Origin of the sequence: Sphingopyxis sp. H115 (genome assembly GCF_001468465.1) — a bacterium.
GTDB lineage: Bacteria > Pseudomonadota > Alphaproteobacteria > Sphingomonadales > Sphingomonadaceae > Sphingopyxis.
In genome coordinates this window covers 1-55,533 of sequence record NZ_LNSA01000001.1, presented here as the reverse complement: position 1 = coordinate 55,533, position 55,533 = coordinate 1, and the positions used below count along the sequence as shown (strand labels likewise).

The window sequence follows — 55,533 nt, the reverse complement described above, 5'->3', positions numbered from 1 at the left end:
GGTCGCACTCCCCGAACACAACATCGATCGCGCCGATGATCGCGGTGGTGTCGGCGAGCATATGGCCCTTCGACATCATGTCCATCGCCTGCAGGTGCGAAAACGCCGTCGGGCGGATCTTGCAGCGGTACGGCTTGTTGGTGCCGTCGCTGACCAGATAGACGCCGAATTCGCCCTTCGGGCTTTCGGTCGCGACATAGACTTCGCCCGCGGGGACGTGGAAACCCTCGGTATAGAGCTTGAAGTGATGGATCAGCGATTCCATCGACTGCTTCATCTCGCCGCGCTTCGGCGGCACGACCTTGCGGTCGAGGCTCGCGATCGGGCCGGTGGGCATGTCGCGCAGGCACTGCAGGATGATGCGCGCCGACTGATACACTTCCTGCACGCGGACCATGAACCGGTCGTAGCAGTCGCCGCGCGTGCCGACGGGAATGTCGAACTCCATCTTCGCATAGGCATCGTAAGGCTGCGACTTGCGCAGATCCCATGCGATGCCGCTGCCGCGGATCATCGGGCCCGAGAAGCCCCACGCCAGCGCGTCTTCCTTGCTCACCGTCGCGATGTCGACGTTGCGCTGCTTGAAGATGCGGTTGTCGATGACCAGGCTCATCGCGTCGCCGAACAGTTTCGGCAGCCGCTTTTCGCACCATTCGCCGATGTCGTAGAGCAGCCGCTCCGGCACATCCTGATGGACGCCGCCCGGACGGAAATAGGCCGAGTGCATGCGTGCGCCCGACGCGCGTTCGAAGAAGTTGAGGCAATCCTCGCGCAGTTCGAACACCCACAGGTTCGGTGTCATCGCACCGACGTCCATGACGTGCGACCCGATGTTGAGCATATGATTGCAGATGCGCGTCAGCTCGGCGAACAGTGTGCGGAGGTACTGTGCGCGCTCGGGCACTTCGAGGTCGAGCAGCTTCTCGATCGCGAGGACATAGCTGTGCTCCATGCCGAGCGGCGAACAATAGTCGAGCCGGTCGAAATAGGGCAAAGCCTGCAAATAGGTCTTGTACTCGATCAGCTTTTCGGTGCCGCGGTGCAGCAGCCCAACGTGCGGATCGACGCGCTCGATGATCTCGCCGTCGAGTTCCATCACCATGCGGAGAACGCCGTGCGCCGCAGGGTGCTGCGGGCCGAAGTTGATCGTGTAGTTGGTGACCGCCTGATCGCCCGCGGTATCGGCGGTGTCGACCGGATAGCCTTCGAACATATCGCTGCCGTGGTGCTTGACCTGAGGAGCGTCGGTCATGCGTCACCTCCTGTTTTCGGCTTGCGCTGCGCGCGGGGCTTGGCCGGGGCTTTCGCCTTGGGCGCGGCTTTCTCAGCCTTCTTGGTCGCAGCCGTCTTGGACTCGCCGTCAGCCTTGGCCTTCGCACCGTCCTTGCTCGGCTTGGCCGCTTCCTTGTTCGCCTTGTTGCCCGCGCCCGTGTCGGCGGGCTTCTCCGTCGTTTTGGGGGTCGGCGGCGGCGACGCCTTCGCTTTGTCGTCGGCCGCCTTGACCTCTTTCGACGTCATCGGGGTCGGCGCCCCCTTGCCCGGCGCCTCGCCTGTCCCGCCGGCCTTTTCGTCGCCCGGCAGCACATAGTCGGCGCCTTCCCACGGGCTGAGGAAGTCGAAATTCCGGAAATCCTGCGCGAGCTTGACCGGCTCGTACACGACGCGCTTGTCCTCTTCCGAATAACGCAGCTCGATATAGCCGGTCAGCGGGAAATCCTTGCGCTGCGGATGCCCCTGGAAACCATAATCGGTCAGGATGCGGCGCAGGTCGGGATTGCCCGCGAACAGCACGCCATACATGTCGAATACTTCGCGCTCGAGCCAGCCCGCGACGGGCCAGACGGGAACGATGCTAGGCACCGGCGTCGCCTCGTCGGTCGACACACGCACGCGCAGACGATGGTTCTTCGTCACGCTGAGCAGATGATAGACGACCTCGAAACGTTCGGCGCGGTCGGGATAGTCCACCCCGGCGATTTCCATCAACTGCTGATATTCGAGGCTATCGCGCAGCGCGACCATCACCCCGGCAACGGCTTCGCGCGCCACGGTGATGCTGTCTTCGTCGGCTGCGAAATCATGCGCGAGAAGATCGCTGCCGAGCAGCTTTTCGAGCGCGGCTGCAAGCGAGGGTAGCGGCGCGACGAGGGGAGCGGAATGGGCCATCAGCGTTCGATCGTCCCGGTGCGGCGGATTTTCCGCTGCAACTGCATCACGCCGTAAAGCAGCGCTTCAGCGGTCGGCGGACAGCCGGGAACATAGATGTCGACCGGCACGATGCGATCGCAGCCGCGCACCACCGAATAGCTATAGTGATAATAGCCGCCGCCATTGGCGCAGCTGCCCATCGAGATGACATATTTCGGGTTCGACATCTGATCGTACACGCGGCGCAGCGCGGGCGCCATCTTGTTGCACAGCGTGCCCGCGACGATCATCACGTCCGACTGACGCGGCGATGCGCGCGGCGCGGCGCCGAAACGCTCCATGTCATAACGCGGCATATTGACGTGGATCATCTCGACCGCGCAGCACGCCAGACCGAAGGTCATCCACCACAGCGAACCCGTGCGCGCCCAGTTGAACAAATCCTCGGTCGAGGTGACGAGAAAGCCCTTGTCGCCGACCTCCGAGTTGAGATCGTCGAAGAAACCCTGATCGGGGTTCGTACCGGGGGCGACCGGCATCTGGCCGGGCATGATGATGCTGGAAGTGCTCATTCCCAATCCAACGCGCCTTTTTTCCACGCGTACACAAGGCCGAGCGTGAGTTCGGCGAGGAAAATCATCATCGTCGCCCAGCCGGCCCAGCCGATTTCCTCAAGGCTCACCGCCCAAGGAAAGAGGAAGGCCGCTTCGAGGTCGAAGATGATGAAAAGGATGGCGACGAGGTAGAAACGCACGTCGAACTGGCTGCGCGCATCTTCAAAGGCGGGAAAGCCGCATTCATATTCGGTCAGCTTAGCCGGATCGGGCTTGTGCGCCCCGGTCAGCCGGGCGACGCCCATCGGAAGGAACACGAAGGCGGAGGACAGGCCGAGGGCGATGACCAGAAAGATCAGAATCGGCAAATATTGCGTCAGATCGACCATGGGAGCTCGCAGTTCTGTTGTTTTAGGGTGTCGCGCACCTGTTTATCGGGGGCGCTTTAGGCCAGCGCGGCGCGTGTCGCAAGCGCTGCGGGCAGGATTTTCGCTTCGCATGTGACCAAAAGCATAATGGGCGCTGGCGAGCGGCACTATCGCTGTGATACCGCACATAAAAAGGGGTCGCTGGGTCGCGCCTTTCATGGGCGTAGAATGACAAAGGGAGCTTATATGGGACCGATCACCTTTCGCGCCGCTGCCTTCGCCCCGCTGGCGCTTTTCCTCGCGACTCCTGCCCATGCCGAGCTGGTCAATGCGGCGAACCCGGAAGCGATCAGGGCGATCGTCGAATCGCAGGGCTGGCCTGCGACGATCGTCGCCAAGAAAGGCGATGCCCCATATATCGAAAGCAATCGCAACGGCCTAAAATTCCTCGTGCTCTTCATGAACTGCGACGGAAGCGAACGCTGCAAGACGCTACAATATTATATGGGGTTCAGCGACGCCAAAGAGGTCACGCTCGACCGGCTCAACCAGTGGAACAAGGAAAAGCGCTTCGCGCGTGCCTATAAGGACGACGCAGGCGACCCGGTGCTCGAAATGGACGTCGACCTCGATTTCGCGGGTATTCCGCGCGAAAATGTTGGGGAAACCTTCAACACCTGGGCGTCGCTGATGGACAGCTTTCGCGAATATGTTTTCGAGAAGTGAGCGAGCCCCCAGATCTTGATAAGGTATATGACCTGATCGCGCTTGTCACGTTTGACGCCGATCCGGGCGTCGGCGATCGCGACAGGCCGATCACCGCCGATTGGGGCTCCAGCATATTGGTGGGCAATGTTTTTTACCCCGTACGCATCAAAGCCTGCAATAAGCCGATATTTTTCGGAGAATCCGGAACAGTGAGGCTTTCAGTGATGACGTTTACCGGGAACCTGTCTCTCGCCGTCGGTCAACAATTCGGGCTCTGCGCCGGACCGCAGCAGATCGCATCCGGGCGCGTTCTCGAAATCCTTTAGTGCGCCCAGATGCGTCAGCGCCTATCATGCGTTCCGCAACGCGCCCGCGACCAGCTTTTGCAGCTTCGAATGGACTGCGGCGCTGCCCGCGATGAACTCGCTGCGGTCGATCGCGCGGTCGCCGCCACGAAAATCGCTGACGAAGCCACCAGCTTCACGCACGAGTAGCATGCCCGCCGCGACATCCCACACTTGCAGGTCGCTTTCCCAAAAGCCGTCGTAGCGCCCCGCCGCGACCCAAGCGAGGTCGAGGCTCGCGGCGCCGAAGCGACGGATACCGGCAACCTCGGGCGCGACCGCACCGAAAATTCGGCTCCACTGCGCCATATTGCCATGGCCCATGTACGGAATGCCGGTCGAAATCAGGCATTCGTTAAGGTTACGGCGCGACGCGACGCGCAAACGCCGATCATGCAGCCACGCCCCGCGACCGCGCTCGGCCCAATAGCTTTCGTCGGTGATCGGCTGGTAGACCAGCGCTGCTGTCACATCGCCCCAGCCGCCGCCGGGTTTCGGTTCCTGCACCGCGATCGAGATCGCGAAATGCGGGACAGCGTGGAGGAAGTTCGAGGTGCCGTCGAGCGGATCGATGATGAAGCGCGGCTTGCCCGGCTCGCCCTCTATGATCCCGCCTTCTTCGAGAACGAAACCCCAGCCAGGACGGTCGCGGCCGAGTTCGTCGTATAACGTACGCTCGGCTGCTTGGTCGGCCTTCGACACGAAGTCGGCGGGCCCCTTCTGCGAGACCTGCAGATGCTCGATCTCGCCAAAATCGCGGCGCAACTTTGCGCCGGCTTTGCGCGCGGCGCGTTCCATGACGGTGATGATGCCGGATACGGCCATAGTCATAACTCCCCCCTCCTGCTTGCGGGAGGGGTCGGGGGAGGGAATGTTTCGTTCGGAAGAAGGCCCGTCCCTCGACAAGCCCTCTCCTAACCCCTCCCGCAAGCAGGAGGGGAACTAATCAGTCCGCGCGGCGAACATATTCGCGATCGTACACGTGCACGACGATGCGGGTGCCGCTGGTGATGTGCGGCGGCACCATCACGCGCACGCCATTGTCGAGGATTGCGGGCTTGTATGACGACGAAGCAGTTTGCCCCTTCACCACCGCGTCGGCCTCGACGATCGTCGCTTCGATCGTTTCGGGTAGTTCGACCGAGATCGGGCGTTCTTCCCAAAGCTCGAGCACGACGTCCATGCCGTCCTGCAGGAACTCATGGGCTTCGCCGACGACTTCCTTCGAAATATTGATCTGTTCGAAGCTGTCCTTGTCCATGAACACCAGATCGTCGCCCTCGGCATAGAGGAACTGGAAATCCTTGGTGTCGAGGCGGACCTTTTCCACCGTGTCGGCGCTGCGAAAACGGTTGTTGAGCTTGCGTCCGTCGATCAGATTCTTCGCTTCGACCTGCATATAGGCGCCGCCCTTGCCCGGCTGGGTGTGCTGGATTTTGGTGACCTTCCAGATACCGCCTTCATATTCGATAATATTGCCGGGACGGATTTCAACGCCGGTGATCTTCATCGCGCACACTCACTTGGACAAGGATGGAAAGAGCAGACCGGCGGCCCACGCGGGTACCGGTATCAGGTGCGCGCCTTTAGCCGCGCCGACGCCGAAGGGCAAGCGGTGTGTCGGAACGACGCAGCCACCCACGCCGCGGCGCCAATCAAAAGGCGACGAACCGAAACCGATTTGACGCATCGATCCAATATGCCGTGCGACATCCATGGCAGATCGGCGGCCATGACGGACATCGACCTTTCCGATTTGAAGCCCCCCCTTGGGCGGGGAGCCGCGAAGTCCTTGCGGCGCGGGGCCCCTTGCGCCGGCCTTTTTGGCTGGCGCAAGGACGGCGCGCCGCCGTCCCAATCGGGAAAGGAACCGCCCGCGCCCGGACGTGATTATCCCGCCGGCTGATCTGAAACGATCGCGGCAAAAGCGCGGACCGCCGCCGCCGGCCCTTCGGGATGCGCCCATATGCCGCCGGACACCGCAAGGAAATCGGCGCCGGCGTCGACAAGCACCTTCGCATTGTCCACCGTGATCCCGCCAATAGCGACGCACGGCAGTTCGAACAGCCCCTGCCACCAAGTCAATATTTCGGGCTCGGGACGGTGCCGGGTTTCCTTCGTCGCCGTCGGAAAAAAGGCCCCGAAAGCGACATAGTCGGCGCCGGCTTCGCCGGCTTCCATCGCCAGATGGCGGCTGTCGTGGCAGGTAACGCCGATCTGCGCCTCGGGCCCGAGCTGGCGGCGCGCGTCCTTCGGGTCGCCATCACCCTGACCCAAGTGAACGCCATCGGCCGCCAGCCGCTTGGCGAGTGCGATATCATCATTGACGATGAAGGCGACCTCATGTGCCGCGCAAATCGCCTGCAGCGGCTCGGCAAGCCGCGCCGCCTCATGCTGTGCCACATTCTTTACCCGAAACTGGAAGGCTGCGACGGGGCCGGCGGACAGGGCCGCCTCCAGCCGGGCGGGAAAATCGCCCCCGACGCCGAGCGGTGAAATGAGGTAAAGCTGGCAGGTGGGTGTTTTCATGGCGCGTTCATAGCGATCCCGCCAGACGCGGGCAAATGCAGAACATCGCTCGTCTCGCCGCCGTCGCCCTCCCCTCGACACTCCTTCTTTCCGCCTGCGTGACGACCGCGAGCGCGCCGCTTTCCGACGGCAGCGACGTCGCGCTGGGACAGAAAGCCTATGTCGACGGCCCGCTGGTCCAGCCGGTCGAGGTGATTGAGGACAGCCGCTGCCCGATGAACATGCGCTGCGTCTGGGCGGGGCGCGTGCGGGTAAAGATGATCTGGATCCGCGGCAACGGTAAAAAGCAGCCGTTCGAGGCGACGTTGGGCGAGCCCGTCCCGCTCGCCGACGGTCAGTTCACGCTCGAGTCGGTGCGGCCGGAGAAGCGCACCGATATCGCGCTCAAGCCGAGCGACTATCGCTTCTCGTTCCGCTTCGCGGGCGGTCTCTAACGTACGCGAGCCAGCACGAAGCCGTCCCATTTTTTCGCGCCAACGGTCTGCACAGCGGTCGCATCGAGGCGCGGATCCCCGCTGAGCATGTCGAACAGCGCACGCGTTCCGACGATCCGCTCGTCGTCGCTATCGGCCTCCAGCACTCCGCCCTCGCGCACGACATTGTCGACGACGATCGTCGTGCCCGGGCGCCCGACACGGATCGCTTCTCTGACATAGAGCGCGTTGTTCTGCTTGTCGGCGTCGATGAAGACAAAGTCGAAGGGAGACCCATCGACCATCGCGGCAAGGCTCTCGGCAGCGGGACCGACGCGGATATCGACCTTATCCGAAATGCCAGCATTTTCGAGATTCTCGCGCGCCACTCGCGCATGATGCGCTTCCAGCTCGAGCGTCACCAATTCGCCATCGTCGGGCAGCGCGCGCGCCAGCCACATCGTCGAATATCCGCCGAGCGTGCCGACTTCAAGGATACGCTTTGCCCCTGCCATCTGCGCAAGCAGGAACAGCATCTTGCCCTGCGTCGGCGACACATCGATCGGCGGCAAACCTTGGGCGCTGTTGTTCGCGAGGGTGGCGGCAAGCGCGTCGTCTTCGCCGAGCAACGTGCTGGCGATATAATCGTCGACAGCTTGCCACCTCTCTCCCATCACTTCAGGCCACGGAGGCCGCGTGAATTTCGTTGATCGCGCCGCCCAGGGAGGCGTTGAACTCGTCGTCGCTCATCTGGTGGCGCAGGTCTTCGAGCAGAGCGCGACTGAAGCTCGCGATAATGCCCGGGTTCTTCGCCAGCTCGACGCAAGCTTCGGGACGCGCGAAGCCGCCCGACAGCGCGACGACGCGCAGTACCTTGGGATGATCGACGAGCGGTTGGAACAGGCCCGCTTCCGTCGGCAAGGAGAGCTTGAGCATCACCGGCGCGCCGGTCCAGGCATCGAGCGCAGCGAGCGTTTCCTTGAGCAGCAGGCGGTCAGCCGCGTCCCGCTCGGCACTCTTGATGTTCACTTCGGGCTCGATGATCGGGACGAGGCCATGCGCGGCGATGCGCGCGGCTTCGGCGAACTGCTGGTCGACGATTGCCTTGATCCCGGCTGGATTGGCAAGATTGACGACGCTGCGCATCTTGGTGCCGAACACGCCCTTCGCAACCGCGCGCGCGCAAAGGTCATCGAGACCGGGATTGGCCTTCATCAACTGGACGCCGTCGGCTTCGTCCTCGAGGCCTTTGTCGACTTTCAGGAACGGCACCACACCGCGTTCCCACAAAAGCGCCGGAACCGGCTTGCCGCCCGCCTCGCCGTCCATCGTGCGTTCGAACAGGATCGCGCCGATCACCTTGTCACCGTTGAAGCAGGGCGCGGTGACGATGCGGCTGCGCATGTCGTGGATCAGTGCGAACATTTCCTCGTCATTCGAGAAGGCGTCCGCTTCGATGCCATAGCCCTTCAATGCCTTGGGCGTCGAACCACCGCTCTGGTCAAGTGCGGCGATAAATCCCTGCCCCGATTTGATCTGATCGAGCATGGCGGCATTGGCGGTCATAGGATCTCCGGTGGTTTGCATACGTATGTCGTGGTGCGCATAGCGACCCCGTAGCCGGGATGCAAATGTGCGCGAAAAACTAGGCTTTCAGTGCGTCCACGCCGGGAAGCGGCTTGCCTTCCATCCATTCGAGGAAGGCGCCGCCGGCGGTGGAAACGAAGGTGAAGTCCCCACCGACGCCGGCGTGGTTGAGCGCGGCGACCGTATCACCCCCACCCGCGACCGAAATCAGCGAGCCTTCGCGCGTCAGCGCCGCAGCGGTTTTCGCCAGCGCGACCGTCGCCGTGTCGAAGGGCGGGGTCTCGAACGCGCCGAGCGGGCCATTCCACACCAGCGTGCGGCAATTCTTGAGCACGTCGGCGAGCGCCTCGACCGCAGCCGGACCGATATCGAGGATCATCTCGTCGGCGGCGACTTCGTGGACGTTGACGGTGCGCGTCGGCGGATTGGGCGCGAACTGTTTTGCAACCACGACGTCGTAAGGCAGATGGATCGTGCAGCCCGCCGCATCGGCGGCGTCGAAAATCGCGTTGGCGGTATCCACCAGGTCGTGCTCGCAGAGCGATTTACCGACATCGACCCCGCGCGCGGCGAGGAAGGTGTTCGCCATACCGCCGCCGATGATCAGGTGATCGACCTTGCCGACAAGATTGCGCAGCACGTCGATCTTGCTCGACACTTTCGCGCCGCCGACGACGGCCGCAACCGGATGCGCGGGACGGCCCAGCGCCGCATCGAGCGCCTTTAGTTCGGTTTCCATCGCACGGCCCGCATAGGCTGGCAGGCGATGCGCGACGCCCTCGGTCGAACCATGCGCGCGGTGCGCCGCCGAAAAGGCGTCGTTGACGTAAAGATCGCCGATTTCCGCTAGCGCATCGGCAAAGGCGGGGTCGTTCTTTTCCTCGCCGGGATAGAAACGCGTGTTTTCCAGCACCGCGACATCGCCGGCGGCGAGCACCGCAACGCCGGCCTTGGCACCCTCGCCAACGGCTTCGGGGATGAACATCACCGAATGGCCTAATACATCCTCGACGCCGCCCATCACGAGGCTCAGCGATTGCGTCGGGTTCTTCGCCCCCTTGGGCCGTCCGAAATGGGCGAGCAGCAGGACGATAGCGCCCTTGTCGGACAATTCGCGGATCGTCGGCATCGCCGCCTCGATCCGCGTCTTATCGCCGACCGCACCATCGATCATCGGGACATTGAGGTCGACGCGAACCAGCACTTTCTTGCCAGTGACGTCACCGATGTCGTCGAGGGTCTTGAACGCGGTCATCGCTGTTTTCCTTTGGCTCAGAGGAACTTGGCGATCACGCCCGCGGTGTCGATCATGCGGTTCGAGAAGCCCCACTCATTGTCGTACCAGCTGAGCACGCGCACCAGCTTGCCGTCGATGACCGCGGTTTCGAGGCTGTCGATCGTCGAGCTGTGCGCATCATGGTTGAAGTCAATCGAAACCAGCGGCTCGTCGGTGAAGCCGAGCACGCCCTTTAGCTCGCCCTCGGCGGCCTCCTTCAGCAGCTTGTTGACCTCTTCGGCGGTCGTGTCGCGGCTGGGGGTGAAGGTCAGATCGACGACCGAGACATTGGGAGTCGGGACGCGGATCGAGGAGCCGTCGAGCTTGCCCTTGAGTTCGGGCAGGACGAGGCCGACGGCAACCGCCGCACCGGTGCTGGTCGGGATCATCGACATCGCGGCGGCGCGGGCACGGCGCGGGTCAGAATGGATCTGGTCAAGGATCTTTTGGTCGTTGGTGTAAGCGTGGATCGTGGTCATCAGGCCGCGCTCGATGCCGATCTTCTCGTGCAGCACCTTGGCCAGCGGTGCGAGGCAGTTGGTCGTGCACGACGCGTTCGAGACGATCACATGCTCGGCACCGATTTTGTCATGATTGACACCATAGACGACGGTCAGGTCGACTTCCTTGGCCGGAGCCGAGATCAGGACGCGCTTGGCGCCGGCGTCGAGATGCGCCTGGCCGCCCTTGCGGTCGGTGAAAAAGCCCGTGCATTCCAGTGCGATGTCGATGCCGTTGGCGGCGTGGGGCAGCTTGGCGGGGTCGCGTTCGGCCGTCACCTGGATGCGCTTGCCGTTGACGATCAGGTCGTTGCCGTCGACTTCGACGGTGCCGTTGAATGGACCGTGGACCGAATCGCGCTGGAATAGGCGGGCGTTCGCCTTGGCGTCGGCGAGGTCGTTGATCGACACCAGCTCGAGATCATGGTCGGTGCGCTCCAAAATGGCGCGCGCCACGTTGCGGCCGATGCGTCCGAAACCGTTGATTGCGACTTTCACTGCCATGTCGATGGGTCCTTTCTGCGAGGGGTAAGCCGGTCCTTAATTGCCGAGCTTTGCCAGGATCTGGGGTGCGATAGCATCGGCGGTAAGGCCGAAATGCTTGAATAGGTCTTCAATCGGCGCCGAGGCGCCAAAGCTGTCGATGCCGAAGCGCAGGCCATGGCGGCCGGTATAGCGTTCCCAGCCGAAGGTCGTACCCGCCTCGATCGAAACGATCAGCGCGTCGTCGGGCAGGATATCGGCCTGATAGGCCGTGGTCTGTTCGTCGAACAGCTCGGTCGAAACCATCGAGACGACGTCGGCGCCGTGGCCGGCGGCCTCGAGTTTGTCGGCAACTTCGATCGCGAGCGCGACTTCGGACCCCGTCGCAACCAACACAACCTTGCGCGGGGCCGAGGCGCCGCGCAGGCGGTAACCGCCTTTCGCGCAAAGATTTTCCGTGACGTCATGACGCAGCGGCGGAAGGTTCTGGCGGGTCAGCGCGAGTAGCGATGGCCGGCTCTCCTGCGCCAGCGCAAGCGCCCAGCATTCGGCGGTCTCGACGGCGTCGGCTGGGCGCATGACGAGCAGGTTGGGCATCGCGCGGAGCGACTGGAGATGCTCGATCGGCTGGTGCGTCGGCCCGTCTTCGCCAAGCCCGATGCTGTCGTGCGTCATCACATAGACGACACGCTGGCGCTGGAGCGCCGACAGGCGGATTGCGGCGCGGCAATAATCGGCGAACACGAGGAAGGTGCCACCATAGGGAACGACGCCGCCGTGCAGCGCCATGCCGTTCATCGCGGCGGCCATGCCGAACTCGCGGATACCATAATAGATATATCGGCCCGAATAATCGTTCTTTGTCAGCGGTTTGGTCGACGATGTTTTGGTATTGTTCGAACCTGTCAGATCGGCGCTGCCGCCGACGAGCGATGCGATATCGGCGGTAAGCGCGGTCAGCGTGTTCTCCGAAGCCTTGCGCGTCGCGACCTTCGGCGGCTCAGCGACGAGCCCGTCAATATAGGCCTTAAAGGTATCACCCGGAGCATATTTGCCGCTCAGACGAGCCTCAAAATCGCTTTTCTTTTCGCTGGTTGTGACACGATCGTTCCATTCGGCATGAAGTTTCTTGCCCTTCTCGCCAAACGCAGCCCACGCCGACGCAACATCGGCGGGTATGACGAACGGCTCGGCGGTCCAGCCAAGTTCCGTTCGTGCCGCGGCGATCTCGTCGGCGCCGAGCGGTGCGCCGTGCGTTGCCGACGTCCCCTGCTTGTTCGGCGCGCCGAAGCCGATGATCGTGCGGCACGCGATCAGCGATGGCCGCGGATCGGCGAGCGCCGCGTCGATCGCGCGGCGAATGTCGGCGGGATTGTGCCCATCGCAGCTTTCGACGTGCCAGCCGGTCGCCGCGTAGCGCGCCGCAATGTCTTCGCTGGTCGACAAGTCGGTCGACCCGTCGATGGTGATCTTGTTGTCGTCCCACAGCACGGTCATCCGGCCCAGCTGCAAATGCCCGGCGAGCCCGATGGCTTCGTGGTTGATGCCCTCCATCAGGCAGCCGTCACCCGCGATCACCCAGGTGCGGTGATCGACCAGGTCGTCCCCGTAGAGCGCGTTCAGATGCCGTTCGGCGATCGCCATGCCGACCGCAGTGGCGAGCCCCTGCCCCAGCGGCCCGGTCGTCGTCTCGACGCCATCGAGCTCGAAATTCTCGGGATGCCCCGCGCACGGACTGTGCAGCTGACGAAAATTGCGGATGTCGCCCAGCGTCGGGCGCGCATAACCCGCCAGATGCAGCGTCGCATAGGCAAGCATCGAACCATGCCCCGCCGACAGCACGAATCGGTCGCGATCGGCCCATTTCGGGTCGGCCGGGTCGAATTTCAGATAATCCGAATAGAGGACCGTCGCGACATCGGCCATGCCCATCGGCATCCCCGGGTGACCGCTATTCGCGGCCTGTACGGCGTCCATCGCAAGCGCACGGATCGCGTTGGCGAGTTGACGTTCGGGCAGTGTCATAAGTCCCCCGGGAAAGGATGTGAAGATGACTGGATTCGGTGGGGACAGCCCTTTGCGGGGGTGGGGTCAGGAGTCAACCGCCAGCAGCATGAATGCGCGCAATTTCGGGCGCATTTATACTGCGGAGAGGCGATTGCACCCCTTCCCCGGCGCTGCTACCTCTTCGCCATGGAACTCGATCTCGACGAATCCAGCCTGGCCATCGGCCGTATCGAACGCGCGCTGAGCCGCATCGAAAAGGCGCTGGCCGATCGCGCCAAACGACCTGTCGCGGCGCCGGCCGCCGATCAATCGGCCCTCAAGGCAGAAGTCGCCGCCGTCATTGGCGAACTCGACCTCCTGATCGCGGAGGCCAAGCGTGGCTGACGTCAAGCTAACCATCGCCGGGCGCCCGTATGATGTGCATTGCGCCGATGGCGAGGAAGCGCAGTTGATCCGGCTCGCCGCAGTCGTCGACGAAAAAGCCCGCACCATGCCGGGGGTGACCGAGGTACGTCAGCTGCTTTTCGCGGCGCTGATGCTGGCCGACGAAACCCAGGAGGCGCGCGCCAAGGCCGACAAGGCCGAACCGCAATCCGATTCACTTCGCGCCGCTGTCGCGCTGGCCGAAAGCCGCGAGACGGCGGCACGCGACGAACTGAAGGCGGCGGTATCGCGCGAGCAGGCCGCGCTGAAGGAGTTGGAAGCGATACGCGGGCATACCCCGACCGCCACAACGTCCAGCAATCCGGCCCATGATCGCGCGCTTCTGCAAATTGCCGACCGCATCGAAGCGCTCGCGTCGAAAGTCGAGCAACTCCCTTGAGCCGCACGGCCTGCGCTCCTACATAGGGGGCGGCGGGTACTGCCCTGCACGAGCCGTTGCGAATATCCCTGAGGCGATACATCATCCAAGGGGGCTGTCCCTGCCCGGACCCTGGTCCGACGCACATGGTCCCCACCTGACGTTACTGGCGTCAGAGGATTTTCCGGCAAACGACTACGGCGGTCCCGCCAAACTGCCCGCCAAGCCCCCGAGGAAGCGATGACCGACCTGTCCGCCGACCTCGTCCAGACAAAACGGAAACTGCGCGAAAGATTGCGTTTTCGGCGCAGGCATTTCACCGCGAATCTCGACGGCGTGGCTCGGCTTGCCGCCTTTCGCGCGCTCCCCGCGCCCCTTTCGGACCTTCTCGCCGATCACGCCGTCGTCGGAGCTTATGTGGCGTGGGGCGACGAACCCGACATCCTTCCGATGTTCGCAGGCCTTGGCGAGATCGGCGCGCTTGCCCTGCCCCACCATGGCGCACGAGTCGACACCATGGACTTTCGCATCTGGCGACAAGCAGATCCGCTCGAAAAGGGGCCGTGGGGCACGCAGCAGCCGTCCGGGGACGCTTTGACGGCGATCCCCGACATCATCTTCTGTCCGCTGGTCGGATTCGACCGGCGTGGAGGCCGTATCGGTCAGGGCGGCGGCCATTATGATCGCTATTTCGCGGCCCACCCCGACGCGCTGCGCATCGGTATCGGCTGGTCGGTGCAGGAAATCGACGCTACGCCGCGCGAATCGACCGATATCGCGCTCGACGCGATTTTGACCGAACAGGAATTCATCCTTTGCGGAGACCGTTTGTGAGCCAAGACCCAGCCAATCCGCAGCCGAGCTGGCGCAAGCCGGCGGGCATGTTCCTGATCCTCGCGCTGATCGCCGGCTGGACCGCGATCGTCGTCAACCTGTCGCCGTGGGTCGGAACCTGGCCGGTGCTGGTGCAGGCGATATTTTATCTTGTCGCCGGAATCGTCTGGATCGCGCCGCTGAAGCCGCTGCTGCGCTGGATGGAACTCGGACGATGGCGCGCCTGAGGCGCCGCCGCGAATTCCCGGTTTAAGAGGAGAAAAGGTCCCAAGCGGCGGGGGCCATTCCGTTCGAAAATCGAAGGAATGGCGCGAGTGACGGGGCTCGAACCCGCGACCTCCGGCGTGACAGGCCGGCACTCTAACCAACTGAGCTACACCCGCGTGCGCTTGGGAGCCGCGCCAATATGGCCCCTGTCCCGACCTGTCAACCGTCGCTTTCATCCTGCGTGCGATTTAATCGATCGCGAACCTCGTCCGTGGTCGTCAGCGTGCCATGCTCGAACAGGAAACCCGCCAGATCGGGCGTGCCCGTGGAGGCGAGAACGGTCTGCAAAATCAGCAATAAGGGCACCGCGAGCAACGCGCCGGGCGTTCCCCACACCCAGCCCCAGAAGCTCAGCGAAACGAGAATCAGCAGCGGATTGATCGTCAACCGCTTGCCGAGCACCAGTGGCGTGATCAGATTCGCCTCGACAAGATGGACGCCGACGAAGATCAGCGCGGGCAACAGCGCAAGCCCGACGGCGTCGAAGGTCATCAATCCGCCAAGGCCGAGCAGCACCGACGCGACGATCGGCCCCAGATAGGGCACGAAATTACAGATACTGACGATCCCGCCCCACATGAACGGCGACGGCATGCCCAGCGCCCAGAGCAAGAGGCCGACGGTCAGGCCCAATATCGCGTTGATCATCGTGATCGTCGCCAGATAGTCGGCAGTCGCATCGACGACGTTCTGGATCACACGCGCGGTCTGCATCGCCCCGTCGAAGCTGCCGCGCCGCCGAATCGTCCCCTTGCGCAGCCGAGTCCAGCTGGACAGGAAGAAAAAGATCACCAGCACGGCAAAAAAAAGCTGGATCGCCGCCGCCGGTGCCGACGATATGAAATAGTCGACGACCGACGTCGGCGCGGTTGCCGCGACCGCCTGTGCGGTTGCCTCGGTCCCGCTCGCCACCGATGCCAATGTACGATCGACGAAGCGCTGCAGCGTCGAATAGAAGTCGATCAACGGTGCAAGATTGCTCTGGATGCGCGGGATCGATTCAGGAACGCGCGCAAACCAGCCCGTCGCGGGTACCACAATGATAGCGAGCGCCGCGTTGATGATCGCGAGGAAGGTCGCCAGCGCAAAGAAGGCAGCCAGGGCCGACGGCATGCCGCGACGTTCGAGCCATTCGAGCAGCGGGACAAGCGCTATGGCGATAACGATCGCGGCGGTCAGCGGCAGGAAGAATTCGGCACCCGCCTGCAATGCGAAAGGAAGCCCGAGGCAAAACGCTGCGCCAAGGATGAGGGCGAGGGCCGCCAGCAGCCGATCGCGGCGGAAATCGTCGATCTCGATTTGACGCAGCGGGTTCGAGCGCAGCGAACGCGGCTCTTTGCTCCCCCTGTCCTCGGCCACCCCAAATCTCCTCGTCAATTGCCTTGTCTTACGCGAGCTTCCCTTGTCGCGCCAGTCGCCCCGTTTTGCGACGAAGCGGGCGGCCACATGTCTCCATTTGGGTCAGAACGCGTCTTTCTTCCTGCTTTTTAACCAGAAATTACCCTTTTTCCGCGACTGAGGGCTCCAAGGACCAACCTTTTGGAGTATCAGCGATGATGAAAGCGCCTGTGGGGGGCGCGAAGCATCAGCTTCTTCCCTCTTGTTCCATACTCGCCGTGCTGGCCGCCTTGGCGCTGCCGACGCAGGCCGAGGCTGCCGGCACACGCGCCGGCTCGACCATCAGCAACACCGCATCGGCAAGCTTCGATACCGGTGGCGGCACGACGACCGTCGATTCGAACCGCGTTGACCTACTCGTCGATGAATTGCTCGACGTCACCGTCGATTCGAGCAACCCCGCCGACGTTCCCACAACCCCGGGCGCAACCGCCCAGGTGCTGACCTTTTCAGTTACCAATAACGGCAATGGTGTCGAAGCTTTTGGCCTGACGACGATCGCCAACGCCGGCGGCGACGACTACGACCCGGTCGTCACCCAAATCTATATCGACAATGGTGACGGCGTCTTCGATGCGAGCACCGACACGCTCTACACAGCCGGCGCGAACGATCCGTCGCTCGATCCCGACCAAAGCGTCACCGTTTTCGTCCTCGCGACGACGCCCGGAACGGCGATCGACGGAAATCGCGGCATTGTCAGCCTCGTCGCGGCGGCGAAAACCGGCACGGGCGATCCCGGCGATAGTTTTGCGGGTCAGGGCGAAGGCGGCGGCGACGCCGTCGTTGGATCGACCGGCGCTGACGGCCAGGATGCGGGTGCATTCGTTGTTTCCGCGGCAACCGTCACGCTTGTCAAATCGGCTGTGGTGACCAATTCGCTGAACACCGCCGATCCGATCCCCGGCGCAACCATCACTTACACGATCGTCGCGACCGTCGCCGGAAGCGGGTCGGTCAGCGGTCTTGCGATCACCGACAATATTCCCGCCGACACAAGCTATGTCCCCGGCTCGATAACGCTCGGCGGTAGCGGGTTGTCCGATGCCGTCGACGGCGATGCCGGCGATTACAACGGAACGCGGATCAACGTCTCGCTCGGCACCGTCGCCGGCGGCCAGACCCGCACCGTGACCTTCCGAACCACGATTGACTGATGGAGATGCGCATGCGCACCGCTCTTTTGTTCCTGCTCGCCGCGCTGATGCCAGCACCGGCCCTCGCCGCCAACCAGGTCGCGCTCGATAACAGCGTGTTCGTCGAACGCGTGACGACCGACGCCGCCGGCAAGCAGCGGGTCCTGCTCGAGGAGCCCAAGGTCGTCGTTCCCGGTGACCGGCTTGTATTCGTGCTCGCCTATCGCAACGCGGGCGCGCAAGCGGCCGACAAGTTCGTCGTCACGAATCCGATGCCCGCCGCTGTCCGCTTTGCCGACGCTGGCGACGCCCGCGCACTCGTTTCGGTCGATGGCGGCAAGCAGTGGGGACTGCTTGCCGATCTCGCCGTTCCGATGAGCGACGGCACGCGCCGCGCGGCGCAGCCCGCCGATGTTACGCACATCCGCTGGGCGTTCCAGAATCCGATCCCGGTCGGCGGAACGGGCAAGCTCATGTTTCGGGGGGTTGTCAAATAACCCTTTAGAACAAACCGCTTAACGGTTGCCAGCGGTGGGGAAACGGCGGCCACATAAAGCCTAGGAGCTCAGCTATGACCAGCAAGCTGACTTATATAGGTATCATCGGTCTGGCGGCGTTTTCGAGCGTCGCCGCAGCCCCGGCATTTGCCGCGGGTACGACCGCGGGTACCACGATCACTAATACCGCCACCGTCGATTTTCAGGTCGGGGGCGTCAGCCAGGTTCAGCAAAGCGCGTCGAACAATTTTGTCGTCGACCGCAAGATCAACCTGCTCGTGGAAGAAGTCGGTACGGTTACGACCAATGTCGTGCCGGGCCAGGCGAACGCCGTCACGACGTTCCAGCTGACGAACAGTTCGAACGAGGTGCTCGACTTCGCGCTGACGGCGACGCAGATCGTCGGCGGCACGGCTGCGCACGGCGGGACAGACACCTTCAATGCCAGCAATGTGCGGGTTTACCGCGATAATACGGCGACCGGCACCGTCGGCAGCTGGGATGCGGGCGACACGCTCGTCACCTATATCGACGAACTGGTGACGGATACAGCGATCCGCCTGTTCGTCGTCGCCGACATCCCGACCGGCCTCGCCAACAACGCCGTCGCCGGCGTCAGTTTGCGCGCGACCGCGCGTGAAGGTGGCCTCGCCGGCACGCAGGGCGGCGCGATCACCGAAACGACCGGCGCGAATACCGCTGGCAAGGACACGGTCTTTGCCGACATCGCGGGCGTCGCCGGCGACATCGCGCGCGATGCATCGCACAGCGACGACGACGATTATACGGTCCAGACGGCAACGCTTGCCGTCACCAAGACCAGCCGCGTCATTTCGGATCCGTTCAACAACACGTCGAACCCGAAGCTGATCCCCGGCGCCGTGGTTGAATATTGCATTGCAGTCGCGAATACCGGCAGCGCCGATGCGACATCGGTCCTGATCAACGACCCGGTTCCGGGCCAGCTGACGTTCAACGCGGGTACGATCCTGCTGAACGGCACGGTCACGGGCGGCACCTGCAACGCCGACGGCGCCGCAGGTGGCAGCTATGCCGCGCCGAACGTGTCAGGCACGATCGCCACGGTGGCAGCGGGCGCAACGCGCACGCTCGTTTTCCGCGCAACCGTCAACTGATCGGGTAACGGACGGGGCAGCGGAAGACCAGGCGACAGCCGGGCTCCGCCGCTGCCCCCTTCGCGGCTTGTATGGCACACACCAGCCCATATTTCGGCTTCGTGACCGCCCTGGTCGCGGCAGCGCTGCTGCCTGCGATTCCCGCGGCGAACGCGCAGGTCATTTCCAACACTGCGGCCGCGCAGTGGACCCACGACGGCCAGCCCGGTCAGGCGCTGTCGAATCGCGTCGATGTGACGGTGGCTCCACGGCCGCCGGAACGGCCGACGATAGCAACCTATCGCCTGACCAGCGGCGGCGGCGACAAGTCAGTGGCGTTGGCGCCCACCCAGTGCAGCCGGGCGACCGCTCGCACCGTCAGCACCACGATCTCGCTAAGCGGCGTCTATGAAGGCATTTCGACCGCGCCCGCCTCGCTGCAACGTACGGACAATTTTCGTGCCGGCGAAGTGCTGGTCGTCGGCGTCACGCTCGCGTCCGCCAACACCGATCCGCAGGCGCGCGATGCCCTGGCCGTCGTGCTTGAACTGGAAAATGGCGATCGCGAACAGATCACGCTGACCGAAACGGGCAATAACAGCGGCGAATTCGTTGGCATCATCAACACGATCGGCGTCCCCCCCGCCGTCGCAACAGGCGACTGCCGTCTGTCGGTCAATCCCGGCACACCGCTGGCGCTGCGTGTGACCGACCAGGCGAATGCCAGCCTCATTGCGCTGGCGACGATCAATTTCCTTGTCGATCCGTTCGGCATTGTGTTCGACAGCGGCGACGGGGCCGCAGTTCCCGGCAGCCGGGTCACCATCGTCGATGCCGCGACCGGGCAGCCCGCGCAGGTCTTCGGCGACGACGGCGTCTCGGCCTATCCGTCGAGCGTCGTCACCGGGCAAAGCGTGATCGACGCCGGCGGAACGACCTACAGTTTCCCGCCGGGCGACTATCGTTTCCCCTTCGTCGCGCCCGGCAGTTATCGCCTTGTCGTCGAACCGCCGGCGCCCTTTACCGCGCCGTCGCGGTCGAGCCCGGCCGACCTCGCCGGCCTGCGCCGCCCCGACGACGGCCAGCCGTTCGAAATTACCGGCGCAAGCTATGGCGATGTCTTCACCCTGGACAGCCCTGCGCCCGTTCGCGTCGACATCCCGGTGGACCAGCCTGGTCTGCCGCTTGTCCTGCGCAAGACCACTTCGACGCAAGTCGCGGTGCCTGGCGACGTCATCCAGTATCGCATAGAAGTCGCCAATCGCGACGCACGCCGCAACACGGGTGCCGTCACGGTGCGCGACGTGCTGCCAGTTGGCATGCGACTGCACCCAGATACCGTCCGCATCGATGGCGTGCGGGTGACCGCCGATATCGCCGGCAACGGCCGCGATTTTGCCGTCTCCATCCCGACCATTGCCGCATCGCGTTCGGTCCTGCTTACCTATCTTGCCGAAGTCGTGGTGTCGGCACAGCCGGGCAATGCACTCAACCGCGCGACCGCAACCGACAATCGCGGATCGACGAGCAACGTCGCCGAAGCGACGATTTCGATCAAGCGCGACCAGCTCGGCGACCGCATGACGATCATCGGCCGCATCACCGACGGGGGCTGCTCCGTCGATCCGGGCAAGGCCGACGGCATCATGGGCGTCCGCGTGATGCTCCAGGACGGCAGCTACACCGCCACCGACGAAGATGGCCGCTATCATTTCGAGGGCGTGCGCCCCGGCATCCATGTCGTGCAGATCGATCCCTCGACGCTGCCGCTCGACCGCGAAGCCGTGGATTGCGCCCGTGCGACGCAGAGCGCCGGCAGCCCGATCTCGCGCTTCGTCGAAGGCCGCGGCGGTTCGTTGAAGCGCGCGGACTTCCGCGCGATCGCCGGCATGCCGCGCGCCGCGCCCGAAAAGACAGCCGTCGAGGCACCCAAGGTGCTGAGCGATCCCGAAGCCGCAGGCGCCGGTCGCGACTGGCTTGCCGGCCAGGCGCCGGGTATCGGGTGGCTGTTCCCCGAAATCGATCATAATCCCCGCGCCAAGGCGATCCGCGCGGCGGTGAAGCATGCCCCGGGGCAGACCGTGTCGCTCCGCGTCAACGGCAAGGCCGCGGGTGAACTGACGTTCGAAGGCGCGAGCAAGTCCGCCGACGGCAGCGTTGCCGTCAGCCTGTGGCGCGGCCTCGAAATCCGCGAAGGCGAGAACCGCCTTGTCGCCGAGGTGAAGGACGCGAACGGCGTTACCGTCGAAACGCTCGAACGCAGCGTCCATTATTCGATCACCCCTATGCGTGCATCGCTGATCCGCGAAAAGTCGGTGCTGGTCGCCGATGGCGTCACCCGCCCGGTGATCGCAGTTCGCCTCACCGACCGCGACGGCAAGCCGGTTCGCGCCGGCCTGACGGGCGACTTCGCCGTCCCCGCCCCCTATTATCCCGCGGTCGAGGCCGATGCGCAGCAGGCGCGCCAACTCGCGGGTCTCGAGCGCGCACAGCCGGTGTGGAAGATCGATGGCGACGACGGCATCGCTTATATCGAGCTGGAGCCGACGACCGCGTCGGGCACATTGTCGATGGATTTCAACTTCCGCGACGACAAGGTCACGCGCAAGCAGACGATCGAAACCTGGCTCGACCCCGGAAATCGACCGTGGACCATCGTCGGTTTTGCCGCGGGCACGCTCGGCTACAACACGCTCGACGACCGGATGGAGCCGGTGGCTGAAAATCTCGACGATATCAACGCTGACGCGCGCCTCGCACTCTATGCCAAGGGTCGCGTTCGCGGAAAATGGCTGATGACGCTGGCCTATGACAGCGACAAGGACAAGGACGACGCCCGTTTCGGCGGCGTGATCGACCCGCGCGCCTATTATACGATCTACGCCGACCGCAACGAGACACGCTATGACGCCGCATCGGTGCGCAAGCTCTATCTGCGGCTCGAACGCCCGCAATTCTATGCGATGTTCGGCGATATCGAAACCGGCATTTCCGAACCCGAACTCGCCCGCTACCAGCGTGCGCTCAATGGCGGCAAAGCCGAATATCGCGGCCGCAACGTCGCCGCGACCGCGTTCGCCGCCGATACGCCGTACCGGTTCCGCCGCGACGAAATCCAGGGCAACGGGCTGGCCGGGCCGTACCAGCTCGGTGCAAAAGACATCCTGCCGAACAGCGAACGGATTCTCATTGAGACGCGCGACCGGCTGCACAGCGAACGCATCATCGCGAGCATCAGCCTGTCGCGCCACGTTGATTACGACATCGATTATCTGTCGGGCACGATCCGCTTCCGCGAACCGGTGCTTAGCCGCTCGTCGAACCTCGACCCGCAGTTCATTGTTGCCGAATATGAAGTCGATGGCGTCGGCCAGCGCGTGCTCAACGCTGGCGGTCGCGTGAGCTATCAGTCGAACGACGAGAAAATTCGCGTCGGCGCGACCTTCATTCATGACGAGGACGGCAACGCCAAGACCAACCTTGGCGGCATCGACGCGCGTTATCGCCCGAACATCGACACCGAAGTCCGCGCCGAGCTGGCGGTCAGCGACGCCAAGACCGTCGACGGCGGGGCGGCCCCGGCCGGCTCCGCAAAAGCCTGGCTGATCGAGGCCGAGCATCACAGCAGCAACGCCGACTTCCTCGCCTACGTCCGCGAGCGCGAGGCCGGCTTCGGCGCCGGCCAGCTCAATCGCGGCGAGGATGGCACGCGCAAGTTCGGCTTCGACGCCCGCCTGCGCGCTACCCGCACGCTTTCGCTGACAGGCAGCGCGTGGCAGGAAGATTATCTTGACACCGGAGCGCGCCGCCGCGCCGCGCGCATGCTCGCCGAATATGACAATGGAACCTCGGTCGCCCGCGCCGGCCTGACCCACGCCGACGATCGCCTGACCGACGGCACGCGCAACCGGTCGAATATCGTCCAGCTCGGTGCGACGCAGCGCCTTTTCAGCAAGCGGCTCGAACTTGATGCTCAGACCGAATTTGCGCTGGGCGGCGAGGATGCCAGCGTCGACTTTCCGACCCGTCACCGCCTCGGCGCGCGCTTCGCGGTCACCCGCGACGTCAATCTGGTCGGCAGCTACGAGATTGCCGACGGCGATACGATCAAGGCGCGCACCGCGCGGCTCGGCTTCGACCTCGCGCCCTGGGCCGGCGCGCGCCTGCTCGCGACCGCAAACCAGCAGGAAATCGGTGAATACGGCCCGCGGAGCTTCGCGGCCTACGGCCTGTCACAATCGCTGAAGCTCGGCGAACGCTGGTCGGTCGATCTGTCGGTCGATGGTAACCGTACCATCGGCGGCGTGCGCGCGAAGGATGTGCTCAACGTCGACCAGCCCGTGGCATCCGGCGGCTTCCTCGGCAACGGCGGCACGCTGACCGAAGATTTCGTCGCGATCAGCACCGGCGCGACCTATCGGGCCGACCGCTGGACGCTGACCGGTCGCGCCGAATATCGCGACGGCGAACTCACCAACCGGTACGGGCTGACGTTCGGCGGGCTTCGCCAGCTCGGCGAAGGCCGCGCGCTGGGAGCGCTCTTCACCTACACCAAGGCAAGCGGCAGCGGGGCGACGCCGACGACCGAAGTGATCAATTTCGAAATGAGCTGGGCGCACCGCCCTGCCGACTCGCGCGTGTCGTGGCTCAACAAGAGCGAGTTCCGGTCGGATAAGGTGCGGGATGCGATCGCCGGCCAGCCTGGCCCGATCGGCGGCGGCGCGCTGACGATCGACGGCGATGCGACGAGCCGCCGTCTGCTCAACAGCCTGTCGCTGAACTGGGCCCCGCTCGGTGAACGCGGTCAGGATGGCATGTGGTATGAACGCGCCGAATTCGGCCTCTTCTGGGGCACGCGCTATAATTTCGACCGCTTCGGCGCCGATGACGTCAAGGGCTGGTCGAACCTGATCGGCGCCGACTTCCGCTTCAACCTTGGCGAACATGTCGACGTCGGCGCCTCGGGCACCGTCCGCGTCGGCACAGATGCCGATACCGTGAGCTGGGCCGGTGGCCCGACGGTGACGCTGGCACCGATGAAGAATGCCAACATCACCTTGGGTTATAATTTCGCCGGTTTCCATGACCGCGATTTCGAAGACGCGCGCTTTTCGCGCTCGGGCGCCTATGTGACCTTCAAGCTGAAGTTCGACCAGACGAGCTTTCAGGGACTGGGGCTGTAAGAACCGATCCTCCCTGTGGCGAAGCCATGGGGAGGTGGCAGCGCGAAGCGCTGACGGAGGGGCAAGAAAGCAACGTTGCTCGCCCCTCCACCACCCTTCGGGCGGTCCCCCTCCCCACCGCTTCGCGGCAGGGAGGATTAATCTTAGTCCGCGAACAGCAGAACTGGCGTTTCGATCAGCTTCTTGAGCGCCTGAACATAGCTTGCAGCATCCCAGCCATCAACCACGCGGTGATCGCAGCTGATCGAGAGGTTCATCAGCTTCGCGCGGCGAATCTCGTCTCCATCGAACACGGGCCGTTCGACGATCTTGTTCGGGCCGATGATCGCGACCTCGGGGCGGTTGATCACCGGGGTCGTCGCAATGCCGCCGAGCGGGCCGAGCGAGGTGACGGTCAGCGTGCCGCCGGTCAGTTCCTCGACCTTCGCCTTGCCGGTGCGCGCGGCTTCGGCAAGGCGCGTGATCTCGCTCGCGAGTTGCCAGACATTCTTGTCCTGTGCGTCGCGGATGACCGGAACCATCAGCCCCGCGTCGGTCTGCGTCGCCATCCCCAGATGCACCGCGCCATGGCGCGTCACCACGCCGCCCTCGTCGTCATAGCGCGCGTTGATCATCGGGAATTGCGGAATCGTCCGGCAGATCGCGACGATCAGGAAGGGCAGCATCGTCAGCTTCGGACGGCCACCGCGGTTGGCGTTCAAATCGGCGCGCATCTCTTCGAGCGCGGTGACGTCCATTTCCTCGACATAGGTGAAGTGCGGGATCGCGCGCTTCGATGCCGCCATATTCTCGGCGATCTTGCGGCGCATGCCGATGACCTTGATCGGATCGTCGGCGCGGGCGCGACTGGCGCCGGGAGCGTGATAGCCCTGCCCGCCGCTGTAGCGCAGGAAAGCGTCGAGATCGGCGTGGCGGACGCGGTCGCCTTCGGCCTGAACCTGCGACAGGTCGACACCGAGGTCTTTGGCGCGCGCGCGCACCGCCGGCGACGCCAGCACAGCGCGGCTATGATCTGCTGCAGCGGCGACGGGCGCCGGGGCCGGTGCCGGAGCGGGCGTCGGCGCGGGAGCGACGATGGGTGCAGACGCAGCAACCTCGGCCACCGAAACCTCTTCGGCACCCGGCGTTTCCGCGACGATTTCCTGCTCGACCGGCGTGTCCGCGGGCGGCGCTTCTACATCGCCGTCACCGTCGGTCTCGATCACCGCCAGCGTCGATCCGATCGGGATCAGGTCGCCGACCTCACCCGCCAGTTCAACGACGACGCCCGAGACGGGCGACTCCATTTCGACGGTCGCCTTGTCGGTCATCATGTCGGCGAGCTGCGCGTCTTCCTCGACGCGCTCCCCGATCTTGACGTGCCAGGCGACGATTTCGGCCTCGGCGATGCCTTCGCCGATATCGGGCAGACGGAATGAATAGCGGGCCATGGCGTCAGTCCTTCAAAATCTTGGTCAGCGCGGTCGCGATGCGCACCGGGCCGGGGAAATAGGCCCATTCGAGGCTATGTGGATACGGCGTGTCGAAGCCGGTGACGCGTTCGACCGGTGCCTCGAGGTGGTAGAAGCAGCGTTCCTGCACAAGCGCGGCGAGTTCGGCGCCAAAGCCTGACGTGCGCGTCGCTTCGTGGATGATCAGGCAACGTCCGGTCTTCTTCACTGACGTCTCAATCGCGTCGATATCGAGCGGCAGCAAGGTGCGCAGGTCGAGGATCTCGGCGTCGATGCCCATTTCCTCGACGATCGTCTTGGTCACATGCACCATCGTACCATAGGCAAGGATCGTCAGCGCTTCGCCCTCGCGTACCGTCGCGGCCTTGCCGAGATCGATGCGGTAATAGCCCTCGGGCACCGCGCTCGCGTCATGCTTGGACCAAGGCTCGACCGGGCGGTCGTAATAGCCGCTGAACGGACCGTTGTAGATGCGCTTGGGCTCGAGGAAGACGACAGGATCGTTATCCTCGATCGCCGCGATCAGCAGACCCTTGGCATCATAGGGGTTCGACGGGATCACCGTCTTCACGCCGCAGATGTGCGTCATAATGCTTTCGGGCGACTGGCTATGCGTCTGGCCACCGAAGATGCCACCGCCAAAAGGAGTGCGTACGGTCATCGGGCAGATATAGTCGTTCGCCGAGCGGTAACGCAGCCGCGCCGCCTCGCTGACCAGCTGGTCGAGCCCGGGATAGATATAATCGGCAAACTGGATTTCGGGCACCGGGCGCAGGCCATAGGCGCCCATGCCGACCGCAACGCCGATGATGCCGCATTCGTTGATCGGCGTGTCGAACACGCGCGTCTTACCATGTTTTTTCTGCAGACCGGCGGTCGCACGAAAGACGCCGCCGAAATAGCCGACATCCTCGCCCATCACGACCGTCGCCGGATCGCGTTCGAGCATGATGTCCATGGCGCTGTTGATCGCCTCGATCATGTTCATGGTTTTGGTGTTCGTCTGCATTTCGGGGGCCATCATTCGGGCTTCCAATTGGGGCCGAACTTGGCCTCTTGCTCGGCGAGCATCTGATCGCATTGTTCCTTGAGGTGCCAGGGCATTTCTTCGAACACGTCCTCGAACATCGTCTCGAACGGCTGATGCATGCCGTGGCCGAGAATACCGAGCTTTTCCGATTGCTTCTGGGTCGTCTTGACGAGATCGTCGAGCTCATTCGCCTGCGCCTCGTGCCGTTCCGCGTCCCATTCGCCAATCGTCTCGAGATGCTGGCGAAGACGCGCAATGGGATCGCCAAACGGCCAAGCGGTCGCCTCGTCGGCCGCCCGATAGGCACTTGGATCGTCCGAGGTGCTGTGACCTTCGCTGCGATAGGTGAAATGCTCGATAAGCGTTGGGCCGTTATTGGTTCGAGCACGGTCGGCGGCCCATTGCGTCGCGGCATAGACAGCGAGCGGGTCGTTGCCGTCGATGCGCAGCCCGGCGATGCCATAGCCGACCGCGCGCGCCGCAAAGGTTGTGCGCTCGCCGCCGGCAAAGCCCGAGAAGCTTGAGATCGCCCACTGGTTGTTCACGACGTTGAAGATCACCGGCGCGTTATAGACGGTTGCGAAGGTCAGCGCCGAGTGGAAGTCGCCTTCGGCCGAAGACCCCTCGCCGCACCAGACGGTCGCGATGCGGCTGTCTCCCTTCGACGCCGATGCCATCGCCCAGCCCACCGCCTGCGGATATTGCGTCGCGAGGTTGCCAGACACGCTGAAAAAGCCGTGCTCGGGCGCCGAATACATGATCGGCAGCTGTCGCCCGAGCAGATGATCGCCGCGATTCGAGTAAATCTGGTTCATCATCTGGATCAGCGGATAATCGCGCGCGATCAGGATGCCCTGCTGCCGGTAGCTGGGAAAGCACATGTCCGCCCGATCGATCGCCATCGTGGAGGCGACCGAAGTCGCCTCTTCGCCGGTGCACTTCATGTAAAAGCTTGTCTTGCCCTGCCGCTGCGCCCGGAACATGCGATCGTCGAACGCCCGCGTCAGCATCATGTAACGCAGCATCGTGCGCAGCCGTTCGGGCGACAGCTTCGGATCCCACTGCCCCTTTGCCTGCCCGTCGAAATCGAGCACGCGAACAAGGCCGTAGCAAAGGTCGCGCATTGCATCGGGTTTGGTCGCTTCGCCCGGCCGCGGTGTCGCATCGACCGCCGGAACCTCGATATCGCCGAAATCGGGATTATCGCCCGGGCGGTAACGCGGCTCGGGAATATGGAGCGATAGCGGCGGCAGATTGCTCGCCGGGCGCCCCAGATTCATTTCGGGGTCCGTTTCGGGCATGTCCTCGTCCTTCGAGGCGCGAATCGCGCCTAGTTATATTTCAACGTGACGACATATTATTACGGTCGCCATACGAATGCAACGGTAGCGGTCAAACCGCGACAGGCGCGGAAATATGCGCTTGGGGCGCATAATCCTCGACTGCGAAATCATCGAACCGATAATCGAAAATGCTTTCAGCCCGGCGAAGGATGCGAAGCTTTGGATCGCCGCCGGGCACCCGCGCCAATTGCTGTTCGACCAACGCTGCGTGGTTCAGGTACAAATGGACATCGCCGCCGGTCCAAACGAGCTCATGTGCGTGCAAGCCCGCCTGTTCGGCAATCATGCGCGTCAGCAATGCGGCCTCGAAGACATTGAAGGCGAAACCCAGCCCCAGATCGCACGACCGCTGGAACAACAGGCACGACAGACCGCCGTCCCTGCGAACATGGAACTGATAGGTCATATGGCACGGCGGCAGCGCCATGCGATGAAGATCGGCGACATTCCAGCCGGTGAAGATATGCCGCCGCGATCCCGGGTTGCTTTTCAGCGACTCGATTAGCGCAGCAATTTGGTTGTACCCTTGTTCGGCGCGGCGGAACAGCCCATCACCCGCCGGCTCATAAAGCGGCCAGTTGACCCATTGATGGCCGTAGACCGGACCTAGGTCCCCCCAGGCGGCCGCAAAATCATCGTCGGCGACGATACGTGCCTCGAAAGCTTCGGCGTCGATCGCGTCGCCTGTCTCGCGGCGATATTTGTCGAGCGGCCAATCGGTCCAGATTTTGACGCCCTGCGCGACGAGCGGCTGGATATTGGTGTTGCCGGTCAGGAACCAGAGCAACTCGCGCAGCGCCGTTTTCCAGTAAACGCGCTTTGTCGTCAGCAGCGGTATTGCGTCATCTTTCAGCGAGAATCGCATCGTCTCGCCGAACAGCGATCGCGTGCCGACGCCCGTCCGGTCGATGCGCTCGTCACCCTCGATCCAGATACGCCGCATCAGGTCGAGATATTGAAGTTCATAATGGATGGAATCAGGCAAGACTCACTCCCGGTTTTCTCGCATCGTTGCTAGGCCTCGCGCCGCATGCGGACAAGGGAGCAGCGGGTGTGACGTCACAATGCGTCCGATGCGGGGCAGTCGTGGATTGGGGATCCTTCGACCAGCGCGCATGCTGCGCCAATGACCAAATTCGAACCTGTCGGCAGAGCGCCGCAGCCGCCGGCGCGCGCCGGTTTTGTACCGTGCCAGTTCGAGGATCCGGTTGCTGCCCAACTGCTGCGGCCTCTGTTCGCTGGCGACCGCGAGGCATTGGTCCTTGCAGGGTTCGACGCATTCGAACGGCTGATCGGGCTGATCCGGATCGACGGCGACAGCAGCGGACGCTGCATCATCGCGCCGCAATGCTGGCGCGCCCTTATTGACGAACGGATCGTCGCCGTCATCATTGCGCACAACCACCCGTCCGGCAACGCGGAACCAAGCGCCGCTGATGTCGGCACGACGCAGGAGGCCGCAATTTTCCTGCGAACATTGGGCATCGAACTGGTCGACCATCTGATTTTCGTCGCTGGCGGTCATTTCAGTTTTCGGACTGCCGAAATGCTCTAGTTCCAGCAATCATCTTCGTTGTGCCGATTGGCGCTTGAAGTTCGCAGATTGCGCGTCTAGAGGACCGCCCTGCCTTCGCGGCGACCCCGGTCGGCGCGCAGATCGGTCGGGGAGTAGCTCAGCCTGGTAGAGCACTGTCTTCGGGAGGCAGGGGCCGGAGGTTCGAATCCTCTCTCCCCGACCAATTTCTTGCATATTGCACATTTTGCACCGTCTCTTCTTGTAAGTCGGCGCACAAACCCCTAAATCCAGTTTACGCCGTCATGGTTTTCCCCCTTTCCATCGCGGCGAGTGTCCCGTCATCTTTGACGTGGATGCGTCCTCCCTGGACCCTGGCCACCTCGTACTTCGGTACGGGGTGGTTTTTTATTCAGCGGCTTGCGGGAATATTTCGGATTCGGGTCGAATTGCCCCGACCTCTTGCAGCAGATTCGAAAACCAGGCCGCCAATCGTGCCACCGGCGCCGGATCGGGCAAGCGATGGGGGGTAAGATAGAGGCTGCGGTCGATCTCGATCTGGATGGCATGAACCCCCTGCCCCGGCTTGCCGTGCGTGCGGACGATATGACCCCCGGCATAGGGCTGGTTCCGCGATACGGCGACACCCAGTTCCCCCGCCAGCGCCATCACCCGGTCGACCACCGCCTCACCCGCCGTCGCGCCGAAACGATCGCCGACGACGATCCGGGCGCCATGACCGGACAGGCCGGGAGGAATCGGTGGCATCGAATGCAGGTCGAGCAATATCGCATGGCCGAATCGGTCGCGCGCGGCGGACAATTCCCCGGCCAATGCGGCATGATAGGGCCGGTGAAAGGATTCCAGCCGCCAGTGCAACGCCGCATGATCGATCGGCCGCTTCCACAATGGGCCGCAATCGGCAAGCCGTGTCGGCACCACGCCCAGCCCTGCGCGCTCCTTTCGGCCGGGCGCCGAAAAATGCGCGCGCAGCGGCATGGCGACCTCGCCGGGCGCCATCTGCCCTTCCCCGCGATTAAGATCGGCAACGGCGCGCGCCCATATCGCCTGGACGACCGCCGCGCCGGCTTCGTCCGCGCGCGCTGCAACCAGATCACACCAGCTATCCTCAAGCCGTTCAAGAACCGCGGGGTCTACGCGTGCCGCCGCGAGTATCTCGGGCGGGTAGATGCGACCGGCGTGCGGTATCGATACGACCACCGGGCCACTCGCCGCGGGCCGGTTGACAGCGATGGCGGCAGGCGGGATGCTGTGCGACAACATGATGGACGGGTGGCAAAAAAAGTCCGACAAATCCAGCGCCGCGTCAATTTGTTAAATCTCTGGCGCTATGACGGACTTCTTGATGAGGGCGCGACGACCGGAACCGGAGCGCCGCGATACCTGGGGACAGTTTTTCAAAATGATTCGTATCTTGCTGGCCGAAGACGATGACGTGATGCGCGAATATCTTGCGCGGGCGCTGACCAGCGCCGGTTATCATGTCACGGCGGTCGACCGGGGAACCGAAGCGGTGCCCTATATCGATTCGGGTACTTTCGACCTGTTGCTTTCGGATATCGTCATGCCGGAAATGGACGGTATCGAACTCGCCCAGCATACGGCGAAGGCCGCGCCGCAAACGCAGGTCATGTTCATTACCGGTTTCGCGGCAGTGTCGCTGCGTGCCGAGGAAAATGTGCCGCAGGCAAAGCTGCTGTCGAAACCGTTTCACCTCAAGGATCTGGTTCGCGAGGTCGACAATCTGTTCGGCCGCGCCGACAGGTCGAGCCAACAATAACGACGCAGCCTTGCGCGAAGGGGTTGCAAAGCCGCGCAGAGGCCTTTAGGGGGCGCGTCACCCCAAGGGATGGGCGTGTAGCTCAGTGGTAGAGCACTGTGTTGACATCGCAGGGGTCGCAAGTTCAATCCTTGCCACGCCCACCATTAAAAACGCCGCCACCCCAACGGGTTGGCGGCGTTTTTGCTTTCAGGCCATCCCGCGCGCCAAGTCCCCGCGCGACGCATCGCCGATCTGGCTGCCGCCATCGCAGTCGAGGATCGTGCCGGTAATATAGCCCGCCGCAGGGCTACAGAGGAAAACCGCCGATTCGGCGACCTCCTCGATCTTGCCCCAGCGTTTCATTGCGATCCGGTCGTAATGCGATTGCCGTGTCTCGGCATCGGGGGCGAGCCGCTTCATCCCCTCGGTATCGGCGATCGGGCCCGGCGAGATGCCATTCACGCGCACTTCGGGGCCCCACTCGAGCGCGAGTACGCGAATCAACTGGTTGATCCCCGCCTTCGCCGCGCACGCGTGCGCCTGCAATGCGGAGGCGTTAACCGCCTGCCCCGCCGTGATCGCGATCAACGAGGCTCCCGGGCGGTTCAGCAGGTCGTGACAGCCTCGAAACACGTTAAAGGTCCCGTTTAGGTCGATATCGACCACGGTGCGAAACGCATTCGCCGACATGCCGAGCGCGGGCGCAAGGAAATTGCCTGCCGCGCCCGAAATAACGATGTCCATCGGTCCGAGTTCGCCCGCGACCTGCTCCATCACCGCTCGCATCGCGCCATAATCGCGAACGTCGCCGGAAAGGCCAAGCGCGCCGCTGCCGATTTCGTCAGCCGCACGCGCGGCCTTGTCGGGGTCACGCCCGGCCACCGCGACCTTCGCGCCGAGTTGGGCAAAACGCTTCGCGATACCCAGGTTGATGCCGCTCGTCCCGCCGGCGACGAAGGCAGTCTTTCCAGCCAGCAGATTATCGCGAAACGTCGACATGGCAGTTATCCTCTCTTTCAGTCTGTTCGGCGACCGCGCGATGCGGGGTTGACGGATCGAGACCAGTCGCCTTTTGAAACTGGAACAGACAGCAAGGATGATCCGATGGCAAGTGCCGGTCCCACTTCGAACAGCTTCATCTCGCAGCGGCTGAAGCTGCATTATGTCGATTGGGGCAATCCGGACGCGCCGCCGCTCCTTCTCGTCCACGGGGGCCGCGACCATTGTCGCAACTGGGACTGGGTCGCCGAAAAGCTGCGCGATCGCTATCACATCATCGCCCCCGACCTGCGCGGTCATGGCGACAGCGCCTGGTCGCCCGACGGCAACTACGGCGTGGACGGCTTCGTCTATGACCTTGCGCAGCTGATCCACCAACTCGACCTCGGGCCGCTGTCGATCGTCGCGCATTCGATGGGCGGCAATATTGCGCTACGCTATGCAGGGCTTTATCCTGAAAATGTTCGCAAGCTGGTCGCGATCGAGGGCCTCGGCCCGTCCCCCAAAGTGATCGCCGAGCGCGCGAAGACCAGCTACGCCGAACGCTTCCGCAAATGGATCGACGACAAGCGCCAGGCGGCGGGACGTACGCCGCGCCGCTACGCGACGCTCGGCGACGCGCTCGCCCGGATGATGAGCGAGAACGCCTATCTAACCGAGGCGCAGGCGCGCCACCTGACAATCCATGGCATCAGCCGCAACGAAGATGGGACATGGAGCTGGAAGTTCGACAATTATCTCAACGTCTGGCCCGCGTTCGACCTGCCGCAGGACGATATCGCCGCGCTGTGGGGCGCGATCACCTGCCCGACCCTGCTCCTTTATGGCGCGAAAAGCTGGGCCTCAAACCCCGAGCGGGACGGCCGGTTGCAGCATTTCAAGACCGCGAAGGTCATCGAGTTCGAAAATGCCGGCCACTGGCTGCACCACGATCAGTTCGACCGGTTCATGTCCACGCTAGACGAATTCCTCTAAACAGAAGGCCGGCTGCGCGTGGCTGCGCGCGAAGAGAGACGGCGCGATGGCCTATACCGGGCAGATATCGACACGACAGAGGGCATTCGCCAGCGGCAGCGCCGTGATGATCGTCGCCGCCGTCGGCTTCGGCCTCGTAAGCGGCCTCGACCTTGAATTCGTTCGCAAGGCGAGCGAAGCGATTACGGCAATCGCGATCCCTGCGCCGCGGCTGCCGCGCGAGGAAATGACGCGGTCCAAGGCACCGAGCGAAAGGGCGAAAGGCCCTGCATCGGCAGCCAACAAATTTGCCAAGGCCGCGGCCGTCGCCGCGCCTCCGCCAAAACTTCCGCCCATCTCGCCGCCCATAAACGCAGCACCGCGTCCCGGCGAGGGAAGCGCACCCTCGGCCGGCGCCACCCCCGACCCGGGACCAGGATCGGGTGCGGGCGGGCGCGGTGATGGGACCGGTGCGGGCGGCGCGGGAAGCGGGACCGGCGGCGGCAAGAAAGCCGTCTGGCACAGCGGGGCGATCCGCGACCGCGACTATCCACGCGAAGCGAGCCGCGCGAAGGCCGGCGGCGAGGTAGAGGTGCGGTTCACGATCGAAGCGAACGGTCGCGTCACCGGTTGCCGCGTCACTCGGTCCAGCGGCGACACCTCGCTCGACGAGACGACGTGCCGGCTTATCCAAGCGCGGTTCCGATTCTGGCCTGCGACCAATGCGGCGGGACAGCCCGTTGCGAGCCAATATGGCTGGCGGCAGAGCTGGTGGCTCGAACAACGACGATAAGCGAACGGTCGAGCCTCATCCATATCGCCACAAATTCGCGACAGTGTTGCGAATAGTTCTCATTATAATTGACATTGCAATCGACTCTCAATAGCGGCGCTCCATCACAACAACAGGGGTAAAGCCGTGAAGACTACGACGTCCGCCACTTTCCTGGCGCTCTCCTGCGTCGGCAGCCTGATCAGCACCGCGGCCATGGCGGCCGATGCAAGTGCTGATACATCGTCCGAACAGCAGTCCGAACGCGATCGCCGCGACGAACGCGAACAGATCATCGTCACCGGGCAGCATTATCAGACGCAACAGGAATCGCCGAAATCGACGCGCCCGGTGCGCGATACGCCGCAGACGGTGACCGTCATCACCGCAGAAACGATCGAACAGCAGAATCTTCTGACGCTGCGCGACATGCTCTCGACCGTCCCCGGCATCACCTTCGGCGCGGCGGAGGGCGGTTCGCCTCCGGCCGACTCGATCAACTTCCGCGGCTATTCGGCGAGTAGCGACATCACGCAGGACGGCGTGCGCGACAGCGCCGCCTATAATCGCTCCGACTCGTTCAACCTCGAACAGCTCGAAATTGTCAACGGCGCCAATTCGGTCCAGAGCGGGGCCGGATCGGTCGGCGGATCAATCAACATCGTTACCAAGCGCCCGCTCGACGAGACGCGCATCATCGCGACCGGTGGCATCGGCACCGACGATTATTACCGCGGTACCCTCGATGCCAACATCCGCGCGAGCGACCTGATCGCCGTCCGCCTCAACGCCATGGTGCACCGGAACGACATTCCCGGCCGCGACGTCGAAAATTACGAACGCTGGGGCTTCGCTCCGTCGATCAGCATCGGCATGAACGGTCCAACCAAGCTGACGCTGCAATATCTCCACCAGGAAGACGACAATATCCCGCAATATGGTGTGCCCTATTATGACGGACTGATCCCGGGCGCCGACCGCAGCGACTATTTCGGTTATCGCAACGTCGACCGGCAGGAAATCACCGTCGACCAGGCGACCGCGATCTTCGAACATGATTTCAGCGATAGCTGGTCGATCCGCAACCTCGCGCGCTGGCAAAAGGTCAGCCAGCTGACCGTCGTCGGCCCGCCGCAGGGCACCTATTGCCTGTCGACCGGCGTGACCCCGACGGGCGGCAGCTGCACGATCACCGTATCGGGCGCGCCGTTCACGGTTCCCAACGGCTATTATTATATCGGCGGCCCGCGCGGTAACCTGCGCGATTCGACGAACGAGCTGATGTACGATCAGGTCGACCTGCGCGGCACGTTCCATACCGGCGCGATCGAACATACGCTGGTCATCGGCGCGTCGGCCCTATGGGAAAAATATACGCTGAACAGCGGCAATGCGCTGCGCAACGCCGACGGGACGCCCTTCTACACCCGCTATCCGCTGGTCAACATCGCCAATCCGAACGAAGTCGTGGTCGGCCCGGCGCTCCCCGCCGGGTTCACCTATGGCAGCAACGTCTACGACGGGCCGGTCAACTTTACCTACACCGGCCGCCAGCGCGGCGAGGTTGACAATTATTCCGTCTATCTGTTCGACGCGATGAAGATCGGCAAGTTCGAGCTCAACGGCGGCGTCCGTTATGAAAAGAGCAGCGGGTCGAACCGCAACGGACTCGCCGCCCCCGACCCGACCGAATATAGCGACAATCTCTTCTCGTACCGCATCGGCCTTGTGTACAAGCCGGTCGAAGCCGTCACCCTCTATGCCGCCTACGGCAATTCCAAGACGCCGTCGCAGGCGTCGGTAAACGGCAGTTGCTCGGAAGCCGCGACGAACGGCAATTGCAGCGTCAAGCCCGAGGGCGCCAAGAATTACGAGATCGGCGTCAAGGCCGAGGTCGCGGGCGGGCGCCTGCTGCTCAGCGCTGCGGCATTCCGCAACGAACGCGACAGCTACCGCGTCAATTCGGGCGACCCGACGCTGCCGGACCAGGTGCTCGACGGCCATTCGCGTGTCGACGGCCTGGCGCTGAGCGCGGTCGGCCAGATCCTGCCCGGCTGGTCGATCACCGCCAACTACACCTATCTTGACAGCGAGATATTGCAGTCGGTGTCCGATTTTTGCCTTGCCAATCCCGGCGAGGGCAATTGCACCAACAGCGTCGCCTTCCCCGACCCCGTCGCCGGCGCGCGGTTGCAGAACACGCCGAAACATTCGGGCAGCCTGTTCACCACCTATGAACTGCCGTTCGGTCTGAAGATCGGATATGGCGCGACCTACCAGGGCAAGTTCACCTTCAACCTGCCGACCGCAACGGCCAATCCCGTGCTGTTCGAATCGGACGATTATTGGGTCCACAACGCCTATCTGGCCTATGAATTCAATGACCGGATCAGCGCGCAGCTCAATGTGAAGAATTTCACCGACAAGCTGTATTTCACCCGTATCCGCAACAATGGCTGGGCGACCCCCGGCGACGCGCGGTCGGCAGTTCTGACCCTGACAGTCGGCCTCTAATCCCCGATGCCGGGAGCGGCGCCGCGTCGCTCCCGGCATTGATCATGGTTCCGACCTGTGGCAGCGCCGGGCGGTAGCGCAAAGGAACAGACCGCCGATGCTGATTGCCGTTCCCGATTTGCTGTCCCCCGCGGAAGTGGCGGAGATTCGAACGATCATCGACGCCGCCGAATGGATAGACGGCAATGCGACGTCGGGCCACCAAGCCGCGCTTGCCAAGAATAACGAGCAATTGCCCGAGGATGGCGAGGCCGCACGGCAAGCGGGACGTTTGATCCTCGAGGCGCTCGGCCGCTCGCCGCTTTTCTTCGCATCAGCCCTGCCGCTGCGCATCTATCCGCCGCTGTTCAACCGATACGGGCCGGGTCAAGAATTCGACACCCATGTCGACAATGCGATCCGCATCAAGCGGGGCAGCGAATTCCGTATCCGCAGCGACCTGTCGATCACGGTCTTCCTCGAAACGCCCGACGGCTATGAGGGCGGCGAATTGCTGGTTGAGGATCATTATGGCGTCCAGCGCGTCAAGCTGCCCGCGGGGCACGCCGTCGTTTATCCCTCGTCGAGCCTGCACCGCGTCACCCCGATCACGCGCGGGCGGCGCGTCGCATCCTTTTTCTGGCTCCAGTCGATGGTCCGCAATGCCGAGGAACGCCGCACCCTGTTCGACCTTGATCGTGCGGTGCAGCGGCTTACCGGCGAACTTGGCGGCAAGGACCGGTCGGTGATCGAACTGACCGGCGTGTATCATAATTTGCTGCGACTTTGGGCGGATAGCTGAGCCAGCTTGGCTCTTCCCTTAATCCAGCATCGCGCGCCACGCACGGGAGATATGTTCGCGATCGCAAGCAACGACGCACGCCGCGAGCCCCTGCGCATCGGCGAGCGCAAGCGCCGCCTGCGGACCAAGCACCGTCAGCGCAGTAGCCCAGCCGTCGGCCATCATGCATCTGCGGTGAAGCACCGTCACCGACGTCACACCGTTGACGATCGGCCGCCCCGTGCGGGGATCGAAACTATGCGAATAATACTGGCCGCTGGCACTGAAGCCGCGCCGGTAATTGCCCGACGTCGCAACCGACAGGTCGTGGAGCGCGACACGCCAGGGCGCGGCAGACGAAAGAGGCGGCGGTTCGACATCGACCCACCACGGATGGCCGTCGGGGCGCAATCCCGCGCCGCGCAATTCACCGCCCACTTCGAGTAGGAAATGGCGAACGCCGGCACCAAGCAGCCAGTCGGCAGCCAGATCGACCGCATAGCCCTTGGCAATACCCGACAAGTCGAGCGCGGCCCCCTCCCCGCGCCGAAGGCGCTGCGTTGCGGCATCGAATTCGATCGACCGGTCGGCGGCGACGTCCGTATCGCGCGGCACCCGATCGACAGGCCCGCCGCGGCCGAAACCCCACGCATCCGTCAGGCGGCCCATTCCCGCGTCGAACGCGCCATCGCTCGCCCGCGCGATGCCAAGCGCCGCCTCGACAACCTGCGCAAGATCGCCGGCCACCTCATGCCAGACCCCCGGCGCGGCGCGGTTAAAGCGCGACAGGTCGGAACCGATTTCCCACTGGCTCATTTGCCGCACGACGCGATCGAAAGCCGCCCGAACCCCGCAAGCCGTCGTTGCGGGCGGCGATACCGCCTGCAGCGACCAGTTCGTCCCCATCGTCTCGCCGGTGAAGGTTTCAATTACCGCCGCGGCGTCGCGCCGCGCGAACGCTGCGGGGGTAAGCGCTTGCGGAACCAGGATACGATCGGTCAGGGCGCGAGTACTTCCAGCGTCGTGACATAGCTAGCCCGGCGCTGCGGCGCTGCGGGGGCCGCACCGCCTTCTTCGCGCACGGCGCGGGGCGTGGTCACGTTCACCCAGTAGAGGCCAGGGCCGGTCCAGTTGACCTCGACCTTGCCATCGGCGCCAGTCTGGAGGTCCATCTGGCCCAGCTGGTCGCGATACCGGATGCCACCTGGAATAACGGTGACGGGCAGCCCGGCTGCGGGCTTACCGTCGAGCAGGAACTGGAAGGTTGCCGCCTCTCCGGCAATCAGATCATTCGGATGCGTGACAGGAACCAGCTCGATCCCCTTTCCCGTCGGCTGGAACAAGGTCGTCGTCGGCTCGCCGACGGTCACGAAAATCTCGTTGCGATTGCTCGCTTCGGCGGTGCGGACGTTGGTCGCGCCAGCAGGGATGCGCTCGGACAGATTGGCGGTCGTGGTGCCCCGCGGCAGCCGCTCGGTCTTACCGTTTAGGTCATAGCTGCCCATTACACCGTCGGACACCGATGCGATGCGCCACGTCCCCTTTTTCGTCAAATGGACGTCGAAAGTACTGCGATAGCGCCCTGTCGCCTGATTCTCGATCGCCGCCTCGGTGCCGTCGGGCGCCCACGCCTTCAGTGCATCGAGACGCATCGGATGATGTTCGAAATAGAAAAGATCGTTCGAGATCGCGGCATCGACTGTTACCCAGACATCGTCGCCCGACAGAACGGTAGACGAGGGCAGCATCCACTGGCGATGCGCCGATGCTGGAACGGCAACGGCGGCGGCCAGCGCGGCCGCGGCCGCAAAACCCCAAATATGCGTCTTCATATCCCTGTCCTTTCAAGCTTTAACGGAAGGCGACCGAAACAGCACCCAATTCGCTCGTCCCGGCGGTGCGCCCTCCCGCCCCCGGCTTTGCCGGCCAAGCGAAAGGAACGCGCAAAAGCTCGCGCCCGCCGACCTCGCGCGCGGCCTCAACCACCAGCACGTATTGGCCGGGCGCCGCCGCGCCGAGCTGCGCGCGCGTGAAGGAGATTTTATGTGTGCCTGGCGCGCGCGTCGCGCCAGTGATACCGTTCGCGGGGAAGGTCATCGAGCGCCCCGCCGCCCGCCACCACTGGCGAACGTCGCGCAGCCATTTGGTGCCCTCGTTCGCCTTCATGTCGTAATCGTACCATACAGCGACCGTCTTTGCCCGCGCGCCGGTCTTTTCCACCCAGATCGCGACATAGGGTTTGTGATATTCGGCAACCTTCAATCGCGGGATGGTGATGGTCACATCCATCGTGCCGGGATTCGCGAGCGCGATCGCGGGCGCGCCGAGGACGGCACCGAGGCCGATCGTTCCGCCAAGGATACGCGCCGGGGTGGAAAGCTGCATGAACGGTCTCCCTAGTGAATGAAGATGATGGCGATGACGGCGGGGATCGCGAGCCCGACCCCGACGAGCGGCCAGGTGCTCTTTCGCTTCGCCGAATGGAGCTGGAGCAGGAACAGGCCGGTGACCGCAAAGACGATGCAGGCGAAGGCGAAGATATCGATGAACAGGCTCCATTCGCCGCCAGAATTGCGTCCCTTATGCAGGTCGTTGAGGTAGGATATCCAGCCGCGGCTGGTGATTTCCCCCGAAGCCTCTCCCGTCGCGAGGTCGATCGCGACCCAAGCGTCACCGCCCGGGCGCGGCGCGGGAAGATAGACTTCGCTATCGGACCATTCCGCCTCGCTCGACGCCTTGACCGGAAAGCTGGCTTCTACCCATTCGGCGACGGCCGGGGGCAAGGGCGCCTTATCCGTGCCGGGGATAGCGCGGTTCAGACTGGCCAGCAACGCCGGGGGCATCTGTGCCGCCTTTTGGGTAACGACGGGCGAGCCCTCGATATCGGCGGCATGGTTGAGCGTGAATCCCGTGACCGCAAAGAGCAAGAGGCCCACCAGGCTGACGGCCGAACTCATCCAGTGCCACATGTGCAACTGTTTCAGCCAAAAGGCTTTCCGGCTCTTCATGGTCGCCGGTCGCGGAGGTGAGGGTGCGTGCATCGAAGAATTCTGCAAAGGATGATGCACGCGGCATTATCGAGAACGATTCTCAATTACAATAATGAATCCCGCTTTCGCGCGCCCGCGGCCCGTTTTTCGACGGGAACGACAGTGCGGGTGCAAACACGCCAAGCCTATCCGCGCGAAGCGGGCCCAACGATCGAGTTAGATAAAGAGAAAGTGGCGGAGACGGAGTCCGCCAAATCAAACAAATATCTTTTTGTTTTCATTCTATAATATATCATACACTTCTGCCCATGCCATGGATTATACCATGGCCATCCACTTTAGCTCGCTGTTCTCGATCGTCTTGAATGTTGGGCTCGCCGTAACAGGCGGCCGTACAGGGGCTCCTAAAGGGCGGGATTTCGGATCGAAGCGTTCTCGATGGCGCTAGGCTATGGCCTGGCCGATTAAGGAAAATGCATGATTTCGTTGCAACATTCCCGGCATCTTTGCGATTAAGCAGTCACTTGCCGCCCTTGATGGGCACGACTTCGCCCGCTGCGTCATTCGGTTCGATATTGGCAAGCATGATGTCATGCTCAGCGAAGACCCGTTCTATTGCCTCGCGCTTCTCGAGAAGCAATTTGGCAACGCCTGCGGTCATCCCCCCCTCCTCGCCGACGCGTCCCAGCACATCGGCGAGATCGGCGAGGGTTGCCCTCTCGGGGGTCGGATGAAGCGATCCCTTGGTATCGCGATAAGCCGTGCATTCGGTCGCCATCATTGCCTCCCGCGTAGTACGATATCGGACGAGAAACGCGTGGTTCGACAGAAGGTGCCATCCGCGAGGTGAATTCGCTCGGCTCGTCGCAAAATGGGAGACCGGCAAGTCTTCGTTAACTTGATGCGGCGAGACTTGTTCCGTTGCAAAAGTGGGGGGCACAAAGCGGCGGGGAGCCGCACGACGGAGAGTCGATGTGCTCGAAAACCAGAAGATCCGTGTGGTGTCGGTTGCCGGCCCGCTCGGCGAGAAACTAACATTGGCCGATCTACCGCCGCCCGAGACGACGCGGTGGGTCAGCCGGCGCAAAGCGCAGGTCGTGGCTGCGGTCGATGGCGGATTGTTGACGCCGACCGAGGCGTGCAAGCGATATTGCATGGACCTTGAGGAACTGACGAACTGGCGGCGGCTGTTCGCGCGCGTCGGCGTGCCTGGGCTGCGAACGACGCGCATTCAGCATTATCGCGAGGAGGCCCGACCGGGAACGCTGCCTTCATAGGTCGTGCACGGAACCGCCGCCGGCATGGCGCATCGGGCCGCTGCGCCAGTGCCTGATCGACACAGCCTGATTGTCTAGCGACGTCGGGCAGTTCGCGACCTATCTCGGGCGCTCACCTCACACCGCGGGTGCCGAAGGTATCCGGCAGTTCCAGATCAAGCAACAGGAAGCGGGCGTTCCGGCTCCGACAATGAACAGCATCGTCGCCGCACTCCACTTCTTCTTCACTAACACGCTCGACCGCCCCGATCTTGCGCGATGGCCGTTCAATTCTTGCAAACGCGTCCGATCCCAACGGTCATGGAGCCGTCCATGCTGGTGACTGGACGCGAGACCGCTCGGCAGTTTTTTCCCTTTGCCGGCGGCCGGAGCGCCTTTCGCTCCGCAGCGGTCAGGCACACCTGTTCGTATAGCCATTTGTCCGCATAGGCTTGGCCATCCACACGAACCCTCCGCTTGTAGCGCGACTGGTATCGGGATTTTTCTTCCTGCGTCAGGGTCTCGAACGTGCAACCCCGTTCAGCTGCCGGCGCCGGAGACAACTGGGCCGCAACCGGCGAAGAAGAAGCAAACAAGACAGTAGCGATGCCTAGCCCAGCCAAGGAAAGCGAAAATCCATGCATCTTTTCGGCTCTGCTCCCAACATGCGATCGGTTCCGAATTAAGCCGATGTTCCAACAGCTTGCGTCCAATGGTCGGCCAAGCGTTCGGTATCCGCGACGAAGTGCCGAACAGCTATGCTTTTCACGGGCGTGGTGGTTGGCGCCAGCGACGGGAACGGCCCTCGCGGCTAGGCACCATTGTTTAGGACTTCACACTAGGAGTTCGAAGCTGTCGGCACGCGCCAGACGCCAGGCCGCACTATAGAAGTCGCGCTCCGAGCCATCGGAGAGCAACTCGCCCTGTTCGCCTCAGCGTAGAAACTCGACATAGAAGCGTACCGGCCCTCTCGCCTCGACCCTGTGTGCTATCGTGGGTTCGACGATGCCAGGCCCGGTCATCGGCGTCAGTATTTTTTCGGAAAGCGGTCTTCGTTCGTCTGTTATGAGATAGCATAAGCTACCCTCTTCGACATGGATCAAACCCCAGACGCCCGTTTTTGTGGCATGATCGCCCAGCAACGCCGCGGGCGTCGTGGTTTCGGTGAAGGTGGCCTTTCGCTTATAGGGCTGCACGCCGACTGGCAGGACAGCGGTCACGATCCAGCCAATCGTTCGCGCTGGAACTGGACGCCATGCTGCAGGCTCTCGGCGATCCGCGCTGCCTTTGCCTGAAGCGCGGCCGCATTGTCCCGATCGAGAACATCTCCGGTAGTTTTTTGCCACAACGCCAGCCAGCGGCCGAAATTGCCCATAGTCATGGCGCCTTCGTGACGCAGATGGGCGACCATCGGCTGACCCTTATACCGCCCGCTCGTAAGCATGATCGACGACCAGAAGGCTTGCAGCTTTTCAAGATGCTCGTCCCAGTCGGCGATTGCGCTATCGAAGATCGGACCAAGAACTGGATCGGCCCTGACCCGCGCGTAAAATTCTGGAATGAGCTTCGCGAGGTCCTGCTCGGATAGTTGCGGTTCCATTCGGTCTTCCCGGTTAGGCTGCCACGGCGTCTTCATAGGCTCGCGCTTCCGCGGCCATGAGAATGTCGGCGAGCATCCAATAAGCCTCGCCCCACGCTGCCAGCACCTCGTCGGTCGCGACGTCTGGTCCGAGTACGTCGCGAATCGCAGGAAGCAAGGCTTCGGCAACATAGGGATATTGCTCGGGCCTGACGCCGGTTTCGACATGGCGCGCGACCATCCTTGAGACGGCGGGGCCGAGGTTCGCGAGCTTGTCTATGTTGCGGGCGTAGGCAAGGATGGCGCCCGCAAGTCGTCGTGGCTGCTCGCCGCTGCTCTGGGCGGCCTTGTCGAACAGCGCCTCGATGGCGGGATTACGAAAGAGCCGCGCGTACATGGCAGTAGTGATCTCGACGCCGTGCTTTTCGAGTGCTGGCGCGGTCGATTTGACGATGGCCATGGCTTGGGGAGAGGCGGTGCGCATGCCGTGTTCCTTTTCTTGGTTGGTGCCGTGACTGTCACGCGGCGGGGCGATGGGTCAGGATATCGGTCAGGGCGTCGGTCAATTCGTCGCCCGTTAGCGGCTTCTCGATCAGCCGGGCACCGAGCGCCGCGGCGGAGGCGCGAACGACGCGGTCGGGATGCGTCACGAGCAAAATGGCCGGTGCCGTATTGCCGTTCGCCCGGAGGCTGGCGAGCCACGCAAACCCGTCGCCGCGAAAACCCTGATCGATGATCAGGCAGATGTGGCTCGCAGGAGGTTCGGCGTTGCCGCGAACATCAAACCCGTCGAGCGTCAGTGAAAATCGGAGCGCGGAAAGAAGGGCAGGATCGCTCGCGAGGATTGTCACAGGGCGATCCATGTCCTTGCTCCCTTGCTTGGACCTTTTCAGGCCGCCTTTTTCCAGTTGGGTTCGAGCGCCACATGCGGCGGGCATTCGGCCACCGGGCCGACCGGCAGACCGGCAAGCTCGTTGGCGAAGCCGTGGTTGACATCGCGGTGGTGCGCTTCGTCGGCGCGGACCACCAGGACGACATCGCGTAGCGTCGCATCGGCGGGCAGGCCCCAATAATCCTTCGCGATTTTCGGGGCAGGCACATTGGCGCTGCGGCCTTCGTCGATCTCGGCGAGATAATGCGTATAGCTGATCACCGCCTCTTCCTCGAAATAGCCCACGACGCGGTGCGCCGTCTTTGAGTTGATCAGGTAAAGTGCGAAGAAGCAGACGTAGAACACCCATTGCACGCCGATGATCACGGCCCGTTCGAAAAGGGTAGGCTTGGAAATCTCGATGAAGGTCATGAGATGCATGCGCTCATTCTCGGCCTCGTCCATGAGCGTCTTGATCCAGCCCTTGTCGTCGCACATGCGGCGGAGACAGGCGAGGTGGTTGATCGTGGCGCCCACCATCCCCGGCACCGCGGCGACCGTTTCGAGTACGACAGCGCGGTGGCCGTAACGCTCGGCGAAGAAGGTGTCGGCGCACCAGCGCAAGACCTTGGTGAAGCCATAGGCGACGCGATCGGACAGGCCCTTGGGGTTGTGATGGACGCTGAGATCGATGAAAGGTGCAGTCATTGGAACATCTCCGTTCCGGCGGCAGGGGTTCAAGATGCCGTCGATGGAGACGAAATAGGCCGGAACGAGGAGCGCGGAAATTTGGATGATGTCCCTACCGCATCTCCCCTAAGGGATTTACCGGAGGTCCGCCGTGCGAGCCTGACGAGCCGTTTTCTTCCGCGCCTGCCGGTGCTCGCCGCCGTCGGAATCGCCCTGCTTTTCGTGGCAGCGGGCGTTGCGATTCGCCTTCTCTTCGCCGCCGAACTTGGTCAGCGCGCAACCTTCATCTTCTTCGTGCCGGGGGTCGTGGTTGCCGGCGCGCTTTCGGGACTTCGCGCCGGCGCCCTCGCGGCGTTGGCCGGGGCGTTGGCTGGCCTATGGTGCGACAGCCGTATCGGGCCCATCGAGGGCGGCAGTCTGATAGCTGCCGCCTCGTTCCTCGTGATCTCGCTGGCAATCTCACTGGGTGGAGAGTGGTTCCAGCATGCCCGCGTAGAAACGGAGGATGGGGCTGCCGCTCTGGCGGGTCGCGAGGCGCATTTGCGGTCGATCCTCGAAACCGTGCCCGATGCCATGGTCGTGATCGACGAGGCGGGAACAATACGCGATTTCAGCCCGGCGGCCGAACGCATGTTCGGTTGGCGGTCGGAGGAAGCCGTGGGCAAGAATGTCCGGATGCTGATGCCCGAGCCCTATCGCGCGGCGCATGACGGTTATCTCGAATGCTATTACCGGACCGGCGAGAAGCGGATCATCGGAACCGGGCGGATCGTCGTCGGCGAACGGCGCGACGGATCGACCTTCCCGATCGAATTGTCCGTGGGAGAGATGCAGGCGGGCGGCGAGCGCTTCTTTACCGGCTTCATTCGCGACCTTACCGAACGCCAGCAGGCCGAGGCGCGATTGCAGGAACTGCAGAACGAACTGGTCCACGTCTCCCGCCTCACGAGTCTCGGCGAGATGGCCTCAGCGCTGGCGCACGAGATCAACCAGCCGTTGTCGGCGATTGCCAATTATCTAAGAGGCAGCAGAATGCTGCTTGCGCGCGACGACGTCCCGCACGATCGGCTGGCCGAAGCCGTCGAAAAAGCCGCGGCGGAAGCGCTTCGCGCAGGGGATATCATCCGGCGGCTGCGCGATTTCGTCGCGCGTGGCGAGACCGAGCGCGCGATCGAGAACCTGCCCAAGCTGGTCGAGGAGGCAAGCGCGCTCGCGTTGGTCGGCGCGCGCGAACATGATATTCGCATTCACTTCGCCTTCGATCCTGCCATCGATCTGGTGCTCGTGGATAAGGTGCAGATACAACAGGTGGTTCTGAACCTCGTCCGCAATGCGGTCGATGCCTTTGCCGATACGGCCGCTCGAAACCGCGAAATGACCATCGCAATCGAGGCCGATGGCGACATGGCCCGGGTGACTGTAACCGACAACGGCCCCGGCATTGCCCCCGCCGTCGCTGCGCAATTGTTTCAGCCCTTCATAACGACGAAACGCACCGGTATGGGCGTGGGCTTGTCGATCTCGCGGACCATCGTCGAGGCGCATGGCGGAAAGATCTGGGTCGATCCGGTACCCGACGGCGGAGCGCGGTTCAGCTTCACCTTGCCGAGGATGAACCAAGAGGAGTTAAATGATGCCGAGTGATCCGATCGTCTATGTAATCGACGACGACGATGGCGCGCGAAGTTCACTCGAATTTCTTCTCGATTGTGCCGGAATTCGCGTTCGGAGCTTTGCGTCCGCCGACGTATTTCTGAAAGCCTCGCCGCCGTTGGATGGCGCGTGCGTCGTTACCGACGTTCGGATGCCGGGCACGAGCGGTATCGAACTGGTCGAGGCATTGAAGGTGCGCGGCGTAGCAATCCCGGTGATCGTGATCACCGGTCACGCCGATGTTCCGCTCGCCATTCAGGCCATGAAGGCGGGTGTCGCCGACTTCATCGAGAAACCGTTCGACGACGAAATCATGCTGAGTGCGATCCGGCGGGCGCTGGCGCAGCAAACCGGAAGCGAAAACGCACGTGCCGAACGACAATCGATCCTCGACCGGATGGCTGGGCTTTCCGCACGCGAGCGCGAAGTCGTCGACGGCCTTGTTGCGGGTAAGGCGAACAAGGCCATTGCCTTCGATCTATCGATCAGCGCGCGGACGGTCGAAGTGTATCGCGCGAACGCCATGATGAAGATGCAGGCGAAGACGTTGTCCGATTTGGTCCGGATGGCGACGATCGCCCAGCTCGATGCGCCGCAGAACCAGCGCTGAATCTATCTAGGCGCTTCCTTCTTCTTCGTTCCGGTTAGCGGACGGTCCGCATCCGTTTAGGGTTTCGAACGTCGCTGACAACGGACGGTACGGAAATATCCGGCTGATAGGCTGGTTGTCGATCGAACGGATGAGCCTTGGTTCAAGCGGAAGTCGACCGAGCCGGAGGGACCGACACTCTTTTGAGATGGCCCCGCTGCGCTGGGTCGCTAGCGCAGCGGGGTTGAGCGGTGGTTACGACGTGACAATGACCATCCGGTGAAGATCAGGCATCATGTCCGATGGCTTTCCGGCGCGTCCTCGAAAGCATCACCGGCACCAGTCACAGCGACCAAAGCCGATCAACTTTTCGGATCGGCAAGTTCAGCCTCGTCTCCAACTCGCGTCGACGGTTTTGCCGGTGGACGGACGATAAAGGGAACGCCCAACCTCTCGGCGATCTTGCGCAGAGATGTATATGCTGTCTTTCGACGGTTCGGCGGGATCTTTGTCATATGAATCGTCAAGTTTCTTCGATGAGGATGAACCCCACGCCACTTAGCTATTTGTTGATTTGCCTGTGATATCGGGCGGACATGGAGCCCGTACGCGACGCCATTTATCACGAACAGCTAGCCCGTGTCGCCCGCCTGAAAGCGAGCGCGACCGACGATCCGTTTCTGGCGGTCCGGCTTCGCGAAGCGGCGATCAGGCACGAACGAATGGCACGCAAGCTCCGCCGCGATTCGGCATGATGCACGAGGGGACGTGGGCCGACGTTGCGGACGCGCTCATCACTCTTCCCTATCAACGAATATGATCTCGCTATCGTCATAGGGAGGCCAGTCCCCCTCATCTGAGGACGGGGACATGTAGAGCCCGCCGCGTGCAGCATCGATGAAGCGGCGTACGGTCATCAGCGCTTCTTGAGTTCCGCCGGTGATGAGATCGATGGGCGCTGCTCCTCCGAAAACCCGAGCACCATGTGGCCGACGAAGCCATGCGACGCCTTCTTGCTCCTCGCCGAAGAGCGTCCTCAGACCTAAATGAATCCCGAAGATCGCCGAAATCCTTACCAGGATATCGCTGCTCAGCGTGATGTCCCGATGCTCGCGAGCTTTCTTGACCCAGCCCTGATAGGTCGATCGAGCCGGATTGCCGAGGATCAGCCGGCGCTGTTTCTCGGTCAGTCCCCAATGATTGGCGATCACAACGAAGGTGCGCAGACTTGCCCCGCTCAGCCGGCGACGGTTCGCCGGCGCGAACCGTGCGATGGCAGTCCTGGCGGCGGAGCTGGAGTTCGAGGAACCGGGGTGCTTGTCCATTTTCTCACAGGTCCGGCCCGGCCGACCCAGAGCCGGCGTCGGACCCACCGGCGGCCCCATCGGGCAGAGGCACGGCGACGAGCAGCGCGTCACGTATCAGCGCGAGCGACCCAGCGCCGCGGTCGTGATCGCGGAGCAGAAATTCTTCATCGATCGCGGGTACGCCTTCCGGCTCGTAACCATCGCACTGGACGCGAACCTCGTAGGTTGCGATGCGGCCGTTCGAGATATTCCCGGCCGTGATCTCGCCGATCTTGTACTTCCGTTCCTCACGGCCCCAAGGCCAGACTTCGATATTCACTACCAGCATCATTTCTTCCTTTTCATATTTTCGGTGCAACCCGGCATTTCGCGGGTCAGATCCCTTCAGCGCTCAGCGCGTCGAAATCGGCCGCTTGCTTCAGCCCACGCCTGGTCAGCTTGAACGCGGGTTTGCTCGCATCCCGATCGGGCACGAAGTGGAGCACGCGATCGATCAGGCAGAGGCGGTATTCGCGGTGCCACACGGGAACGAGACCGTGGATCCCGATGTCGACGACGGCCCTGTTTTTGCCGGTCCCCGGCCGCGCAACATAGACCATCAGCGCGTCGCAGCGTGACAGGCCCATGATGTCCTCGACGGCGTGATGATCGCCGACGGCCGAGGACTCGGTAGGAACGATCAGCAGATCGGCATCGGCCGCGATCAGATAGTGCGCGCATTTCGCCGGCAGGACCGGCGCCTTTTCGTCGAGTTCGATCCCGGCGGTCCGGACGATGGCGAGCGCCGCCCTCAGCGTTTCCATTTCTTCGGCTCGGTCGATCGCGTTGGGGTATTTTGGCATATGTAATCCATTCCTTGGCAGCGCTGGCTGGACAGCCGCTGCTTTCCTTCATTCGCTCCAGCCACAGCTGAGCGTTATTCTTTCGGGTCTGTTCTCGGCGCCGGTGGTCCGGCGCGCTGTCGGCGGCAGGCCGTCAGCCTCCTTGACGCGCCTGCCATTCGGCCCATTCGGCAGCGAACATCGCCTTGCCTGCATCGGCCGCAAACGGCCGCACAAAGTCCGCAAAGCCGTATGCTTTGAGTTCACGCGCCAAGGCCATCAGGTGCACATGCGGCGGATTGGTCGAGCCGATCTGGACCGGCAGGTGGAAGGCGGCGATGACGGCGAGATTGCGCTCGCGGCAGAGGCGCTCTCGAGCAAATGCGCGCACGTCTTCCCAGATGGCATGGATCCGGTCTGCATCCGGAAAACGGATCGTCATCATGACGAGCAAATCTTTCTGCCCTTCGAAGGCTTGCTCTTCATATTTTTCGCAGAGGCGCTTCGGATCGAGGCAGTCGTCGTGCGCCATCGGCGGGAGCAGCACGTCCCAGCGGTAGCAGGACGGCTCCCATGGCGCCGCGACGTCGGCCTTGCGCCCGGGCGAGAGGCGCCGGTGTACGGAATGGGGAGCGGTCTGGAGTGGGCCGCTGCCAATCCGGCGCCGGACCACACCGAAAACGAGATTGGGATCGCTGCCGCCTTCTACCGGCACAAAATCCAGGCCGTCGATCGCAGGTAGCTTTTTCATCGCCATGACCAGCCTCCGCGAAGGTGCGCGTCGAGATGCGCGCTCGCGCGCTCAATGCCGGCGGTCCGGTCCCAATCGTCGGCATAAGGCGCATGCTCCGTCAGGAACAGCCCGTGAGGCAGCAACCGAACCGAGGAGCCGTCGCCCGAGGGCACGAGCCAACTGTCGCCCGAGAGGCCGCGGAACAGCCTATAGTCCTGAAACCATTTCAAATCGCCATCGTCGGGAAGAACGAGGTCGACCGTGACGTCAATGTCCGTCTGCCCCTGCGAATGCCGCAGCAGCAGGACCGGGTGCCGTGTCGCGATCGCTTCGGCCTCCATCTCGCCGAGGAACAGCGGTGAAGCGCAAGCGGTTGCCCGCACGATGACGCCAGGCGTCTCGATGAACAGGCTATCGGCAAGCAGGCCCGCCATGTTCAGCACGTCGCGGCTCGCGCGACTGTGCATCAGCGATGCCAGGTAGCGCATCAGCCTGATGTCGGTTCGCGTTGCGGTCGGCAGCGGGACGCTGCCCTTGATCACGCACCCCAGCATGGTCGGGCGCGGCTCGATCATGAGATCGATTGCGCCGTCCGGTGAATATATTATCGTCATGGGACTTACTCGTGTTGCGCGAGCCCGTGGGCCGGGACTCTCGGCAGCCCCGGCGTCAGATGTTTTTCATCATTCTCGCAGGGCCAGCCTGCGCCTTCTCTTCCCTTGGACCTTCGGCACGGCATCGCACCACGCCGCTCACATCGTCCTGGATGCCGGACGATTTGCGGCAGAGAGTTTTGGTCGCGCCAAAATCGGACTGCACCAATTTGGATCAAATAGTCGAAAGTGCTGCGATCTCGTTTTCTTCGCCGTAACCAATTGGATCTAGGTGCGCCGTCCTTGATTGATGTCGGGGAGGGGTAACAATGTCTCGGAATATTGCAGGGATCGTCCTGTTCAGCATGGCACTGACTGTAGCCGGCCAGGCTGCCGCGAAGGAAAAGTTCATCGTTCAGCCGGTGCAGGTCGGCGCGGAAACCGTTCGCTACGAGCAGGGCGTTGCGACGGTCGAGCTCTTCAACCGCCAGGGTTCTGTGCAGATTCAGCCGCTGCCCGTCGACCACGGGAGCCTCGCCTTCTATGTCGGCGTATATAATGCGGGTCATGTGCCCGCGAATATCGACATCTCGAACTTCTCGATCAGGGCCGGCGACCAAGCATTGCCTGTCTTTTCGAGGCACGAGCTCGAAAAGAAGGCGAAGAACCGCGCGATGTGGACGCAGATCGGCCTTGCGGCGCTCGGCGGACTTGCTGCGGCAGGCGCTGCCAGCCAGCGCGATACCTATCACAGCACATTCTATACGCCGCGGGCGACCTATCATGGCTATTACAGCGCACCGAGTGTCGTCGGCCAGATCCAGGCAACCGCCATCACCGCGGGTACCGGCTATGCGATCTATAATGTGCAGCAACGCCTCGACCGGACGCGCGCCGAGCTCGCAAACTCGGTCGTCCAGCTTTCGACCGTCGATCCCGACGACAGCTATGGCGGCAAGATCGTCCTAGCCAAGATCAAGGACAAGAAGCTGCCGAAGGTCGTGACGATCGACCTCGACTGGAATGGCGAACGCTATCCCTTCTCGTTCCGGCTGGTGAAGCCGGGGACGCCCGCACCGGCGTTCACGATCACACAGGCGGTCGCCGCCGCACCTGTGGCGCCAGAAGTAGCCGCGACCAATGCCGGCATTCCGATGGCACCTGCCGCACCTGCCGCGCCGGTTGATCTGCCGGCGGAAGTAGCGAGGACTGCGCGCGACACGTCGACGCCGCTCGCGTTCATGGACAAAACCACCGTGTCGAAGGTCGAGGCGCAAGGTGATCGCCTCCTCCTTACCGCGTCGGTCGATCAGAAGGGCGCCATCCTCACCGACAGCGGGCGCCGGCAGCTGGTCCGCAAGATCTGCGAGACCAATGGCCCGCTCCTCGGCGCGGGCGCCACCGTGCATCTCGACCTGTTCGAAAAGGGTCAGGCAAAGGGGCCGGCCTTTGGTTCGGTCACGGCGACACGCCGCGATTGCATGATCTGAGCAGGCTTGGAATAGAGGCGTCATGTTATCCGCAGCTCTAGTCCTCGCCTCTATCGTCCCGTCGGGCCAGTCGTTCGACTGCACCCCGACCGCCGTATGGGACGGCGACGGCCCGATCTGGTGCGCCGAAGGGCCGCATGTCCGACTGTCGGGCATCGCGGCTCGCGAGATGGACGGAACGTGCAGCCCCGGCCATCCCTGCGCCGCCGCCGATCCCCGTGCAGCGCGCGATCACTTGGTCGGTCTCGTCGGCAAGCGCACCGGCACGCGCTCAACCGGGCATGTCGCGGTCACCGGCCCGACGATGCGGTGTCGTTCGGCCGGTGGCGCGGGCGGAAACCGAACGGCCGCCTTCTGCGTATCGCCGCAATCGGGTGACATCTCCTGCGCGATGGTCCGCGACGGCTATGCGGCGCGCTGGGATCGGTATTGGCGAGGGCATCGCTGCGAGTGACGAGAATCTAGATTAGAAAGACCAAGCCGGTGAGCACGAGTTCTGAGCGATGGCGCCATTCACCCTCGTCGCGACCGATCCTCTCGGCAGTATCGGCTCAGTGTAACGGAAAGCGGCTGACAGGAAATGATTGAGTGGCTTTTTATAGGTGGTGCCGTCCTCGTGGGGTCTTTGCTCGACGCCAAAGATAAGAAGCGCACCAAGAACGCCGACGCCGGCCACATCAGCCTACCTCCTCAAAGCCAACTCCGTTCAGACGAATTGGAGGCTTGGCGAAAACAATGGTCAGCGTCAGTGGATCGCGAGCGCTGGATTCCGTACAGCAAAGCAAGCCGCATTCTTGAAGAGTTTCCTCTCCCCCCGGATCCCATGAGTGCCCGTTTCGGATTAGCTGACCGCAGCGCCCAGACATTCACAGGAGACCTTCTGGACGAGTTTCGCGAACATAACCTCAATTTCCTGGCAGCCCAAAAGAAGAGGCTGAGGTCATTTTTCGATACCGTCGAGAAGGACCCACTTACGGATGAACAGGCCGATGCATGCATCTGCATGGATGATGCTGTTCAGGTTGTCGCGGCCGCTGGATCCGGCAAAACCTCCACAATGGTCGCCAAGACCGGGTACGTGCTGCACGAAGGCCTTGCATCTCCGCACCAAATCCTGCTGCTCGCCTTCAACCGCGATGCAGTCGAAGAGCTTCGAGCGAGGCTCAAAGCGCGGCTTAGCTCGTTCGAGCACATTGGCGAATTACGAGTTGAGACCTTTCACAGTTTCGGATCCAGCATTATCACTCAAGTCAATGACGACAAGAAGCCGAGCGTCGCTGGCTGGCTCGGAACGAACAAAAGCGAAGTCGCCAAAATCCTCTCAATCGTGGCCCAATTGCGCACAGAAGATCCAAGGTTCGGTATCGAGTGGGATTTCTTCCGCACGGTTTATGGTCGGGACATAGGTGACAGCCCAACGGCAAGTGAATTGAACGATAGCAAGGCCGGAAGCATTTTTACTGCCAATGGCGAATGGGTTAAGAGTGAGGAAGAGAGGCTTATCGCCGATTGGCTTTTCTACCATGGCGTGAATTACGCCTATGAACGCGATTATGAGCATGACACACGAACCGAACATCGGCGGCAATATCGGCCGGACTTCTTTTATCCGGAGATCCAGCTTTACCATGAGCATTTCGCACTAGATCAACATGATAATCCGCCGCCAAGCTTCGGAAATTATCGAGAAGGCGTGGAATGGAAACGGGAATGTCACTCCCGCCACAACACCGATTTAATCGAAACGAAATCATATCAGATGAGATCGGGAGAAGGGTTTGAAAACCTAAAAGCCGAACTGATTAAGCGGGGCCTCGAGCCTCGCTATGACGGCTTGCGCCAGGCCAAAGGCCGAGCGCCCATTAGCGACACTGATCTAGCAGGGCTTGTGCGATCATTCCAGCAGCACATCAAAGGTGGAGCTCAGTCGATTGGCGACGTGCGTCGCCGGATCGAAGCGTCGGGCAAAAGAATTGCCAATTCGGATCGGATCAGCCGATTCATAGCCATATACGAACGGATCGCGTCAGAATGGGAGCGCCAACTTGAAGCGACTTCCTCGATAGATTTCGATGACATGCTCATCGAAGCGACCGAGCATTTGGAGAGCGGCCGTTTCAAGAGCCCCTTCATGATGATTTTTTCGGATGAGTTCCAAGATAGTTCACACGCGAGGCTTCGGCTGCTCAAAGCGCTGCTCGATCAGACCGATCATCAAGGCCATCTTTGTGTCGTCGGAGACGATTGGCAGAGCATCAATCGATTTGCCGGAGCGGATATCTCGGTGATGTCCGAGTTCTCAGCCACGTTTCCATATTCCTCGCAGCTGAAACTCACCACCACCTTTCGGTGCCCCGCGGCCTTATGCGAGGCGTCGAGCACTTTCGTCACCGCCAACCCCCGCCAACTAGAAAAGGTTGTTCAGACCACCAATCGACATAACGGACCGGCGATTGCTGCTTTCGCCTACAGCTCATCTGAGGAAGGTGATCGGGCCGTCTATCGGCACCTGAAACAGCTTCATCGGGGCACAAGGTCAAAGGCATTGGAGTATGCCGTGACCGTGCTTCTACTTGGTCGCTATCGCCGCGACGAGCCGGCCGCCCTAGATAAATGGCGAGCGGATTTCGGCGATCGGTTGAGCATCGAATTCAAGACAGTACATGGTGCGAAGGGGCTGGAGGCGGACTATGTATTCATCTTGTCGGCGTGCGAGGGTGAATATGGATTCCCCAGTCAGATCGCCGACGACCCGATACTGCACTTGGCAATGCCAACCGGCGACGATTATCCAATGGCCGAGGAGCGTCGCGTATTCTACGTCGCGCTGACGCGAGCGAAACGTCAGGTGAGAATCTACACCAGCATCGATCACCCTTCCCGCTTCCTCACGGAAATGGCCAAGGGTGGCCTGATCGAGATACGCCTCCCTCAGGGCCGCGAGCTTGAATTCTGCCCCAAGTGTAAAGACGGCACCCTAATGCGGCGGCAAGGGCCATATGGTGTATTCGACGGCTGCAACAGGTGTGACTACAAGAGGCGCACCGACGAAGTGGCCGACCGCCAAGGAACCGACCGAGTATCTCTTCAAGAACCAATGTCGCCGGGTTCACGCTGCCCTACATGCGGCAAAGGAGAGATGAGAGCTCGCCCCAAGGCTCGATTTCGGCCGATTGTAGGTTGTTCGCTTTACCCCCAATGCAAGACGACCGCGCCAATGCTGTCTCTCGAAAAATGACTCTTGATTGATGATATTTGGAACTCGGTCGATCAATCAAATCCCATAGCGTGAGAGTTTGCCCTCAGGCTTTCTCGCGCTCAAATGTGGCGATGCCAGAAATGCCCGCGGAGGAGTTGCTCGGTAACCGCGATATCCGCTCGCGGCGACGGCGTTGCCTCGTCGATCAAACGGATTGCGTGGGATCACGAAGATGTTCAAATAATTGCCCAGATATCAGAGGGTCAAGACTATCAGCGTGAGCTGCAGCCCAGAGCGCCCACTCGCTCAATTCTTCAGTTGAGACATCAACGTTCGCTGTCACGGCTGCGCTTTTTACATGCGCAATCAATTCTCGAATTCGTTGCGCTTTGGCCGTTAGCGATGCGAGCACCCCACCTCGACGCTGTCGATCTGATCGCCAAGATGGCGGCTGGTGATTTGGCTTGGGGATTGATGTGGCTTTGGACGAAGAG

At 62.7% G+C, this 55,533-nt stretch carries 58 protein-coding genes and 3 tRNA genes (1 of these 61 only partly in view); 26 read left to right on the top strand and 35 right to left on the bottom strand.

The genetic code is table 11. The annotated features are described in order from the left end of the window. The 4 genes in view from ATE71_RS00295 to ATE71_RS00280 are tightly spaced (at most 35 nt apart) and all read right to left on the bottom strand, a layout consistent with a single transcriptional unit that may run on beyond the window. Positions 1 to 1,213: the 5' portion of an NADH-quinone oxidoreductase subunit D gene (locus ATE71_RS00295; RefSeq protein WP_201022902.1), read on the bottom strand. It extends 5 nt beyond the left edge of the window; the window shows 1,213 of its 1,218 coding nt (coding positions 1-1,213); it begins with the start codon at positions 1,211 to 1,213; the stop codon falls past the left edge of the window. A gap of 35 nt (positions 1,214 to 1,248) precedes the next feature. Then, entirely contained in the window at positions 1,249 to 2,166 is a 918-nt protein-coding gene (locus ATE71_RS00290) for an NADH-quinone oxidoreductase subunit C (RefSeq protein ID WP_058801383.1), read from the bottom strand. Beyond that, positions 2,166 to 2,720 (bottom strand): NuoB/complex I 20 kDa subunit family protein, encoded by a 555-nt coding sequence (locus tag ATE71_RS00285; protein ID WP_409437928.1) that lies wholly within the window; start codon positions 2,718 to 2,720, stop codon positions 2,166 to 2,168. Before ATE71_RS00285 ends, ATE71_RS00290 begins: the two co-directional genes overlap by 1 nt. Next, complete coding sequence (locus ATE71_RS00280; RefSeq protein WP_058801382.1) at positions 2,717 to 3,091, bottom strand: NADH-quinone oxidoreductase subunit A; 375 nt, start codon at positions 3,089 to 3,091, stop codon at positions 2,717 to 2,719. The genes ATE71_RS00285 and ATE71_RS00280 overlap by 4 nt, the downstream gene beginning before the upstream one ends. A gap of 225 nt (positions 3,092 to 3,316) precedes the next feature. Between ATE71_RS00280 and ATE71_RS00275 the strand changes: the two genes are divergently transcribed. Then, the gene (locus tag ATE71_RS00275; protein ID WP_058801381.1) at positions 3,317 to 3,796 is read left to right on the top strand and encodes a YbjN domain-containing protein; all 480 of its coding nucleotides are present in this window, start codon (positions 3,317 to 3,319) and stop codon (positions 3,794 to 3,796) included. Next, positions 3,793 to 4,104, top strand: coding sequence for a hypothetical protein (locus ATE71_RS00270; protein WP_058801380.1), 312 nt, complete (start codon positions 3,793 to 3,795; stop codon positions 4,102 to 4,104). Before ATE71_RS00275 ends, ATE71_RS00270 begins: the two co-directional genes overlap by 4 nt. Before the next feature lie 24 nt (positions 4,105 to 4,128). Here the strand turns inward: ATE71_RS00270 and ATE71_RS00265 are convergent, their stop codons facing one another. From ATE71_RS00265 to thiE, 3 genes are all read right to left on the bottom strand, one after another. Continuing rightward, positions 4,129 to 4,947 carry an inositol monophosphatase family protein gene (locus ATE71_RS00265; RefSeq protein WP_058801379.1) on the bottom strand — a complete coding sequence of 273 codons (819 nt, stop codon included), beginning with the start codon at positions 4,945 to 4,947 and terminating at the stop codon, positions 4,129 to 4,131. A 121-nt stretch (positions 4,948 to 5,068) separates the two neighbouring features. Further along, positions 5,069 to 5,632, bottom strand: a complete 564-nt coding sequence (gene efp, locus ATE71_RS00260; protein ID WP_058801378.1) for an elongation factor P — start codon at positions 5,630 to 5,632, stop codon at positions 5,069 to 5,071. 380 nt (positions 5,633 to 6,012) lie between these two features. Continuing rightward, positions 6,013 to 6,651: a thiamine phosphate synthase gene (gene thiE, locus ATE71_RS00255; protein ID WP_082664989.1), complete on the bottom strand. Its 639-nt coding sequence runs from the start codon at positions 6,649 to 6,651 to the stop codon at positions 6,013 to 6,015. 35 nt (positions 6,652 to 6,686) lie between these two features. Here thiE and ATE71_RS00250 point away from each other — a divergent pair, with 35 nt between their 5' ends. Next, positions 6,687 to 7,085, top strand: a complete 399-nt coding sequence (locus ATE71_RS00250) for a hypothetical protein (protein WP_235587840.1) — start codon at positions 6,687 to 6,689, stop codon at positions 7,083 to 7,085. Here the strand turns inward: ATE71_RS00250 and ATE71_RS00245 are convergent. The 5 genes from ATE71_RS00245 to tkt form a co-directional block, all read right to left on the bottom strand. Continuing rightward, the gene (locus ATE71_RS00245; protein ID WP_058801375.1) at positions 7,082 to 7,738 is read right to left on the bottom strand and encodes an O-methyltransferase; all 657 of its coding nucleotides are present in this window, start codon (positions 7,736 to 7,738) and stop codon (positions 7,082 to 7,084) included. The genes ATE71_RS00250 and ATE71_RS00245 overlap by 4 nt on opposite strands. Before the next feature lie 4 nt (positions 7,739 to 7,742). Beyond that, positions 7,743 to 8,612: a fructose bisphosphate aldolase gene (locus tag ATE71_RS00240; protein WP_058801619.1), complete on the bottom strand. Its 870-nt coding sequence runs from the start codon at positions 8,610 to 8,612 to the stop codon at positions 7,743 to 7,745. Positions 8,613 to 8,709: 97 nt separating this feature from the next. Then, entirely contained in the window at positions 8,710 to 9,906 is a 1,197-nt protein-coding gene (locus ATE71_RS00235; RefSeq protein ID WP_058801374.1) for a phosphoglycerate kinase, read from the bottom strand. A gap of 17 nt (positions 9,907 to 9,923) precedes the next feature. After that, positions 9,924 to 10,931, bottom strand: coding sequence for a type I glyceraldehyde-3-phosphate dehydrogenase (gene gap / locus ATE71_RS00230; protein ID WP_058801373.1), 1,008 nt, complete (start codon positions 10,929 to 10,931; stop codon positions 9,924 to 9,926). A 36-nt stretch (positions 10,932 to 10,967) separates the two neighbouring features. Continuing rightward, the gene (gene tkt / locus ATE71_RS00225) at positions 10,968 to 12,935 is read right to left on the bottom strand and encodes a transketolase (protein WP_058801372.1); all 1,968 of its coding nucleotides are present in this window, start codon (positions 12,933 to 12,935) and stop codon (positions 10,968 to 10,970) included. Between the two features lie 168 nt (positions 12,936 to 13,103). Here tkt and ATE71_RS00220 point away from each other — a divergent pair, with 168 nt between their 5' ends. From ATE71_RS00220 to ATE71_RS00205, 4 genes are all read left to right on the top strand, one after another. After that, positions 13,104 to 13,301 (top strand): hypothetical protein, encoded by a 198-nt coding sequence (locus tag ATE71_RS00220; RefSeq protein WP_058801371.1) that lies wholly within the window; start codon positions 13,104 to 13,106, stop codon positions 13,299 to 13,301. Next, complete coding sequence (locus ATE71_RS00215; protein ID WP_058801370.1) at positions 13,294 to 13,740, top strand: cell division protein ZapA; 447 nt, start codon at positions 13,294 to 13,296, stop codon at positions 13,738 to 13,740. Before ATE71_RS00220 ends, ATE71_RS00215 begins: the two co-directional genes overlap by 8 nt. Before the next feature lie 219 nt (positions 13,741 to 13,959). Next, positions 13,960 to 14,553 carry a 5-formyltetrahydrofolate cyclo-ligase gene (locus ATE71_RS00210; RefSeq protein WP_058801369.1) on the top strand — a complete coding sequence of 198 codons (594 nt, stop codon included), beginning with the start codon at positions 13,960 to 13,962 and terminating at the stop codon, positions 14,551 to 14,553. Continuing rightward, positions 14,550 to 14,780, top strand: a complete 231-nt coding sequence (locus ATE71_RS00205) for a DUF2842 domain-containing protein (protein ID WP_082664988.1) — start codon at positions 14,550 to 14,552, stop codon at positions 14,778 to 14,780. The genes ATE71_RS00210 and ATE71_RS00205 overlap by 4 nt, the downstream gene beginning before the upstream one ends. A 79-nt stretch (positions 14,781 to 14,859) precedes the next feature. Here ATE71_RS00205 and ATE71_RS00200 read toward each other — a convergent pair. Together ATE71_RS00200 and ATE71_RS00195 are read right to left on the bottom strand one after the other, a co-directional pair. Beyond that, positions 14,860 to 14,936: transfer RNA gene (locus ATE71_RS00200), tRNA-Asp, on the bottom strand. Between the two features lie 43 nt (positions 14,937 to 14,979). Then, a complete protein-coding gene (locus tag ATE71_RS00195; RefSeq protein WP_058801617.1) occupies positions 14,980 to 16,143 on the bottom strand; it encodes an AI-2E family transporter in 1,164 nt (387 codons plus the stop codon). A 230-nt stretch (positions 16,144 to 16,373) separates the two neighbouring features. Between ATE71_RS00195 and ATE71_RS00190 the strand changes: the two genes are divergently transcribed. From ATE71_RS00190 to ATE71_RS00175, 4 genes are all read left to right on the top strand, one after another. Next, positions 16,374 to 17,375, top strand: a complete 1,002-nt coding sequence (locus ATE71_RS00190) for a DUF11 domain-containing protein (protein ID WP_058801368.1) — start codon at positions 16,374 to 16,376, stop codon at positions 17,373 to 17,375. Between the two features lie 11 nt (positions 17,376 to 17,386). Then, a complete protein-coding gene (locus ATE71_RS00185) occupies positions 17,387 to 17,851 on the top strand; it encodes a hypothetical protein (RefSeq protein WP_235587839.1) in 465 nt (154 codons plus the stop codon). Positions 17,852 to 17,925: 74 nt separating this feature from the next. After that, entirely contained in the window at positions 17,926 to 18,987 is a 1,062-nt protein-coding gene (locus ATE71_RS00180; RefSeq protein ID WP_058801366.1) for a DUF11 domain-containing protein, read from the top strand. 101 nt (positions 18,988 to 19,088) lie between these two features. Then, positions 19,089 to 24,149 (top strand): hypothetical protein, encoded by a 5,061-nt coding sequence (locus tag ATE71_RS00175; protein ID WP_235587838.1) that lies wholly within the window; start codon positions 19,089 to 19,091, stop codon positions 24,147 to 24,149. A 143-nt stretch (positions 24,150 to 24,292) separates the two neighbouring features. On the opposite strand, the gene ATE71_RS00170 is transcribed toward ATE71_RS00175, so the two are convergent. From ATE71_RS00170 to thyA, 4 genes are all read right to left on the bottom strand, one after another. After that, entirely contained in the window at positions 24,293 to 25,579 is a 1,287-nt protein-coding gene (locus ATE71_RS00170) for a dihydrolipoamide acetyltransferase family protein (protein WP_058801364.1), read from the bottom strand. A gap of 4 nt (positions 25,580 to 25,583) precedes the next feature. Beyond that, entirely contained in the window at positions 25,584 to 26,588 is a 1,005-nt protein-coding gene (locus ATE71_RS00165; RefSeq protein WP_058801616.1) for an alpha-ketoacid dehydrogenase subunit beta, read from the bottom strand. 32 nt (positions 26,589 to 26,620) lie between these two features. Beyond that, positions 26,621 to 27,931 carry a thiamine pyrophosphate-dependent enzyme gene (locus ATE71_RS00160; protein WP_235587837.1) on the bottom strand — a complete coding sequence of 437 codons (1,311 nt, stop codon included), beginning with the start codon at positions 27,929 to 27,931 and terminating at the stop codon, positions 26,621 to 26,623. Positions 27,932 to 28,022: 91 nt separating this feature from the next. Then, positions 28,023 to 28,958 (bottom strand): thymidylate synthase, encoded by a 936-nt coding sequence (gene thyA, locus ATE71_RS00155; protein WP_268801397.1) that lies wholly within the window; start codon positions 28,956 to 28,958, stop codon positions 28,023 to 28,025. A 141-nt stretch (positions 28,959 to 29,099) separates the two neighbouring features. Between thyA and ATE71_RS00150 the strand changes: the two genes are divergently transcribed. Beyond that, a complete protein-coding gene (locus ATE71_RS00150) occupies positions 29,100 to 29,528 on the top strand; it encodes a JAB domain-containing protein (RefSeq protein WP_058801363.1) in 429 nt (142 codons plus the stop codon). 107 nt (positions 29,529 to 29,635) lie between these two features. Next, positions 29,636 to 29,712 (top strand) — tRNA-Pro (locus ATE71_RS00145). A gap of 182 nt (positions 29,713 to 29,894) precedes the next feature. Here the strand turns inward: ATE71_RS00145 and ATE71_RS00140 are convergent. Beyond that, complete coding sequence (locus ATE71_RS00140) at positions 29,895 to 30,770, bottom strand: N-formylglutamate amidohydrolase (RefSeq protein WP_058801362.1); 876 nt, start codon at positions 30,768 to 30,770, stop codon at positions 29,895 to 29,897. A gap of 139 nt (positions 30,771 to 30,909) precedes the next feature. Here ATE71_RS00140 and cpdR point away from each other — a divergent pair, with 139 nt between their 5' ends. Together cpdR and ATE71_RS00130 are read left to right on the top strand one after the other, a co-directional pair. Beyond that, positions 30,910 to 31,287 (top strand): cell cycle two-component system response regulator CpdR, encoded by a 378-nt coding sequence (gene cpdR, locus ATE71_RS00135; protein WP_053554171.1) that lies wholly within the window; start codon positions 30,910 to 30,912, stop codon positions 31,285 to 31,287. 71 nt (positions 31,288 to 31,358) lie between these two features. Next, a tRNA-Val gene (locus ATE71_RS00130) sits at positions 31,359 to 31,433 on the top strand. 43 nt (positions 31,434 to 31,476) lie between these two features. Here ATE71_RS00130 and ATE71_RS00125 read toward each other — a convergent pair. After that, positions 31,477 to 32,268, bottom strand: a complete 792-nt coding sequence (locus ATE71_RS00125; protein WP_058801361.1) for an SDR family oxidoreductase — start codon at positions 32,266 to 32,268, stop codon at positions 31,477 to 31,479. Positions 32,269 to 32,373: 105 nt separating this feature from the next. On the opposite strand from ATE71_RS00125, the gene ATE71_RS00120 reads away from it, so the two are divergent. From ATE71_RS00120 to ATE71_RS00105, 4 genes are all read left to right on the top strand, one after another. Next, the gene (locus ATE71_RS00120) at positions 32,374 to 33,243 is read left to right on the top strand and encodes an alpha/beta hydrolase (RefSeq protein ID WP_058801360.1); all 870 of its coding nucleotides are present in this window, start codon (positions 32,374 to 32,376) and stop codon (positions 33,241 to 33,243) included. A 46-nt stretch (positions 33,244 to 33,289) separates the two neighbouring features. Beyond that, entirely contained in the window at positions 33,290 to 34,015 is a 726-nt protein-coding gene (locus tag ATE71_RS00115) for an energy transducer TonB (RefSeq protein WP_058801359.1), read from the top strand. A 195-nt stretch (positions 34,016 to 34,210) separates the two neighbouring features. Then, positions 34,211 to 36,508 (top strand): TonB-dependent receptor, encoded by a 2,298-nt coding sequence (locus ATE71_RS00110; RefSeq protein ID WP_082664987.1) that lies wholly within the window; start codon positions 34,211 to 34,213, stop codon positions 36,506 to 36,508. A 97-nt stretch (positions 36,509 to 36,605) separates the two neighbouring features. Beyond that, positions 36,606 to 37,289, top strand: coding sequence for a Fe2+-dependent dioxygenase (locus tag ATE71_RS00105; RefSeq protein WP_058801357.1), 684 nt, complete (start codon positions 36,606 to 36,608; stop codon positions 37,287 to 37,289). A gap of 18 nt (positions 37,290 to 37,307) precedes the next feature. On the opposite strand, the gene ATE71_RS00100 is transcribed toward ATE71_RS00105, so the two are convergent. The 5 genes from ATE71_RS00100 to ATE71_RS00080 form a co-directional block, all read right to left on the bottom strand. Then, positions 37,308 to 38,174, bottom strand: a complete 867-nt coding sequence (locus tag ATE71_RS00100; RefSeq protein WP_082664986.1) for an FAD:protein FMN transferase — start codon at positions 38,172 to 38,174, stop codon at positions 37,308 to 37,310. Positions 38,175 to 38,266: 92 nt separating this feature from the next. After that, positions 38,267 to 39,100 carry a DUF4198 domain-containing protein gene (locus ATE71_RS00095; RefSeq protein WP_058801355.1) on the bottom strand — a complete coding sequence of 278 codons (834 nt, stop codon included), beginning with the start codon at positions 39,098 to 39,100 and terminating at the stop codon, positions 38,267 to 38,269. Positions 39,101 to 39,119: 19 nt separating this feature from the next. After that, the gene (locus ATE71_RS00090; protein ID WP_058801354.1) at positions 39,120 to 39,653 is read right to left on the bottom strand and encodes a DUF2271 domain-containing protein; all 534 of its coding nucleotides are present in this window, start codon (positions 39,651 to 39,653) and stop codon (positions 39,120 to 39,122) included. Between the two features lie 11 nt (positions 39,654 to 39,664). Beyond that, on the bottom strand, positions 39,665 to 40,309 hold the full coding sequence (locus tag ATE71_RS00085; RefSeq protein ID WP_058801353.1) for a PepSY-associated TM helix domain-containing protein: 645 nt from the start codon (positions 40,307 to 40,309) through the stop codon (positions 39,665 to 39,667). A 469-nt stretch (positions 40,310 to 40,778) separates the two neighbouring features. Continuing rightward, entirely contained in the window at positions 40,779 to 41,039 is a 261-nt protein-coding gene (locus tag ATE71_RS00080; RefSeq protein ID WP_235587836.1) for a hypothetical protein, read from the bottom strand. Between the two features lie 193 nt (positions 41,040 to 41,232). On the opposite strand from ATE71_RS00080, the gene ATE71_RS00075 reads away from it, so the two are divergent. After that, positions 41,233 to 41,535 (top strand): DUF1153 domain-containing protein, encoded by a 303-nt coding sequence (locus tag ATE71_RS00075; protein ID WP_058801352.1) that lies wholly within the window; start codon positions 41,233 to 41,235, stop codon positions 41,533 to 41,535. A 911-nt stretch (positions 41,536 to 42,446) separates the two neighbouring features. Here ATE71_RS00075 and ATE71_RS21515 read toward each other — a convergent pair. Genes ATE71_RS21515 through ATE71_RS00055 form a run of 5 tightly spaced genes read right to left on the bottom strand, consistent with a single transcriptional unit; the run spans position 42,447 to position 44,672 of the window. Continuing rightward, positions 42,447 to 42,734 carry a DUF1971 domain-containing protein gene (locus tag ATE71_RS21515; RefSeq protein ID WP_082664985.1) on the bottom strand — a complete coding sequence of 96 codons (288 nt, stop codon included), beginning with the start codon at positions 42,732 to 42,734 and terminating at the stop codon, positions 42,447 to 42,449. Next, positions 42,731 to 43,114: a group III truncated hemoglobin gene (locus tag ATE71_RS00070; RefSeq protein ID WP_058801351.1), complete on the bottom strand. Its 384-nt coding sequence runs from the start codon at positions 43,112 to 43,114 to the stop codon at positions 42,731 to 42,733. The genes ATE71_RS21515 and ATE71_RS00070 overlap by 4 nt, the downstream gene beginning before the upstream one ends. A gap of 13 nt (positions 43,115 to 43,127) precedes the next feature. Continuing rightward, a complete protein-coding gene (locus ATE71_RS00065) occupies positions 43,128 to 43,577 on the bottom strand; it encodes a globin domain-containing protein (RefSeq protein ID WP_058801350.1) in 450 nt (149 codons plus the stop codon). A 34-nt stretch (positions 43,578 to 43,611) separates the two neighbouring features. Next, entirely contained in the window at positions 43,612 to 43,956 is a 345-nt protein-coding gene (locus ATE71_RS00060; protein ID WP_058801349.1) for a hypothetical protein, read from the bottom strand. Between the two features lie 26 nt (positions 43,957 to 43,982). Then, positions 43,983 to 44,672 (bottom strand): alternative oxidase, encoded by a 690-nt coding sequence (locus tag ATE71_RS00055; RefSeq protein ID WP_058801348.1) that lies wholly within the window; start codon positions 44,670 to 44,672, stop codon positions 43,983 to 43,985. A gap of 81 nt (positions 44,673 to 44,753) precedes the next feature. Between ATE71_RS00055 and ATE71_RS00050 the strand changes: the two genes are divergently transcribed. The 3 genes from ATE71_RS00050 to ATE71_RS22640 all read left to right on the top strand — a co-directional run bounded on the left by ATE71_RS00050 (position 44,754) and on the right by ATE71_RS22640 (position 47,651). Next, on the top strand, positions 44,754 to 46,298 hold the full coding sequence (locus tag ATE71_RS00050) for a two-component system sensor histidine kinase NtrB (RefSeq protein ID WP_058801347.1): 1,545 nt from the start codon (positions 44,754 to 44,756) through the stop codon (positions 46,296 to 46,298). Continuing rightward, positions 46,285 to 46,917: a response regulator FixJ gene (gene fixJ, locus ATE71_RS00045; protein WP_235587835.1), complete on the top strand. Its 633-nt coding sequence runs from the start codon at positions 46,285 to 46,287 to the stop codon at positions 46,915 to 46,917. Before ATE71_RS00050 ends, fixJ begins: the two co-directional genes overlap by 14 nt. A 575-nt stretch (positions 46,918 to 47,492) precedes the next feature. Next, a complete protein-coding gene (locus ATE71_RS22640; RefSeq protein ID WP_201022893.1) occupies positions 47,493 to 47,651 on the top strand; it encodes a hypothetical protein in 159 nt (52 codons plus the stop codon). 39 nt (positions 47,652 to 47,690) lie between these two features. On the opposite strand, the gene ATE71_RS00040 is transcribed toward ATE71_RS22640, so the two are convergent. From ATE71_RS00040 to ATE71_RS00020, 5 genes are all read right to left on the bottom strand, one after another. After that, entirely contained in the window at positions 47,691 to 48,221 is a 531-nt protein-coding gene (locus tag ATE71_RS00040; protein WP_058801346.1) for an MbcA/ParS/Xre antitoxin family protein, read from the bottom strand. Between the two features lie 4 nt (positions 48,222 to 48,225). After that, positions 48,226 to 48,534, bottom strand: a complete 309-nt coding sequence (locus ATE71_RS00035) for a hypothetical protein (RefSeq protein WP_152998567.1) — start codon at positions 48,532 to 48,534, stop codon at positions 48,226 to 48,228. A gap of 43 nt (positions 48,535 to 48,577) precedes the next feature. Further along, positions 48,578 to 49,045, bottom strand: coding sequence for a hypothetical protein (locus ATE71_RS00030; protein ID WP_058801344.1), 468 nt, complete (start codon positions 49,043 to 49,045; stop codon positions 48,578 to 48,580). A 133-nt stretch (positions 49,046 to 49,178) separates the two neighbouring features. Beyond that, complete coding sequence (locus tag ATE71_RS00025) at positions 49,179 to 49,781, bottom strand: hypothetical protein (RefSeq protein ID WP_058801343.1); 603 nt, start codon at positions 49,779 to 49,781, stop codon at positions 49,179 to 49,181. After that, on the bottom strand, positions 49,772 to 50,371 hold the full coding sequence (locus tag ATE71_RS00020; protein WP_152998566.1) for a hypothetical protein: 600 nt from the start codon (positions 50,369 to 50,371) through the stop codon (positions 49,772 to 49,774). The genes ATE71_RS00025 and ATE71_RS00020 overlap by 10 nt, the downstream gene beginning before the upstream one ends. Before the next feature lie 308 nt (positions 50,372 to 50,679). Here ATE71_RS00020 and ATE71_RS00015 point away from each other — a divergent pair, with 308 nt between their 5' ends. The 3 genes from ATE71_RS00015 (at position 50,680) to ATE71_RS00005 (ending at position 55,078) form a co-directional block, all read left to right on the top strand. Continuing rightward, on the top strand, positions 50,680 to 51,840 hold the full coding sequence (locus ATE71_RS00015) for a hypothetical protein (protein WP_152998565.1): 1,161 nt from the start codon (positions 50,680 to 50,682) through the stop codon (positions 51,838 to 51,840). Between the two features lie 22 nt (positions 51,841 to 51,862). Further along, positions 51,863 to 52,294, top strand: a complete 432-nt coding sequence (locus ATE71_RS00010; RefSeq protein WP_058801340.1) for a hypothetical protein — start codon at positions 51,863 to 51,865, stop codon at positions 52,292 to 52,294. 126 nt (positions 52,295 to 52,420) lie between these two features. After that, positions 52,421 to 55,078, top strand: a complete 2,658-nt coding sequence (locus ATE71_RS00005) for a UvrD-helicase domain-containing protein (protein ID WP_058801339.1) — start codon at positions 52,421 to 52,423, stop codon at positions 55,076 to 55,078. The last annotated feature ends 455 nt before the right edge of the window (positions 55,079 to 55,533 follow it).

Bases quoted from the DNA above. Each gene is read 5' to 3' on its own strand.
- ATE71_RS00290 (WP_058801383.1), bottom strand. From the start codon at position 2,166: ATGGCCCATTCCGCTCCCCTCGTCGCGCCGCTACCCTCGCTTGCAGCC.
- ATE71_RS00285 (WP_409437928.1), bottom strand. From the start codon at position 2,720: ATGAGCACTTCCAGCATCATCATGCCCGGCCAGATGCCGGTCGCCCCC.
- ATE71_RS00280 (WP_058801382.1), bottom strand. From the start codon at position 3,091: ATGGTCGATCTGACGCAATATTTGCCGATTCTGATCTTTCTGGTCATC.
- ATE71_RS00275 (WP_058801381.1), top strand. From the start codon at position 3,317: ATGGGACCGATCACCTTTCGCGCCGCTGCCTTCGCCCCGCTGGCGCTT.
- ATE71_RS00265 (WP_058801379.1), bottom strand. From the start codon at position 4,947: ATGGCCGTATCCGGCATCATCACCGTCATGGAACGCGCCGCGCGCAAA.
- efp (WP_058801378.1), bottom strand. From the start codon at position 5,632: ATGAAGATCACCGGCGTTGAAATCCGTCCCGGCAATATTATCGAATAT.
- thiE (WP_082664989.1), bottom strand. From the start codon at position 6,651: ATGAAAACACCCACCTGCCAGCTTTACCTCATTTCACCGCTCGGCGTC.
- ATE71_RS00250 (WP_235587840.1), top strand. From the start codon at position 6,687: ATGCAGAACATCGCTCGTCTCGCCGCCGTCGCCCTCCCCTCGACACTC.
- ATE71_RS00245 (WP_058801375.1), bottom strand. From the start codon at position 7,738: ATGGGAGAGAGGTGGCAAGCTGTCGACGATTATATCGCCAGCACGTTG.
- ATE71_RS00240 (WP_058801619.1), bottom strand. From the start codon at position 8,612: ATGCTCGATCAGATCAAATCGGGGCAGGGATTTATCGCCGCACTTGAC.
- ATE71_RS00235 (WP_058801374.1), bottom strand. From the start codon at position 9,906: ATGACCGCGTTCAAGACCCTCGACGACATCGGTGACGTCACTGGCAAG.
- gap (WP_058801373.1), bottom strand. From the start codon at position 10,931: ATGGCAGTGAAAGTCGCAATCAACGGTTTCGGACGCATCGGCCGCAAC.
- tkt (WP_058801372.1), bottom strand. From the start codon at position 12,935: ATGACACTGCCCGAACGTCAACTCGCCAACGCGATCCGTGCGCTTGCG.
- ATE71_RS00220 (WP_058801371.1), top strand. From the start codon at position 13,104: ATGGAACTCGATCTCGACGAATCCAGCCTGGCCATCGGCCGTATCGAA.
- ATE71_RS00210 (WP_058801369.1), top strand. From the start codon at position 13,960: ATGACCGACCTGTCCGCCGACCTCGTCCAGACAAAACGGAAACTGCGC.
- ATE71_RS00190 (WP_058801368.1), top strand. From the start codon at position 16,374: ATGATGAAAGCGCCTGTGGGGGGCGCGAAGCATCAGCTTCTTCCCTCT.
- ATE71_RS00185 (WP_235587839.1), top strand. From the start codon at position 17,387: ATGCGCACCGCTCTTTTGTTCCTGCTCGCCGCGCTGATGCCAGCACCG.
- ATE71_RS00180 (WP_058801366.1), top strand. From the start codon at position 17,926: ATGACCAGCAAGCTGACTTATATAGGTATCATCGGTCTGGCGGCGTTT.
- ATE71_RS00170 (WP_058801364.1), bottom strand. From the start codon at position 25,579: ATGGCCCGCTATTCATTCCGTCTGCCCGATATCGGCGAAGGCATCGCC.
- ATE71_RS00165 (WP_058801616.1), bottom strand. From the start codon at position 26,588: ATGAACATGATCGAGGCGATCAACAGCGCCATGGACATCATGCTCGAA.
- ATE71_RS00160 (WP_235587837.1), bottom strand. From the start codon at position 27,931: ATGCCCGAAACGGACCCCGAAATGAATCTGGGGCGCCCGGCGAGCAAT.
- ATE71_RS00150 (WP_058801363.1), top strand. From the start codon at position 29,100: ATGACCAAATTCGAACCTGTCGGCAGAGCGCCGCAGCCGCCGGCGCGC.
- ATE71_RS00140 (WP_058801362.1), bottom strand. From the start codon at position 30,770: ATGTTGTCGCACAGCATCCCGCCTGCCGCCATCGCTGTCAACCGGCCC.
- cpdR (WP_053554171.1), top strand. From the start codon at position 30,910: ATGATTCGTATCTTGCTGGCCGAAGACGATGACGTGATGCGCGAATAT.
- ATE71_RS00125 (WP_058801361.1), bottom strand. From the start codon at position 32,268: ATGTCGACGTTTCGCGATAATCTGCTGGCTGGAAAGACTGCCTTCGTC.
- ATE71_RS00120 (WP_058801360.1), top strand. From the start codon at position 32,374: ATGGCAAGTGCCGGTCCCACTTCGAACAGCTTCATCTCGCAGCGGCTG.
- ATE71_RS00115 (WP_058801359.1), top strand. From the start codon at position 33,290: ATGGCCTATACCGGGCAGATATCGACACGACAGAGGGCATTCGCCAGC.
- ATE71_RS00110 (WP_082664987.1), top strand. From the start codon at position 34,211: ATGGCGGCCGATGCAAGTGCTGATACATCGTCCGAACAGCAGTCCGAA.
- ATE71_RS00105 (WP_058801357.1), top strand. From the start codon at position 36,606: ATGCTGATTGCCGTTCCCGATTTGCTGTCCCCCGCGGAAGTGGCGGAG.
- ATE71_RS00100 (WP_082664986.1), bottom strand. From the start codon at position 38,174: ATGGGGACGAACTGGTCGCTGCAGGCGGTATCGCCGCCCGCAACGACG.
- ATE71_RS00095 (WP_058801355.1), bottom strand. From the start codon at position 39,100: ATGAAGACGCATATTTGGGGTTTTGCGGCCGCGGCCGCGCTGGCCGCC.
- ATE71_RS00090 (WP_058801354.1), bottom strand. From the start codon at position 39,653: ATGCAGCTTTCCACCCCGGCGCGTATCCTTGGCGGAACGATCGGCCTC.
- ATE71_RS00085 (WP_058801353.1), bottom strand. From the start codon at position 40,309: ATGCACGCACCCTCACCTCCGCGACCGGCGACCATGAAGAGCCGGAAA.
- ATE71_RS00080 (WP_235587836.1), bottom strand. From the start codon at position 41,039: ATGATGGCGACCGAATGCACGGCTTATCGCGATACCAAGGGATCGCTT.
- ATE71_RS00070 (WP_058801351.1), bottom strand. From the start codon at position 43,114: ATGGAACCGCAACTATCCGAGCAGGACCTCGCGAAGCTCATTCCAGAA.
- ATE71_RS00065 (WP_058801350.1), bottom strand. From the start codon at position 43,577: ATGCGCACCGCCTCTCCCCAAGCCATGGCCATCGTCAAATCGACCGCG.
- ATE71_RS00060 (WP_058801349.1), bottom strand. From the start codon at position 43,956: ATGGATCGCCCTGTGACAATCCTCGCGAGCGATCCTGCCCTTCTTTCC.
- ATE71_RS00055 (WP_058801348.1), bottom strand. From the start codon at position 44,672: ATGACTGCACCTTTCATCGATCTCAGCGTCCATCACAACCCCAAGGGC.
- fixJ (WP_235587835.1), top strand. From the start codon at position 46,285: ATGATGCCGAGTGATCCGATCGTCTATGTAATCGACGACGACGATGGC.
- ATE71_RS22640 (WP_201022893.1), top strand. From the start codon at position 47,493: ATGGAGCCCGTACGCGACGCCATTTATCACGAACAGCTAGCCCGTGTC.
- ATE71_RS00040 (WP_058801346.1), bottom strand. From the start codon at position 48,221: ATGGACAAGCACCCCGGTTCCTCGAACTCCAGCTCCGCCGCCAGGACT.
- ATE71_RS00035 (WP_152998567.1), bottom strand. From the start codon at position 48,534: ATGATGCTGGTAGTGAATATCGAAGTCTGGCCTTGGGGCCGTGAGGAA.
- ATE71_RS00030 (WP_058801344.1), bottom strand. From the start codon at position 49,045: ATGCCAAAATACCCCAACGCGATCGACCGAGCCGAAGAAATGGAAACG.
- ATE71_RS00025 (WP_058801343.1), bottom strand. From the start codon at position 49,781: ATGGCGATGAAAAAGCTACCTGCGATCGACGGCCTGGATTTTGTGCCG.
- ATE71_RS00020 (WP_152998566.1), bottom strand. From the start codon at position 50,371: ATGACGATAATATATTCACCGGACGGCGCAATCGATCTCATGATCGAG.
- ATE71_RS00015 (WP_152998565.1), top strand. From the start codon at position 50,680: ATGTCTCGGAATATTGCAGGGATCGTCCTGTTCAGCATGGCACTGACT.
- ATE71_RS00010 (WP_058801340.1), top strand. From the start codon at position 51,863: ATGTTATCCGCAGCTCTAGTCCTCGCCTCTATCGTCCCGTCGGGCCAG.
- ATE71_RS00005 (WP_058801339.1), top strand. From the start codon at position 52,421: ATGATTGAGTGGCTTTTTATAGGTGGTGCCGTCCTCGTGGGGTCTTTG.